This window comes from Paenibacillus sp. FSL K6-1330 (assembly GCF_037976825.1).
Classification (GTDB): Bacteria; Bacillota; Bacilli; order Paenibacillales; family Paenibacillaceae; genus Paenibacillus_AQ.
The window spans coordinates 1,010,069-1,067,739 of record NZ_CP150269.1; the positions used below are offsets into that span (position 1 = coordinate 1,010,069).

The 57,671-nt window shown below is 50.8% G+C and carries 50 protein-coding genes and 1 pseudogene (2 of these 51 running past the window's edge); 37 read left to right on the forward strand and 14 right to left on the reverse strand.

What is annotated here, in order from left to right; genetic code table 11:
• The 3 genes from NYE54_RS04455 to nadE all read left to right on the forward strand — a co-directional run.
• Positions 1–569 carry the 3' portion of an ATP-binding protein gene (locus NYE54_RS04455; protein ID WP_339270328.1) on the forward strand. Its footprint begins 1,156 nt before the window's first position, so the window shows 569 of its 1,725 coding nt (coding positions 1,157–1,725); the start codon falls outside the window, past its left edge; it ends in the stop codon at positions 567–569.
• Positions 570–892: 323 nt separating this feature from the next.
• Positions 893–1,327, forward strand: coding sequence for a BrxA/BrxB family bacilliredoxin (locus NYE54_RS04460; protein ID WP_076325917.1), 435 nt, complete (start codon positions 893–895; stop codon positions 1,325–1,327).
• A gap of 347 nt (positions 1,328–1,674) precedes the next feature.
• Positions 1,675–2,484: an ammonia-dependent NAD(+) synthetase gene (nadE, locus tag NYE54_RS04465; protein ID WP_076325916.1), complete on the forward strand. Its 810-nt coding sequence runs from the start codon at positions 1,675–1,677 to the stop codon at positions 2,482–2,484.
• A gap of 70 nt (positions 2,485–2,554) precedes the next feature.
• Here nadE and NYE54_RS04470 read toward each other — a convergent pair whose 3' ends face one another.
• Positions 2,555–3,106: a dihydrofolate reductase family protein gene (locus NYE54_RS04470; RefSeq protein ID WP_339270330.1), complete on the reverse strand. Its 552-nt coding sequence runs from the start codon at positions 3,104–3,106 to the stop codon at positions 2,555–2,557.
• A 189-nt stretch (positions 3,107–3,295) separates the two neighbouring features.
• Between NYE54_RS04470 and acpS the strand changes: the two genes are divergently transcribed.
• The 3 genes and pseudogenes from acpS to NYE54_RS04485 all read left to right on the forward strand — a co-directional run bounded on the left by acpS (position 3,296) and on the right by NYE54_RS04485 (position 6,166).
• Positions 3,296–3,691 carry a holo-ACP synthase gene (acpS, locus tag NYE54_RS04475; RefSeq protein ID WP_339270332.1) on the forward strand — a complete coding sequence of 132 codons (396 nt, stop codon included), beginning with the start codon at positions 3,296–3,298 and terminating at the stop codon, positions 3,689–3,691.
• Between the two features lie 25 nt (positions 3,692–3,716).
• Positions 3,717–4,865, forward strand: a complete 1,149-nt coding sequence (gene mutY / locus NYE54_RS04480; protein ID WP_339270334.1) for an A/G-specific adenine glycosylase — start codon at positions 3,717–3,719, stop codon at positions 4,863–4,865.
• Positions 4,866–4,929: 64 nt separating this feature from the next.
• Positions 4,930–6,166: pseudogene (locus tag NYE54_RS04485) on the forward strand (MFS transporter).
• A 103-nt stretch (positions 6,167–6,269) separates the two neighbouring features.
• Here the strand turns inward: NYE54_RS04485 and NYE54_RS04490 are convergent.
• The gene (locus NYE54_RS04490) at positions 6,270–6,878 is read right to left on the reverse strand and encodes a superoxide dismutase (protein ID WP_339270336.1); all 609 of its coding nucleotides are present in this window, start codon (positions 6,876–6,878) and stop codon (positions 6,270–6,272) included.
• Between the two features lie 320 nt (positions 6,879–7,198).
• On the opposite strand from NYE54_RS04490, the gene NYE54_RS04495 reads away from it, so the two are divergent.
• From NYE54_RS04495 to folE, 9 genes are all read left to right on the forward strand, one after another.
• Positions 7,199–9,766, forward strand: coding sequence for a hypothetical protein (locus tag NYE54_RS04495; protein ID WP_339270338.1), 2,568 nt, complete (start codon positions 7,199–7,201; stop codon positions 9,764–9,766).
• 27 nt (positions 9,767–9,793) lie between these two features.
• Positions 9,794–10,561: an ABC transporter ATP-binding protein gene (locus NYE54_RS04500; protein ID WP_053490009.1), complete on the forward strand. Its 768-nt coding sequence runs from the start codon at positions 9,794–9,796 to the stop codon at positions 10,559–10,561.
• Positions 10,562–10,629: 68 nt separating this feature from the next.
• Positions 10,630–11,907, forward strand: a complete 1,278-nt coding sequence (locus tag NYE54_RS04505; RefSeq protein ID WP_339270341.1) for an ABC transporter permease — start codon at positions 10,630–10,632, stop codon at positions 11,905–11,907.
• Positions 11,908–11,940: 33 nt separating this feature from the next.
• Positions 11,941–13,029 (forward strand): efflux RND transporter periplasmic adaptor subunit, encoded by a 1,089-nt coding sequence (locus tag NYE54_RS04510; RefSeq protein ID WP_339270343.1) that lies wholly within the window; start codon positions 11,941–11,943, stop codon positions 13,027–13,029.
• A 446-nt stretch (positions 13,030–13,475) separates the two neighbouring features.
• Positions 13,476–13,898 carry a GNAT family N-acetyltransferase gene (locus tag NYE54_RS04515; protein WP_076325907.1) on the forward strand — a complete coding sequence of 141 codons (423 nt, stop codon included), beginning with the start codon at positions 13,476–13,478 and terminating at the stop codon, positions 13,896–13,898.
• A gap of 204 nt (positions 13,899–14,102) precedes the next feature.
• Positions 14,103–14,705, forward strand: a complete 603-nt coding sequence (lepB, locus tag NYE54_RS04520; protein WP_076325906.1) for a signal peptidase I — start codon at positions 14,103–14,105, stop codon at positions 14,703–14,705.
• Between the two features lie 43 nt (positions 14,706–14,748).
• Positions 14,749–16,590, forward strand: a complete 1,842-nt coding sequence (gene queG / locus NYE54_RS04525; protein WP_339270346.1) for a tRNA epoxyqueuosine(34) reductase QueG — start codon at positions 14,749–14,751, stop codon at positions 16,588–16,590.
• Positions 16,591–16,726: 136 nt separating this feature from the next.
• Positions 16,727–16,963 (forward strand): YneF family protein, encoded by a 237-nt coding sequence (locus NYE54_RS04530; protein ID WP_076325904.1) that lies wholly within the window; start codon positions 16,727–16,729, stop codon positions 16,961–16,963.
• Positions 16,964–17,085: 122 nt separating this feature from the next.
• Positions 17,086–17,679: a GTP cyclohydrolase I FolE gene (gene folE, locus NYE54_RS04535; RefSeq protein WP_071220880.1), complete on the forward strand. Its 594-nt coding sequence runs from the start codon at positions 17,086–17,088 to the stop codon at positions 17,677–17,679.
• Between the two features lie 106 nt (positions 17,680–17,785).
• Here folE and NYE54_RS04540 read toward each other — a convergent pair whose 3' ends face one another.
• The 5 genes from NYE54_RS04540 to NYE54_RS04560 all read right to left on the reverse strand — a co-directional run bounded on the left by NYE54_RS04540 (position 17,786) and on the right by NYE54_RS04560 (position 22,608).
• Positions 17,786–18,058, reverse strand: coding sequence for a hypothetical protein (locus tag NYE54_RS04540; protein ID WP_076325903.1), 273 nt, complete (start codon positions 18,056–18,058; stop codon positions 17,786–17,788).
• Positions 18,059–18,091: 33 nt separating this feature from the next.
• Positions 18,092–19,366, reverse strand: a complete 1,275-nt coding sequence (locus NYE54_RS04545; RefSeq protein ID WP_339270349.1) for a hypothetical protein — start codon at positions 19,364–19,366, stop codon at positions 18,092–18,094.
• Between the two features lie 72 nt (positions 19,367–19,438).
• The gene (locus NYE54_RS04550) at positions 19,439–19,717 is read right to left on the reverse strand and encodes a hypothetical protein (RefSeq protein ID WP_339270351.1); all 279 of its coding nucleotides are present in this window, start codon (positions 19,715–19,717) and stop codon (positions 19,439–19,441) included.
• 585 nt (positions 19,718–20,302) lie between these two features.
• Positions 20,303–21,481, reverse strand: a complete 1,179-nt coding sequence (locus tag NYE54_RS04555; RefSeq protein ID WP_339270353.1) for a Fe-Mn family superoxide dismutase — start codon at positions 21,479–21,481, stop codon at positions 20,303–20,305.
• Between the two features lie 134 nt (positions 21,482–21,615).
• A complete protein-coding gene (locus NYE54_RS04560) occupies positions 21,616–22,608 on the reverse strand; it encodes an alpha/beta fold hydrolase (RefSeq protein WP_339270355.1) in 993 nt (330 codons plus the stop codon).
• A 221-nt stretch (positions 22,609–22,829) separates the two neighbouring features.
• Between NYE54_RS04560 and NYE54_RS04565 the strand changes: the two genes are divergently transcribed.
• A complete protein-coding gene (locus NYE54_RS04565; protein WP_076325898.1) occupies positions 22,830–23,570 on the forward strand; it encodes an IclR family transcriptional regulator in 741 nt (246 codons plus the stop codon).
• Positions 23,571–23,870: 300 nt separating this feature from the next.
• Here the strand turns inward: NYE54_RS04565 and NYE54_RS04570 are convergent, their stop codons facing one another.
• Complete coding sequence (locus NYE54_RS04570; protein ID WP_202618867.1) at positions 23,871–24,026, reverse strand: hypothetical protein; 156 nt, start codon at positions 24,024–24,026, stop codon at positions 23,871–23,873.
• A 182-nt stretch (positions 24,027–24,208) separates the two neighbouring features.
• Positions 24,209–26,926, reverse strand: coding sequence for an aconitate hydratase AcnA (acnA, locus tag NYE54_RS04575; protein ID WP_339270358.1), 2,718 nt, complete (start codon positions 26,924–26,926; stop codon positions 24,209–24,211).
• A gap of 314 nt (positions 26,927–27,240) precedes the next feature.
• On the opposite strand from acnA, the gene NYE54_RS04580 reads away from it, so the two are divergent.
• From NYE54_RS04580 to NYE54_RS04645, 14 genes are all read left to right on the forward strand, one after another.
• On the forward strand, positions 27,241–28,263 hold the full coding sequence (locus tag NYE54_RS04580) for an amidase domain-containing protein (RefSeq protein ID WP_339270360.1): 1,023 nt from the start codon (positions 27,241–27,243) through the stop codon (positions 28,261–28,263).
• A gap of 45 nt (positions 28,264–28,308) precedes the next feature.
• Entirely contained in the window at positions 28,309–29,403 is a 1,095-nt protein-coding gene (locus tag NYE54_RS04585) for a D-alanine--D-alanine ligase (RefSeq protein ID WP_213647812.1), read from the forward strand.
• Positions 29,404–29,501: 98 nt separating this feature from the next.
• Positions 29,502–29,819 carry a hypothetical protein gene (locus NYE54_RS04590; RefSeq protein ID WP_322398503.1) on the forward strand — a complete coding sequence of 106 codons (318 nt, stop codon included), beginning with the start codon at positions 29,502–29,504 and terminating at the stop codon, positions 29,817–29,819.
• Positions 29,816–30,817 carry a UV DNA damage repair endonuclease UvsE gene (uvsE, locus tag NYE54_RS04595; RefSeq protein ID WP_339270364.1) on the forward strand — a complete coding sequence of 334 codons (1,002 nt, stop codon included), beginning with the start codon at positions 29,816–29,818 and terminating at the stop codon, positions 30,815–30,817. Before NYE54_RS04590 ends, uvsE begins: the two co-directional genes overlap by 4 nt.
• 254 nt (positions 30,818–31,071) lie before the next feature.
• Positions 31,072–31,944: an inositol monophosphatase family protein gene (locus tag NYE54_RS04600; RefSeq protein ID WP_339270366.1), complete on the forward strand. Its 873-nt coding sequence runs from the start codon at positions 31,072–31,074 to the stop codon at positions 31,942–31,944.
• Between the two features lie 63 nt (positions 31,945–32,007).
• Positions 32,008–32,274, forward strand: a complete 267-nt coding sequence (locus NYE54_RS04605) for a hypothetical protein (protein WP_339270368.1) — start codon at positions 32,008–32,010, stop codon at positions 32,272–32,274.
• Positions 32,275–32,453: 179 nt separating this feature from the next.
• Entirely contained in the window at positions 32,454–32,789 is a 336-nt protein-coding gene (locus NYE54_RS04610) for a hypothetical protein (RefSeq protein WP_339270369.1), read from the forward strand.
• A gap of 74 nt (positions 32,790–32,863) precedes the next feature.
• On the forward strand, positions 32,864–34,126 hold the full coding sequence (locus NYE54_RS04615; protein WP_339270371.1) for a GDSL-type esterase/lipase family protein: 1,263 nt from the start codon (positions 32,864–32,866) through the stop codon (positions 34,124–34,126).
• Positions 34,127–34,502: 376 nt separating this feature from the next.
• Positions 34,503–36,368 carry an SLC13 family permease gene (locus NYE54_RS04620; protein ID WP_339270373.1) on the forward strand — a complete coding sequence of 622 codons (1,866 nt, stop codon included), beginning with the start codon at positions 34,503–34,505 and terminating at the stop codon, positions 36,366–36,368.
• A 302-nt stretch (positions 36,369–36,670) separates the two neighbouring features.
• A complete protein-coding gene (locus NYE54_RS04625; RefSeq protein WP_339270375.1) occupies positions 36,671–38,503 on the forward strand; it encodes a histidine kinase in 1,833 nt (610 codons plus the stop codon).
• Positions 38,503–39,822 (forward strand): response regulator, encoded by a 1,320-nt coding sequence (locus NYE54_RS04630; RefSeq protein WP_339270377.1) that lies wholly within the window; start codon positions 38,503–38,505, stop codon positions 39,820–39,822. The genes NYE54_RS04625 and NYE54_RS04630 overlap by 1 nt, the downstream gene beginning before the upstream one ends.
• Positions 39,823–39,918: 96 nt before the next feature.
• The gene (locus tag NYE54_RS04635; protein WP_076325886.1) at positions 39,919–40,854 is read left to right on the forward strand and encodes a sugar ABC transporter permease; all 936 of its coding nucleotides are present in this window, start codon (positions 39,919–39,921) and stop codon (positions 40,852–40,854) included.
• Between the two features lies 1 nt (position 40,855).
• A complete protein-coding gene (locus tag NYE54_RS04640) occupies positions 40,856–41,722 on the forward strand; it encodes a carbohydrate ABC transporter permease (protein ID WP_339270379.1) in 867 nt (288 codons plus the stop codon).
• A gap of 133 nt (positions 41,723–41,855) precedes the next feature.
• Complete coding sequence (locus NYE54_RS04645) at positions 41,856–43,304, forward strand: extracellular solute-binding protein (RefSeq protein ID WP_339270381.1); 1,449 nt, start codon at positions 41,856–41,858, stop codon at positions 43,302–43,304.
• Between the two features lie 295 nt (positions 43,305–43,599).
• On the opposite strand, the gene NYE54_RS04650 is transcribed toward NYE54_RS04645, so the two are convergent.
• From NYE54_RS04650 to NYE54_RS04670, 5 genes are all read right to left on the reverse strand, one after another.
• Positions 43,600–44,577: a DUF4367 domain-containing protein gene (locus NYE54_RS04650; RefSeq protein WP_339270382.1), complete on the reverse strand. Its 978-nt coding sequence runs from the start codon at positions 44,575–44,577 to the stop codon at positions 43,600–43,602.
• Positions 44,528–45,127: an RNA polymerase sigma factor gene (locus NYE54_RS04655; protein ID WP_339270384.1), complete on the reverse strand. Its 600-nt coding sequence runs from the start codon at positions 45,125–45,127 to the stop codon at positions 44,528–44,530. The genes NYE54_RS04650 and NYE54_RS04655 overlap by 50 nt, the downstream gene beginning before the upstream one ends.
• A gap of 301 nt (positions 45,128–45,428) precedes the next feature.
• Positions 45,429–46,301: an aminoglycoside 6-adenylyltransferase gene (locus tag NYE54_RS04660; protein WP_339270385.1), complete on the reverse strand. Its 873-nt coding sequence runs from the start codon at positions 46,299–46,301 to the stop codon at positions 45,429–45,431.
• Between the two features lie 171 nt (positions 46,302–46,472).
• Positions 46,473–47,789, reverse strand: coding sequence for a glutamate-1-semialdehyde 2,1-aminomutase (locus tag NYE54_RS04665; protein WP_339270387.1), 1,317 nt, complete (start codon positions 47,787–47,789; stop codon positions 46,473–46,475).
• An 81-nt stretch (positions 47,790–47,870) separates the two neighbouring features.
• Positions 47,871–48,959, reverse strand: a complete 1,089-nt coding sequence (locus tag NYE54_RS04670; protein ID WP_339270389.1) for an LCP family protein — start codon at positions 48,957–48,959, stop codon at positions 47,871–47,873.
• Positions 48,960–49,088: 129 nt separating this feature from the next.
• Between NYE54_RS04670 and bcp the strand changes: the two genes are divergently transcribed.
• The 7 genes from bcp to NYE54_RS04705 form a co-directional block, all read left to right on the forward strand.
• Positions 49,089–49,571: a thioredoxin-dependent thiol peroxidase gene (gene bcp / locus NYE54_RS04675; RefSeq protein WP_076325878.1), complete on the forward strand. Its 483-nt coding sequence runs from the start codon at positions 49,089–49,091 to the stop codon at positions 49,569–49,571.
• A 180-nt stretch (positions 49,572–49,751) separates the two neighbouring features.
• Positions 49,752–51,059, forward strand: a complete 1,308-nt coding sequence (locus tag NYE54_RS04680) for a polysaccharide deacetylase (protein ID WP_339270392.1) — start codon at positions 49,752–49,754, stop codon at positions 51,057–51,059.
• Positions 51,060–51,329: 270 nt separating this feature from the next.
• Complete coding sequence (locus NYE54_RS04685) at positions 51,330–51,800, forward strand: DUF1641 domain-containing protein (RefSeq protein WP_076325876.1); 471 nt, start codon at positions 51,330–51,332, stop codon at positions 51,798–51,800.
• Between the two features lie 32 nt (positions 51,801–51,832).
• Positions 51,833–53,008, forward strand: coding sequence for an NAD(P)/FAD-dependent oxidoreductase (locus NYE54_RS04690; protein WP_076325875.1), 1,176 nt, complete (start codon positions 51,833–51,835; stop codon positions 53,006–53,008).
• A gap of 320 nt (positions 53,009–53,328) precedes the next feature.
• The gene (locus tag NYE54_RS04695) at positions 53,329–55,107 is read left to right on the forward strand and encodes a sensor histidine kinase (RefSeq protein ID WP_339270395.1); all 1,779 of its coding nucleotides are present in this window, start codon (positions 53,329–53,331) and stop codon (positions 55,105–55,107) included.
• Complete coding sequence (locus tag NYE54_RS04700) at positions 55,082–56,635, forward strand: response regulator (protein WP_339270397.1); 1,554 nt, start codon at positions 55,082–55,084, stop codon at positions 56,633–56,635. Before NYE54_RS04695 ends, NYE54_RS04700 begins: the two co-directional genes overlap by 26 nt.
• 140 nt (positions 56,636–56,775) lie before the next feature.
• A protein-coding gene (locus NYE54_RS04705; RefSeq protein WP_076325873.1) for a sugar ABC transporter substrate-binding protein crosses the window boundary here: on the forward strand, positions 56,776–57,671 show its 5' portion. It continues 427 nt past the right edge of the window; only the first 896 of its 1,323 coding nucleotides appear in the window; it begins with the start codon at positions 56,776–56,778; its stop codon lies off the right edge, out of view.

A 57,671-nucleotide genomic window follows, 5' to 3' on the forward strand; every position in this document is an offset into this window, starting at 1 on the left:
GGATCGTCATGGAGGAGCTTGATCGGGCCAACGGTATCATCAGCGATTTTTTATCCCTCGCCCAAAACCGGGTGGCAGAAAAAGAAGAGTGTCACCTTCATGACATTATCCATGAGCTCAATCCGCTCTTGTGGGCCGACGCGAATTTGCGCGGACAGAGCATTGAGCTGAAACTCGGAACCGAAATTCCCCATCTGTACCTGAATACCAAGGAAATGAAACAGCTGATTCTGAATTTATGCCGAAACGGGATGGAGGCTATGGACGATAAGGGAACGTTGACAATTGAAACTCGGATGGAAGGAGATCGGGCGCAGCTGTACGTTGCGGATACCGGAATCGGCATCTCGGAGAATGAGCTGGAGCGCTTGTTTGAACCATTCTTTACGACGAAGAGCAAGGGAACGGGGCTTGGACTCGCCCTGTGCATGAGCATTGTACAGCGTCATCATGGAACCATTGATGTGAAGTCGAAGCTTGGCGAGGGAACGGTTTTCATTATTTCTTTTCCTCTTCACTCGTACCCGCAAGGTTTGCCGGAATCCCAGAGCGCTGCCGCTTTCGAATAAACAGATTGGTAATTAGGCATCATAAGGCAGAGCTTAGGGTAAAGGAGGGATTCGGATGAGTAAAAATGATTCCAAGCAACAAGAGCAGCAGGAGCGTGAAAACAAAGATCGCCGTGGTGAGCCCATCGTTGACAAGAAAAAAGATGGGGTAAACTATCCTGCTACCTAGTTCAACCAATGGAACATGAAAAACGGGCGGTATCCTATTTTGTGATGCTGCTCGTTTTGTATTTTCTTGCTTTCACTCTTTAGGATTGTATAATATAGATATCGATGAGCTGTTATAATTCGAACAATCTTGTTTATATAAGGAGTGAAGAGTTATGGGTATGTCTTTTGACCGATATATGCGCGATATGGTTCAACCGATGCGGGATGAGCTGACCAGCTTGGGAATCAAGGAACTGACAACACCTGAAGAGGTAGAGGAAGTTCTTCCTACAGCGAAAGGTACAACGCTGGTCGTTGTAAACTCCGTATGCGGCTGCGCAGCAGGGCAAGCGCGTCCTGGTGTAGCCATAGCGCTTGAGAACCAGGTGAAGCCGGATCAATTGTTTACCGTGTTCGCCGGACAGGATAAGGAAGCAACGGCTAAAGCACGTGAGTATTTTGCTCCGTATCCTCCATCCTCCCCATCGATTGCTCTGTTGAAGGACGGGGAATTGGTGCACTTTATTGAGCGTCATCAAGTGGAGAATCGTTCTGCAGAAGAAATCGCGGCGGATTTGACCGACGCATTCAATCGCTACTGCCAGTAATCCGGCAGTTACATAGGCCCCGAAGCATTCGGCATATTCCGAAGCCGCGGGGCTTTTGTTATAGATATAGAATTTATAAGTTATCTAGCTAAGCTGATGAAATTCTATATCGCAAGAAAAACTTCCCGCTAAATGCGGTCTGTCTTCTGAGGAAGTACGTCGATAGACGTTTTTATTATAGATATAGAATTTATAAGTTATCTAGCTACGCTGATGAAATTCTATATCGCAAGAAAAACTTCCCGCTAAACGCGGTCTGTCTTCTGAGGAAGTACGTCGATAGACGTTTTTCTTTTATCAATGAAGTACTTCAGAAAGAGAGAACATACTGAAAGGAGTCATATATCATGAGCCTACAAGAACAAATTATCGCAGAGCTGGGTGTCAAACCTACCATTAATGTGGAGGAAGAGGTACGCAAGCGCGTTGACTTTCTGAAAACCTATGTAAAGAACTCGGGCACTTCCGGACTGCTGATCGCCATTAGCGGCGGGATTGATTCGGCCGTGGCTGCCGGTCTGTGCAAGCGGGCCACCGATGAACTCACGGAGGAGATTGGCAAGGAATACAAGACACTCGGGGTGTTCCAGCCATACGGCGAGCAGGCTGATATTTCAGACAGCTATGCGACAGCGAAGGCCTTCGATTTGAAACATACCGTCGAGACGAATATCGAGGAAACGGTGAACGAAATAGCTTTGGAGGTTGAGCATGGCCTGAAAAATATCGGGGTCCATAAGCATATGAGTATTCCGGGTAAAGGCAATGTGAAGGCCAGAGTGCGTATGGTGGTACAATATGCGCTGGCATTCGAGCAGAATTTGATCGTGGTCGGTACGGATCATGCTTCCGAGGCGATTACCGGCTTCTATACCAAGTGGGGTGATGGAGCAGTGGACATTACGCCGCTGAGTTCCTTGAACAAGCGTCAGGTTCGTATGCTTGCATCCTATTTAGGAGTTCCGAAATCGATTCTGGATAAAGCCCCTTCTGCCGGCCTTTGGGAAGGTCAAACAGACGAGAAAGAGCTCGGAATCAGCTACGAGGATAACAGCGATTACCTGGAAGGTAAGACAATTGATCCTGATGTTCAGCAGAAACTCGAGAGTTATTACGTCAAAACCGCACACAAGCGCAATACGATTCCAGGCATCTAACATACGAATATCCAGGCAACCAGCCTTCCGGTGGAATAACCTCCGGAAGGCTAGTTTATTTAGCGCGGCACTAGGTATATATGATATTGTAGGTCGGTTTGAGAACGCCGTTGGCATATTGCTTCATATCGACCAGTTCGAGTTTTAGCCGCGGTTTGACACTGCCGAACAACGGAACCCCGTCACCAACCATTACCGGGTTTACCTTTAATACAAGCTGATCGATCAGTTGATGCTGAAGCAGGCTTCCTGCCAATTCCCCGCCGCCGCACAGCCACAGCTTGCCGTCTGTCTGTTGTTTAAGATTATGGATGTACGGGATGGCGTCCTCCTTGACTAATTCAACTTCTTCATTGGATTCGAATTCTAATGAGCGTGAGAATATATAATGCTTGAGTCCTTTGTAACCAGGCTCTCCTGGCTTAGCCCCCATCTTAAATCCAAACTCATACGTTTTACCGCCCATCAGCACAGCCTCAAACTCCTGGATTTCTGCCAAGAAGTCCGGAACATGCTCTCCATCGAATAAAAAGAGAGTTCGGTCGATCCTTCCATCCATCATGGCTTGATCGGCGATAAAATAGTCAAGCGAAACAGCCACGTGATAAATCAATGAGCCCATAATATGGTTCCCCTTTCACCATGCTATTTTGTACAGTCTATATAGATGAAATTTGAAATACAACAAATTTATTTAATTCATGTTGTTGTAACACCGTTGGTCTCGCGTTGACGTACATCGACTGATACAATAAGTAAGAGTATATTTTTTGGACAGGAAGACTGGATCCATGAAGGAGAGCGGACGATTGTGATCTACGGAATCGGACATGATGTGCTGGACATGAAGCGAATGGAGATGTTGATGACAGGCCCGCATGGAGAAAGATTCATGAAGCGCGTGCTTACGCAGGGTGAGCAGGTCATTGCCGCCGGTAAGGGGGCGAAACGGACGGAGTTTGTTGCCGGGCGCTTTGCTGCCAAAGAGGCGATATCCAAAGCCTTTGGCTCCGGAATTGGAGGTATAATCGGGTTCCGTGACATAGAAGTGCTGCCGGGTGTTCTTGGCAGGCCTGAGACTCGACTATCCCAGGAAGCCTGGGAACGCCTCGGAATGGAGGAGTCCGCACATTATGCGATTCATTTGACGATTTCGCATCAGACCACGCTGGCTTCCGCTTTCGCCGTGGTTGAGAAGATAAAGTAAGGTTGACGAAGGAGATTACTTATAGATGCATAATACGGAACACAAACAATACTTCAGCCAAGAGCTGCTGGATTGGTATGAGATCAACAAAAGGGATTTGCCATGGCGCCGGCATCGTGATCCCTACTATATATGGGTATCTGAAATTATGCTGCAGCAGACCCGGGTGGACACGGTAATCCCATATTTCCACCGGTTTATCGAGCGGTTTCCAACGATTCAGTCGCTTGCGGATGCGCCGGAGGACGATGTGTTGAAGTGCTGGGAGGGCCTTGGCTATTATTCCCGGGCACGCAACCTACAGGCTGCCGCAAGGCAGGTGACAGAGCAGTATGGGGGCGTTATGCCGAGCGGCAAAGATGAAGTGTCGGGACTTAAAGGCATTGGTCCATATACCTCGGGTGCCATTCGCAGCATTGCATTCAATATTCCTGCCGCAGCAGTGGACGGTAACGTCATGCGTGTGCTGTCCCGCTATTTTTTGATTGAAGAAGATATTATGAAAGTGAAGACCCGCACCAAGATGGAGGAGCTGGTGCTGACGCTGGTTCCGGATGGGCGAGCATCGGATTTCACCCAGGCGTTAATGGAACTGGGGGCGTTGATCTGTACGCCGAAGTCCCCCAAATGTCTGGTATGCCCTGTGATGGAGCATTGTACAGCACGGTTTGAGGGCAAAGAGGAGTCCCTTCCTATTAAGACGAAGGCCAAGCCGCCACGTCCTGAATACCGCCTCACGGCCATTGTAGAAGGCACTGGCGTGCACGAAGGGAAGATTCTGATCCGCAAGCGTCCATCCACCGGTTTATTGGCAGGGATGTGGGAGCTGCCGCATGTGATCGTGTCGACCGAGGGGAGCGGCGTGCCGGTCGTGATGTCCGAGGAGACGGCGATGAGCCGCTTGCGTCATGCCTTGCTGGAGGAAGGAGTTCCGATCCTGCCGATGGGCCATGTGATGGACGCCGAGCATACCTTTAGCCATATTCAATGGCATATGGGCGTGTACCGCTGTAAATGGCAGGATGTGCCGCCGGAAGCCCTGGAAGTAGCAGAGAGTGCAGCGGCATATGAGACAGGCGAAGAGAGCTTTCGCTGGATTCACGTTCATGACATGGAACGCTACGCATTTCCGAATGTGTTCATTCGGATTCTGAACTCGTATTTCTCATCTTAAAGCCTTATTTCCCTTGCAATGGGAGATATAATGTTGAAACGGCTTGTAAGGAGTAGTGGAGATTTTGCATAGCTGGAAGAATGCGCTTCTTTACATTTTTGGCATCGGGGTTTCCAATCTGGGAAACTGGATCTATCTGGTCGCGATTAATTTGCTTGTGCTGCATATGACAGGTTCTCCTGCGGCAGTGGCTGGATTGTTTATCATCCGGCCGCTCGCAACCCTGTTTACCAACTCCTGGGCGGGCAGTATTATTGACCGGGCGAATAAGCGCAGGCTTATGATCACCACCGATGTGATCCGGGGGGCTTTGATTGCCCTTATCCCCTTCATGTCCTCGGTTTGGGGCATCTACTGTATCATGTTTCTGATTAACGTTGCGGGGGCTTTCTTCGGGCCTACGTCCATGACATATATAACGAAGCTGATCCCGGCAGAGGAACGAAAGCGGTTCAACGCATGGTCCAGCTTTACGACATCCGGCGCGGTGCTGCTTGGACCCGCTATATCCGGTCTATTGATCGCTTATACGGACATTCGGATCAGCATCTTCATCAATGCCGTATCTTTCTTCATCTGCGCGCTTGTCATTTACTTCCTTCCCGATGTGGATGGAAAGGAAAGCGCAGGCAATGGACGGGATGCCATCACAATGAAGACACTGCTTCAGGACTGGGCTGCGGTTATTGATTTCGGAAAAGCGGCGAAGTATTTTATGCTTGTATACTCGTTATTTCAATCTGCCATGCTGCTAGGCTTCGCGCTCGATTCCCAAGAGGCAACCCTTTATTAAACAGGTATTGCTCCTCGGCGACGAGGATTACGGACTACTCGTCAGCGTAGCCGGAGCTGGGTATTTGGCCGGCTCAGCGGCTGCGTCTCTAACTGTCAAATGGCTATCATTGCGCATGTTTATCGGGGCTGGTGTGCTTCTATCGAGTGCCGGGTATATGATCTTCTATGCCGCATCCGGCCTCCTGACGGCCGTTATCGGCTTTATCGCGTTTGGTTTCTTCTCTTCGTATGCGAATGCGGGATATACTACCTTTTTTCAAAATCAGGTGCCTATTGATCTGATGGGGCGCTTTACGAGCGTGACCCGCTTATTGGAAGGGATGCTGCAGATTCTCTTAACACTTCTGCTCGGTTTTGCCGCCGATGCCTGGCCGCTGCAGGCCGTATGCCTGATCGGTGCAGGTGCAGCCGTCCTGATCTCGGTCATTCTGCTGGTGGTCATCTATGCACCATCCAAGGTCCGCCATTATGAGTCAGGCTCTGCAGCAGCGGTAAATAACACGTAACAGCATGATATCGATATAGAGAAAGGCTGCTTTCGCAGTAGACAGGGTCTACAGCTGAAAGCAGCCTTTTTTGGTATGATATCGGTTTTTAGTTAAGCGATATTTATTTCGCGTTATCGTAACGTTTGCCGACTTCTTCCCAGTTCACTACATTCCAGAATGCGGAGATGTAATCAGGGCGTTTGTTTTGATATTTCAGGTAGTAAGCATGCTCCCAAACGTCCAGGCCGAGGAGAGGTGTTTGACCTTCCATGATCGGGCTGTCTTGGTTCGGTGTGCTGGTTACTGCCAGTTTGCCGTCTTTAACAACGAGCCAAGCCCAGCCGCTGCCGAAACGGGTTGTAGCCGCTTTTGCGAAATCTTCTTTGAATTTATCAAAGCCGCCCAGTTCACTGTTGATGGCATCAGCCAAAGCGCCAGTCGGTTGTCCGCCGCCGTTTGGTCCGATAACTTCCCAGAACAGGGAGTGGTTAGCATGGCCGCCGCCGTTGTTGCGAACCGCTGTGCGGATGCTTTCCGGTACAGCGTCAAGGTTAGAGATCAGATCCTCAAGGGATTTGCCTTGAAGCTCAGGAGCGTTCTCAAGAGCAGCGTTCAAGTTGGTTACGTAGGTATTATGGTGGCGATCATGGTGGATCTCCATCGTTTGTGCGTCGATATGAGGCTCGAGCGCGTCGTTTGCGTAAGGAAGTGCTGGTAATTGAAATGCCATAGTAAAAACCTCCTGTAAATTTAGTTTTTGGTTATGATGAAAGGGTCTTCCTTCATCAGGAAGTCTTTATCATCCCGGAGACGTAATATGTAATCCGGCTACACTACATATATTAAACCGTTTTGGGTGATTAAATCAACTTTTATGTTTGAAAAGTCCGAGAGGGCTGATTTATTGCATGAACGAAAGTTGTGACATCGAAAATTAATGGAAAACTTTTCTGTGAAATTTGTCGTTATATATATAGTCTTGAACAAATCTATGATCGAAACGTCGATATAGAAGGGATATGTCGAGGTAGAAAGGAGTCGGTACATAACATGAATAGTACAAAGCTCAGAGTGACTGCCATTCTGATGGCTGCCATTCTGGCTGCGGCACCGCAAGTGGAAGCTGCAGCAACTAAGACACAGCCATCGCAAATCACGAAGTCGACTGCACAGAAGGGTGCAGCTCTGGCCTGGAGCGTGCAGCTTGGGAACAACGTCACAGCAAAGCTTGACCATGCCGACGTATGGCAGCAGACCGGCACGAATGTGGCGGTATTTACACTGACTTATAAAAATGGGGGGAAAAGCGCAGCGCGCCTGGTATCTTATTTTCCCAAGGTGGTGCTTCCCGGCGGTTCCGTGACGGCGGCCAATCCCATATCCAAGGATCTGGCCAAGAAGAAGGTAGAGCCCGGGCAAAGCCTGAGTGTAACCTACTATGCGAAGACCGAGAGCAGCTCATTGTCCGGCATGAAGCTGGTGATGGACGTATGGAATCCGCAAGTCAAAGGCTACCTGCAGCGTGTCGGAACGTACAGAATGCCCGCCAATTATACAGCAGCCGTACCATCTGGTTCGAGCTCCAAGCTGAATCTGGGCGGCACTCCGGTTACCGTACAGGCTGAATCACTGGAGATCATCAAGTATGACGGCAAAGTCATCGCCAAAGTCGGGATGTATATGACGAACCATGGTGGAAAGGTATGGAATGATCGGGGGTTCGAACCGTATTTGGCGACGGCAAGCGGCAGTTCGTTCCTTCTGCGTCATGAGGCAGGGGCTGAGGGTGTGCCTGTTCAGCCGAAAGAAAAGAAACTGGTTTATTACATAACAGAAGTTCCCTCTTATCTTAAAACGACCGGTTTGCATTTCCTGTGGACCGAAAACGATGAAACGCTGAAGCTGTCATTGCCGGTCGCATCCTTCAAGCTACCTGCGGCAACAGCTCCAAAGTGGGACGTTGCGGCGGGCGCGGCCAAGAAGTTGACCATCAAGGGGATTCCGGTCGATGCCAAAATCCGCCAAGCTTCGCTGCGTGCCTCAGGGGGGCAGGGCATATGGAATATCGAGATGGCCTTCAAGAATAAAGGAAAAAAATCGGTGGAGGTTCCGGCCTACGAATTTGCGATTAAAGCATCCGAAGGCTCCTTCCATCCTTACACTCCGGATAACAAAGCGGGTTTGACGCTGCGTCCCGGGGAAGAGAAAACGATGGTGATGGAAATAACGCTCCCGCTAGATCTCAAGCAGGACCGATTGAAGCTGCAAATGATCGGGACATCTGGACCAGCCAGCTCATCTAAACCGCCGGCGAGCTCGGGTGAACCGGCCGGTGAGCCGACCACCGAGGTCCAGGAGTCATTGACCCTGCCGATTGCATACTTTGCCATCCCTTATCAAACGGAACGCAAATCATCTATCGGTGTGGAGTACGACGCGCAGACAGCCAAAGGATTTGCGTACACGCTGGAATCCATCCAGCGCCTGCCATGGCAGGATCAGGATCTGATCGTTGCAAAGCTGCGTCTGCGGAATACGCAGGAATCCAAATCGCTGCCGCTGCCTGAGCTTAAAGTGAACGTCACAGCGGACGAAAAAACAAGTCTGGCTGGTTCGGAGGTTATTGCGGAGGAGCAGGGTTCCCTGATTTCCCCGGGGTCATCAACCGAGGTATATGTCATGGCTCGGATCCCGTATACCAAGGATATCCGTTCGCTTCGCTTCGAGCTGTTTACGCAGCAGGATACGGCCAAAACGTCGTTCCTTACCATGACCACGTCCGGCATGACGCAGTCGATCAGCACTTTGGAGAAAGGGAAGCCGTATACCGTTACCGCGATTGGTAAGCGCGCAGAGGCGCAGGAACGGCGGACGGTCATCTATGAAGGTGTGGACTCCGATATTGTCTATTCCGAGTTCTTGCTGACCAGCAATGAACAGCGCCGCGTCCAAGCAGCGGTGCTGAAGGGGTATTTCCAAAGCACGGATGGAAAGATCTATGAAGCGGAAACCATTCAGCCTGAAGCCTCGCTTCAGCCGGGGTCCAAGCAGTCGATTGTCTTTTGGGCCAGAGTGCCGAAGGGGGCTGCAAGCGAACTGGGGCTTGCTCTGGGTACGGCGATGACCGGAGGCAAGCTTGCTGAAACGGGTAAAGATGCTACCGGTGTCATGGGCATGAAAAAATTGATGCTGAATCCGATCAGACCTGCCATAAGCTCCGGACTGACAAACCTCGATTGGTATCCTTACCACGTTTCGGTTACGAAAGCGGTAGGACATCTGCAGGAAGGCAGCTCATCCATTCCGCTGAATATCACGATTGATGTGAAACGCAGCGAGAGCATCATTGCGGCGGACTCCGGCCACAAGCTGATTTTAATCATCAAGGACAACCTCGGGCAGACACAGGAGCGCACGCTCACGCCAGGAACCGATATTCAGGTCCCAGGCACCCGGTCGATGTCGATCGAGCTGTCGGATGAGCAATACAAAAAACTTCGAGGCGGTTGGTTTAACTTGACCCTGGTGGATGAATTCCAGAATGAGCGGATCACGCTGGGCAGTCAAAGCTACAATCTGATATTCACGCCTACAGCAGTTCCTGACGAGGAGAGTTAAATTAAGAACCGGAAAGGAATAGCGAACATGTTGCGTTTGGAAAATGTATCGCACAGCTTTAAGAATGGTAACGAAGTGTTAAAGGTGCTCCATAATATCCAGTTCGAAGTCCAGAAGGGAGAGATGATTGCCCTGCTGGGCAGCTCCGGGTCGGGCAAGTCTACGCTGCTCAACTTGATGGCAGGACTGATGAAGCCGACGGAAGGCCATATTTATATTGCCGATCAGGATATTGTCAAGTACGGGGAAAACAAGCTTGCTGTCTTCCGGCGCAAGCATATCGGCTTTATTTTTCAGGCCTATGAACTGATCCCGACGCTCACGATTCGTGAAAACGTGGAGCTTCCCCTGGTCTTTCAATCCGTTTCTCCGTCCAAGCGCCGGAAGAAAGCGATGGAACTTCTGGAGATGACGGGGATCGGCGATAAGGCTTCACTGTACCCGTCCCAACTGTCAGGTGGACAGCAGCAGCGCGTTAGTATTGCGCGCTCGTTGATTACCGAGCCTTCCGTCATTTTTGCGGACGAGCCGACGGGTAACCTGGACACCAAAACGGAAGAGGAAATTATCCGAATCATGATGGCGCTGAACGAGTCCATGAAAACGACATTTGTCATCGTTACTCACGAGATGGAAGTCGCTGCCCAAATGAAAAAAACGATTATGCTCCGTGACGGTTATCTGGTTCAGCCGGAGGACTATACAACGCCAGCAGCAGGTCAACGGGGGCCAAACGGCCCCTCGTCCCTGCCTGGGGTCCCGGTTCATACGGAGGGGGCAGGTGAGGTCAGCTGATAATTTTAGACAGCATACGGCTGGCATGGGGACAGATTAAACGTCGTAAAGTGGTGACGGCCCTGTGCATGACCGGTATTTCGATTGGATGCGCGGCTATTATCGTAGCGATCAGCATTGGGAACGGCGCCCAGAATTATTTGGAGACGGAAATTATAGGCGGCATGAAGCTTGACGAGATTACGGTGACTCCACAGGGCTCAAGCGGGAAAGGAGAAGTCAGTGGCCCCGCGGCCGGAGCTGACCGGGGATTGCTAACGGATGATAAAGTTCAGGTGATTCAGGGCTTTGATCATGTCAAATCCGTTATAGCCACCAAGCAGCTCGGGTATTTTAGAGCCATTTCGTCCGATAACCTGATCAACGACGGCTTCAACGTCGTGGCCGTGGACCTGTCAAAGCTCAAAGAGCAGGGCAACAGGTTCAAGGAAGGTGGCGCGCTTGAACAGATCGGTGCTATGGTGCTCAATTACGGAGCAACAACCGGATGGAAGGATGCAGAGACGAGCGAAAGATTGATGAATATGATAAGTTCCGATCCTAATAACCCGAAGATATGGGAAGAATATCAGATGTATGAGAGCACCGTTTCGGAAATGCACGGCAAAAATATTCAGCTGGAGTCGATGGACGCAGACAAGAAACAGCTTAGCCCACAGCTTTATGTTGGAGGCGTGCTGGACGTGCCTACGGGGAGAGATGCCCAGTTTGCGTTCTACGATCGTCAGGCCTATATTTCCTTTGATACGGCGGAATGGCTAACAAACAGTTTGAACCTGCAAAATGGGACTACTTCGAAACAGCGGGTATACGATAGTCTAACCATCAAAGTGGATGATCTGCAGAGTATTAAACCGCTTGAGGATTTAATCTCAAAACTTGCGCTGAATGCGAGCGACAATCTGGCCATGCGTGATCAGGTCGCTTCCCAATTGGATACATTCAAAGCGATCGCTCTCGGCATAGGCGTATTTATCCTGTTATTGGCCTCGATATCAATCATCGTAGCCATGACGATGTCTACGCATCAGCGCCGTAGGCAAATCGGCATCATGAAGGTCCTAGGGGCGAATATGCCGCAAATCCGCAACATGTTCATCGTAGAAGCCAGCCTGCTCGGTTTGCTTGGCGGATTGCTTGGCATCGTGTTCGCATTTTTGATCATCAAGGGACTAAATTCATTCATTATGGCTTCGGCGGGCATGTCAGGGCTACAAATTGCGGTTACGCTGGAGACGCTGCCCATCGGCATTGCATTCGCTGTGATGACCGGAATCTTCTCGGGGATCTATCCGGCGATCAGTGCAGCAAGAACGAATGCGCTTCTAGCCATCAAGCGGGATTAGGATAATGAGCATCGGAAAGGAAGCTAAATCGGTATGATAAAAAAAATCATAAAATGGACGGTTATCGTTGCCGTGCTGGGCTTGGTGGGATATTGGGGATACGGACAGGTGAAACCGAAAGAACCTGAGATTCCCATGATGGAAGAGCCGCAGGTCATCACGTTTCCCGTAACGGAGGAAACCATCGTCTCGACCGTGCAGGTCAAGGGAACGTCCGAATACGGGCGGGAGACCAATGTGTACGCACCTTTTGAAGCGAAAGTGGAGTCCTGGAACGTCGAGAACGGCCAACAGATTAAGAAAGGCGATGCGCTTTTTAAATTGGAGCAAACGGCAATTCGCCAGCAGCTTCAGCAGAAGGAAGCCGAGCTGCAGAAGCGGAAGCTGGAGAAGGAGCTGAAGGAGTTTACGTTAAATCAGGACCTCGATAGCGCCCCGGCTTTAGCAACGGAGGCCGAACGTCTTAAAATGCTGGCAGATCAGGAAAATGCTCGGCTGAGCAGTCAGCTGGATGAGGTTACTAACGATATTGAGCGCCAGACGATGGCCGACTTGAATGACAGGCTGAAGAAAGCTACATACTTATCACCTGCAGCAGGCCTGTTTCTGTTCGACCCGACGCAGCAGCGGCCGCAATCGGTGACGGCGAACCAGTATATCGGCAAAATCGTCGACCTGGATTCTCTTCGATTAGTGGCATTTGTCGGGGAAAACGATATATTCAGCATTAAGCCGGACATGGCGGTTGAGGTTAAGATGCCGTCCATCAAAGATCTAAAGCTGAAGGGAAAGGTGCTGGAAGTAGCTAAATTCGCCGAGACGACGGCCCAGGAGAAGCAAACTTCCCAAGCACCACAGTTTAAGGTGATCATCTCGCTGCCGAAGGAAGATCGTTTAATCGGCGGCCTGACGCTGAACGGAGACATTGTAACCAAACGGAAGGATAAGGCGGTTGTAGTTCCTAAACTTGCCGTTATGACGGACGGAGGCGCCTCCTATGTCATGGTGGACAAGGGAGGCGGCCAGATTGAACGGCAGGATATCGAGACCGGCTTGCAGACGCTAGATAAAATCGAGGTTTTGTCAGGGCTGAAAGTGGGCGACACCGTCGTTCTCCAGTAAGTAAATATCATGAACAAATAAACACAGCGTTCCTCAGAGGCACATAGCCGAGAGGACGCTGTTGTTTTTTACTACATGTCTTTATCCTCGGTGGAACTGGAGAAGTTTGGTTATTTTATCGAAGTATAAATCTCAAACAAGAAAGAAAGGTCCTGGAAATTAATGGACCTATTTTAACAGTGAGCTAATGGTTTAGCAGCAGGAAACAAACCTAGCATTCAACAAAAATATGGAATTTTATCCAGCTAAAATGATGAAAACGCTTCCTATAAAGCGCTTTCAGAAGAAAACTCGTGAATTTACGAGAAAGATGTGGTTTAATGGACAAGGAAAGAGGATTTTCGGGTTTTTTGTAGTAATATAAATGTCAGGTTTGCGTAAACGGAATACTAGATTTTTGTAAACCGGGTAAACCGCATCATGCTAACGAAAAGGGAGATTTTGAAATGCATGTTCGTTCCTTTCAGTTGAGTGACTGTAACCCCGTAACCGAGCTACTTCAGATTGCTTTATCGGAAGAATGCTACGAAAACACGATGGAGCCCTTCTCCAGGCAGCTAGCTTGGGATTCCGATCTGATTATGGTAGCTGAAGAAAACGGTGAAATCGTTGGTGCCTTAATCGGTACGATCGAACGCAATCATGGTTGTTATTACCGCATTGCCATTCATCCCGACTATCGTAGAAAAGGGATTGGCAAATCTTTGATTTCGGCAATGGAACAGCGTTTTCAATCACGGAAAGTCAGTCGGATTATGGTAGCCGGAGACGAGCACAACGCCGCAGCCATGCCATTTTATGAAGCCATGGGATACGGTGCCAGCCAAATCCTGCGGTCGTTCCAGAAGCTCAGTATCCTTGGTCAATAGTCGTAATGACAAAAGCGGTACATACGAGCGACGCAAACGGCGGCTTTAAGCTTCGACAGAGATAAGAAACGACATTTTTTCGATATGAAGCATATCTTTCAGCCGTTGCAAATGGGTGGGAGATATGCTTTTCTATTAATGTACCTTTTTTGAAGGTGCCGCCTTCGTTTTCCGGAGGTGAAATCGAAGTAAAGTAGGTGTAGCATGGGACAAGTGATTTCTCCGGATTCAACTGAGCATGGCGAGAACAACGAACCTCAGAATCAACCTGGCAAGAAGAACGGCTGGGCTGCCGAGCTTTGGGATTGGGTAAAGACGATTGCGATTGCATTTGTTATTATGGTGCTTCTAAATATGTTTGTGTTCAACCTGTCTATGGTTAAAGGTGAATCTATGCAGCCGACACTGGTAGCATCGGAGCGGCTATTTATTAATAAAGTGGTATATCGCTTTTCAGCACCGAGCCATGGCGATGTTATTGTACTTAAGGACCCGAGTGATGGCCCGGATAAGAAGGAGTTTCTGGTAAAACGTGTCGTGGGCGTACCTGGAGATACCATTGAGGTAAAGGACCAGAAGCTGTACGTAAACGGGGTTGCAAAGCAGGAAGGATATACCGATGTCCCGATCGAGGACCCTGGCTTTGAGCCTATAGTACTGGAAGAGGGTCGCTACTTCGTTATGGGAGATAACCGCCATCTCGGAAAGAGTAAGGACAGCCGCATGTTCGGCAGCGTGAAGGAAAGCGACATCGTAGGCAGAGCCGAATTTATTTTCTGGCCGTTGTCTGAGATCAAAAAGCTGTAACCTGAAAGACAGAACATCATCCCAGAAAAGGAGGCGCTGGAGAATGACCTACACACTCGGCTCGTACGCTCCTCCGCCTTCGGTATGGGAGGAGCTCAAGCAGGAGCTCAAGGCCGTTGCGCCGGAGCTCGGGATTGATGATATCGGCTTCGCTTCGGCGGAGCCGTTCCAATCCCTAAAGGGAATTTTGCAAAACCATCGGGATATGGGATATGAGTCCGGCTTTGAGGAGTCGGATCTGGATAAGCGGGTTACTCCCACACTCCTTGGCACGGAGCCGAAGTCCCTGATCGCCATCGCCATAACCTACCACTCCAAGATGGAGAACCCGCCCAAATCGGAGCCAGGTAAATACAGGGGGATTATGGCGCGATCAGCTTGGGGAAGGGATTATCATCAGGTGCTCCGGGAGGCCATGAGCCGTCTCGAGGAATACATTAAAGAACGCGTGCCGGATGCGAAGCTTGAAAGCATGGTGGACACCGGCGCGCTTGTCGACCGGGCGGTTTCGCAGCGAGCCGGGATTGGCTTTAGCGCCAAGAACTGCTCTATCATCTCCCCGAAATTCGGTTCCTGGATATTCCTTGGCGAAATGGTAACGAACATCCCGTTTCCTCCGGATACGCCGGTAACTGAGGATTGCGGGGAGTGCACCAAATGCATCGATGCTTGCCCAACCGGCGCCCTTGTCGGTCCCGGGCAGCTGAATGCTCAGCGCTGCGTTTCTTTTCTGACCCAGACCAAAGGGTTTCTGGACGAAGAGGCCATGCGCAAGATCGGCAACCGGCTGTATGGATGCGATACCTGTCAAATTGTTTGTCCGAAGAACCGGGGCAAGAACTGGACTCATCAAGAGGACTTCAAGCCCGATCCTGAAAAAGCCAAGCCTCTGCTCCTGCCCATCCTGGATATGAGTAACCGGGAATTCAAGGAGGCATTCGGAGATACGTCGGCCGCATGGCGCGGCCGAAAGCCGATTCAGCGCAATGCTGTCATCGCGCTTGGCAACTTTAAAGATATTTCAGCCGTACCGAAGCTGAGCGAAGTACTGCTGAAAGACCCGCGCCCGGAGCTGCGGGGAACCGCTGCATGGGCTCTGGGCCGTATTGGAGGCGAAGAAGCGTTGAACAACTTAGAGAAAAGCATGAAATCAGAAGGGGACTCCCAAGTACGAGATATGCTGCAGCAAGCCTTGAATAAACTGAATGAACCAAGTGAGAAAGAAGCGTCTGCCGTAGCTGCGGCTGATGCTTCCTCCGCTAGCACTCCTGTTGCAGGTTCCTCTAATGGGGACAAGCCGGGACAGGAAAGTCCTGTTATTCAGGGAGTCGAGCCGATGGCCGTCCCTGAGGGAGGACCGGAAATGCTGTATTACGATGAACTTCAATCTCCGATTGGACCGCTGACGGTCTGCGCAACGGAGAAGGGATTATGTCTTATTGAATTTGGCAGCTTCTATGTGAAAGAAGCGGTCATCCAGCAGTGGTCACGGACCTGGGCCGGTAACGGCGGCTATCAGCGTGACGAGGCAAGATTAGCTCCTGCTATCACACAGTTGAAGCAGTATTTTGCAGGGGAGCTAAAGGCGTTCGACGTACAGCTGGACATGCGCGGCACCTCATTCCAATTGCAGGTATGGGAAGCGCTGAAGTCCATTCCTTATGGAACGGTTTGTTCCTATAAGGATGTAGCCGAATCCATCGGGCGTCCTAAAGCAGTTCGTGCCGTAGGTGGGGCGAACAACAAGAACCCCGTTCCGATCATCGTGCCGTGCCACCGGGTGGTAGGAGCCGATGGAGCCTTGATCGGCTATGCCGGCGGTCCGGAAATCAAGCGCACCTTGTTAACGATAGAAGGAGCCATGCCGGACCGGAAAGGGTCGTAGTTGACCAGGGCGTATCATCAGGCCTGTCTGCTGCCATGTATCTGTTATTTTCATTTGCTGTGATGAAAAGGACATGCTATGATAGGTTCGTGTATGCGCCATTAAATGGCAGATATTAGTAGAAGGTGGTCAAGTGATGGAGATTGTCATTCCGATTATTACATTGATCGTGGGTCTGGTCGGCGGATTTTTCATCGGCGTATTCTATTTGCGAAAGCAATTGGAAAAGATGCAGAACGATCCGCAAATGCTGCAGAAGATGGCAAAACAAATGGGGTATAACATGAACAGCAAGCAGATGCAGCGTGCACAGCAAATGATGAAAAATCAGCCTGTGCCGGGTAAAGGGCAAGGCCGTAAACGCAAATCATAATGCAAGAAAGCCCACTCCCGTCTGAATGGATGACGGAGGGGCATTTCTATTTAAAAGGCCGCTAACAGCGGCTATAAGTTAACCGTTTGCTTTTTATATGGAACGAAAAAGGGGGATGTACTGTGGCAGGTGTAAAGGATTATGTAAACAATAAAGTCGGCGATAACCGAGAGCAGATCGAGTATCATGTAGAGCAAATATTGAAACTGATCGGTGAAGATCCCCAGCGTGAGGGACTCCTTGAGACACCGGCCCGTGTGACGCGGATGTATGAGGAGATCTTTGCCGGATACGAAGTGGATCCCAAGGATGTTCTCGGGGTTACCTTTGACGAGAATCATGAGGAATTGGTTATCGTGAAGGATATCGTATATTACAGCCAGTGCGAGCACCATATGGCGCCGTTCTTTGGTAAAGTCCATATCGGTTATGTCCCTAGCGGCAAAATCGCCGGCTTGAGCAAGCTGGCACGTCTGGTAGAGGCGGTTACCCGCCGTCTTCAGGTGCAGGAGCGCATTACCTCGCAAATCGCGGATATTATGGTGGAGGCGCTGCAGCCAAACGGCGTGATGGTGGTAGTGGAAGGCGAGCATCTGTGCATGTGCGCGCGCGGTGTGAAGAAGCCGGGCAGCAAGACGGTCACGTCAGCTGTACGCGGTACCTTCCAGAGTGATTCTGCACAGCGTTCGGAATTTCTGTCTTTGATTAAAGACTAATCATGATCCAGACAAATGAAAAAGGCTTCGCCCACGGAGGCGAAGCCTTTTTTTGTGCTTAATAATGAATGTGAACTCATGATAATCGATGTTGGGCAAGGGTTCCTCAAGAAGCGCCATCCACTTGTTTCATATATTGCACATACTGGATGAGTGCATGTTTTTGCTCCTCGATATCCCGGATGCGGCGGGACATCTCCATAAAGAAGGTTTCAATCTGGTCGCGCAGCACATTGGCGGATTGTCCCTTCCAATCCTGCAGACGGGCGTACATGACCCTAGCCTCCTGTTCGTCGGCTCGAATGGCTGCCAGCAGTCCTGACAGCTCGCGTTCGGCTTGAAGCAAATCATCAAGCTCCAGCAGAATCTCTCGACTCATCTCCATCCCTCCCGGTAGTTTTTGTATCGATGTTTATCCGCTGTTGTCGGTCCGTTCAAATAAATCCGCTTTGAATTTAATATATTGAACGATGTCGGTGGTATGCTGCAGATGCCATTGACTCATCGACATGATGGATGTATCCAGCTGCTGGACAATCGGCTGTAGACGCCTGCTGTGGCTGGAGAACATGTATTTGGAGAGGCGCTGCCGGATTCCCTGTAGTTCGGCATCACTTTGATGGGCGTGCGCTCTCCATTTCTCGGCTACGCTTCGCAGCTCGGCAGGGGTCACCTGAATGGTTCCAGCTGAGCCTCCTGCGGAGCCGGCTATGGCTGCCAGCGAGCCGCCTAAACCTAAGCCCAAATGGCTCATCGGACCACCCAGGCCGAACAAGAGACTGCTATGGGCAGGTATTCTAGGCGAATCAACGGCTTTGTCGGTAGCGCCGTCGTACAGAGGATTTGAGATGTAACCATCCTCGAATCGATAGCGGTCAAGCTGATGATAATTGGGGCCGCCCAGTGTATTATCAATTTTTTCCTTTATACTAAGCCCGTCATTGGCGTCTTTATAACTGGAGTCTATGTAATAGGTTGAACCGACGTGGCCATCGAAGCCGCCGAGTGCACCGCTGCCAATAATGTCGCCAGGATGGACGAAATTAGTGATTTGAGAGTCAAATTCCCCGTTCTCTGCCTTTCTTCTGGCTTCAGGGGAGAGGCTTCCGATGACCGACGGAGCACTGAAGGTGACAGCCGACATGCCCGTATAGGCGGCAGCATATTGCGCATTGGCTCCCCCCAAGGAGTGACCCGTAAGGGTGAAATCAACGTCCTTGTATTTCTCCTTCATTTCCAGCGCATAATCCTCGGCTTGATACAATTGGTTGGTTCCCCATATATCCGTTTTTTTATCGATCTGTCTCGATTGTTCACCGAACCAATCCGTGACATCGTTAATCCCCGTGACTTCTTTGACTTTGTCCACATGGTCCGCCCAAGGTGGCCGAAATTCCGGGATTTTTCTTTTGATCTCTTCAATACCAATATCCGCATCAGCCAAATAATCGGGGAGAGCATGGGATAAATCTTTGCCTGCCTCGGTGCCCCGGTATGCGATAACGGCCTGGTTCGTTTCCTTGTTGTAGAAAGTTACCGCATCAAAACCTGATATGCTGTTGCTCTTATAGTCCTCAAGGACCTCCCATCCAGGCAAGTCCTCAACGGTATCTTCTTTTTTCAGATCGAGATAAGCCGCTTCTGACATCAATCGGTATGTCTCGTCATCCACTTGCGGTGAACTCAAATATACTCCCTCCTTAACATGACTCAGCAGGATCAGAACATGTAGTTACAGCCAAAAGGCAGCCGCAACCCATCACTCGCCCTTAATCGCTTTTCTGAGCTCCGGGTTCATCACGAAGTTGGATGTCTCGCCTGTGTTGAAATCAACGGATATTTTAAAGGTTTGTTCAGGATGATCTACGACAAACCCTTCGAGGTTGACCTTGTCCGCTACGATCGAAGGCATCATCTCTTCCTTGGTAATTTCTACATCCAAGTCGTATTTCTCTTTAAAATGCTGAACGGCTGTGGTTTTAGCCTTCGTTATGACTTCGTCCGAGCTGTCGTCTGTAGTGGCTTGGTTATTGTTCACGGGCTGGCATCCTCCAACAATTAAAATGATAAGCACAAAAGCAAAAATGAAAACACGTGATTTGAACCTACTGTTCACACTGACCCATCCCTTCAGTGGTGATGTTCTGCTCTTACCGGCACGCTGAATCTTGCAGTCTTAGTATGGATCGCATAATTTCTCTTCGTATCGCCTTAGGCCATACAGAGACTGCTTATCAAGCTTACTGTCATATCATAATCCAGCATATGGGAGCGTTCAACCGAATAAATAACCAGATATATGGTAAAAAAGACCTAACAATAGGGTCGGGTTACTCCCTAGCTTGAATAATCAAGTCCAATTCTGGACTCATGACCAAGTGCCCGGTTTCAAGAGTCTTGTGGTTTACGGATATATTGAAAGTCTGATCGGGATGCCCTATGACATATCCTTCAACATCAATTTCATCGGCTCCCGATCCCTTTATCCAATGTGCTCCAGTGTACAGAGAGTCACCCCCTTGAATAATGATAAGCCCTCCTTAAACTCCATAATGAAGTAAGGAGGGCTATAGACATCATACCCAATATTAACCAATGTGAAGCAGCCCAGCTAGGTCTTGAATTAAAAAGGCTTCCATTTCAGCATGCTGGCATGCTTGAAGCGCTCCGCAACCTCCGGCCAGTAGACCACGTTCCACCAATCGTTGATGTAATCCTTGCGTTTATTTTGATGTTTAAGGTAATAGGAATGCTCCCATACATCCAGAGCGAGGAGAGGGACGACATCCCACTGGGAGAGATTCTGATGTTTCTCGGCCTGCAAAATTTCAAGTCGATGGCTGCGCGGACTCCAGACGAGGATTGCCCAGCCGCCGCCTTCCACTTTGTCTGCAGCTTCGCTAAAGTGCTTTTTAAAGCGGTCGAAACTTCCAAAATCCTTCTTGATCTGTTGGGCTAGCTCCCCGCCAGGCTCGCCACCGCCCCGCGGGTTCATAATGTTCCAGAAGATCGTGTGCAGATAGTGGCCGGCACCATGAAAAGCCAGCTCGCGTTCCCAATGCTTCACCAGCTCGAAATCACCGCTTTTTCGGGCCTCCTCCAATTTCTTCTCCGCCTTGTTCAGACCGTCGACATAACTTTGGTGATGGATGTCGTGATGAATCCGCATGGTTTTCTCGTCAATATGAGGCTCCAGCGCATTATAAGCGTAAGGCAGTGGAGGAAGGCGGTGCCCGCCAATCGGAACAGCCTTGCCGCCGCTGTCTCCCATGCCTTGAATGGATAGCTCGGCCTCGGGAGGAGACGGCGGAGGAGACGTGGCCTCGTGTAGCGTCATCGACTGCATCGGCATATCCACATCCATGAATCTTTCCAGTGCTCCGGCGGAGTTGAGCGTCTCCAGCGTGTTCAGGAAGTATTCGGACTCCCGAATCACATGGTGCAGGACCGTGCCGGCGAGCGGCACTTTCCGAACAGCCTCGCTGTTCTCCTTCAATCCGTGGAGCTGGCGGATGAACTCTCGGGATTGCTCGCAGGAAGCACGCAACAGCTGCTCGACCTGGGCCAGCACTTGGGGTGAAGGAGGTCCGTCATAACGAAGAATGTGACGCAGAAGTTCGTCTGCCGCTTTTTCCGTGTCAGCGAACACCACGGCCCATTGATCCAGCATCTTGACATAGACCGGCTCCAGATCCGGAACAATAGCTTTGATGAGCCCGGTATGCTTCCTTTCCTGATGCTTCCAATAGCGAATCTCTTCGAGTAATCGTATCGGGAGCTTCGCTCCGTAAATAAATAACATGTCCGTTCCCTCCAGTATCAGGTTCACTAAACACACTATATTCAGTTAGCGGCCTGTATTATGAGGAGGAAATTAAAAATCCCCCCGCTGCATCAAAGCAGCGGGGGGTGATGGATCGTATGATCAATAAAGCATCAGGATTCATCCGGAGTTTCGAGTTTTCCTAGAAAGGTGGATACTCTGCGCAGATATTCTTTAGGGTGCTCACGGAAGATAAGCTCATGATGCGCATCCTCTACAATCCAGGAATCCGAATCCGTATGGGTCTGATTGGAAGCAATCTTCTCGGCGATCGGGTAAGGTGCCTTATCGTCTTTCGTTCCGTGGATGAACAGGGTCGGGAACGGATAATCGTGCTTCTTCACCTCATTGTAAGGGATCTGATCCAGGCTTGTGCCGTTAAGCACCGGGAAGAGCAGCTCCAGAATCTCCAGGGACGGATGACGAGGGAGATTGATCTGGTTGTGAATATTATGGTAAAGCGTGTCCGGCTCCAATAAAAAGGCGCTGTCCAGAATCATGGCATCCACATCCTTGGTCTCAAGCCCTGCCTGCAGTGCGGTTCCGGCCCCCATGGAGAAGCCCCAGACGACAATTTGCTTCGCGCCGCGCTGCTTCACATGTTCAATGGCTCCAAGAAGCTGGCGTTTCTCTTCCTTGCCTCCGGTCGCCACTTCCTTGCTGGTCTGGGAGGCAAAACCGTAATCAAACATAAGCACATTAAAATTCATATTATGCGCATAATGGGCGAGATCGTACATCGGTACCCAGGTTTCCTCCCGATTGGCGCCATAACCATGGCTGAGCACGATGGTTTTAGAAGAATTCTCGGCCGGTATATACCAGCCATTTATATTTCGTTTCCCGTCAATGGAGTGGAATGTGACATTCTCGTAATTCATATCTTTAGCAAGCTTGGGGTTAGAATAGAGTGGAGCAACCGTTGGATTCGACAAAACCCAAGCAATATAAGCATGAAGCGCAATAAAACAGAAAACAAGGAAAAAAACGACAGATAATAACAACGCTAATATAATATGCTTTAAACGAACTAAGCCCGTCGACAGCTCGGCTGGCGTGTCATTTAATTGGGAGAGTGGGGCATTACTACCAGTCGTTGTGCTCATAAGTGGCCCCTCCTTACCATATAGTCTGGATATGTTTCGTTAACATGAAAGAGTTGAAATTATAATAATCGTATGCCCGGATGCCTATAAAGTCAATGCAAATCCATAGATTGTAAGACAACTGTAAAGTCCCTGTCTCGATGGTTTACTTTTGAGAAGAATTCTCATATAATTCTTGTAACCAGGTTTCATAGAATGAAACAGGAGAGGAGCTGGTCGGGATGGAAGATCGTAAATTAACGGTGCGTGCTGTAGAGCGGGCACTTGATATATTGATGTGTTTTACGAAAGAAAGTGAACTTGCCCTCACGGAGATTTCTTCGCTTATCGGATTACATAAAAGTACTGTACATCGGCTGTTAACAACGCTGGAAGACAAAGGATTCGTTGTTCGTAATAAAGAAACGGAGAAATATCGGCTCGGCTTGAAAATATGGGAGCTGTCTATGCATCTGTCCCAAAGCGACGACCCGGCGATTCGCCTTTTGCCCGCGATGGAAGCCTTACGGGATCGGCTTGGGGAAACGGTGAGTTTGTATTTAAGAGACGGTTCGGATCGTCTTCGGATTCAAGCGGTTCAGAGCAACCAGGGCATTCGGCGGGTCGCCCAGGTCGGAGTACGACTACCGTTGTCGGTTGGCGCCTCTAGCAAGGTTCTGGTGGCCTTTGCGCCACCGGCCGATCAGGAGGAGCTGCTGAATGCGCCGGATTGGCCGGAGTCAGTTGATAGGATCGTTTACCGGCAGCAGCTGGCCGAAATACTGGAGAAGGGATACGCGATCAGCATCGAAGAGCGCGAGCCTGGAGCCGCTGCGGTATCTGTACCGATTTTTGACCGGAATGGTCAAGTGGCGGCAGCACTGTCGATGTCAGGGCCAGTCACCCGTCTGTCAGCGGAAACGCTCCGCGAACATGCGCCAATCCTGATGGAGGCGGCACGGGAAATGGGAATGATGATTTAATTCATTCTATTGCCGGAGTGCGGACAGCATCACTATAAGTTATTGAATGACCGGGAGGCTCCATGTGATACAGCCGCCCGGTTATTTTTATGCGGGGGTCAACCATTTGAAAACGGGAATTGAAACGAAACGATACGAGACGAAATATACGAAACGATACGTTACATGGCAAGGCCAAAGGATATAAGGGAAGGGGGTTCAATCCTCATTCCAACAAAAAGACCGCTCCCTACAATCTTGGCGATTGGGGAAACGGTCCTTTTGTCGTAACGGCTCAACGATATAATAGGTAAGCGTCTCTTAGGTCAGCTTCATATTCTTTTCCTTTATTTTCTGATTGAGGATCTCTTGGAAGGTGAGGGGCTTATCTTTTGCTTCCTCTCTTTTGGGTGCAGCCACCGGCTGCGGCCGTTGGTATTGATAATGGAGCGATGTCATCGTATGTATTTTGATCATAGGTACCTTCCTCCTAGGTCTGGATTTCCGCCAATGTTTTTTACCCATTAACCTCCATGGCATCATTCGAAACGGAGTTTCCAATATTCAGGAAAGAAGTACCGGAAAATAACAAAATCCCCATCATCCATGCGCGGATGATGGGGATTTTTGACTAAGGCCAAATCACCTATAAGAATGCCTTATTGGTTCGATGCGATCATTTGACGCAGTACCGTTTGGAGGATACCTCCATTATGGTAGTAATCCACGTCCACCATGCTGTCGAGACGGGCGATAGCTTGGAACTCGAATTGGGTTCCGTCTTCGCGCGTAGCGACAACCGTCAATTCCTGGCCTGGCTTCACGTCGTTGCTGAGGCCCAGGATATCGAATGTCTCGCGGCCGTTCAGACCAAGGCTCTTCCAGCCATGACCTTCCTGGAACTGGAGCGGAAGAACGCCCATGCCCACCAGGTTGGAGCGGTGAATACGCTCGAAGCTTTCAGCCAGGACAGCTTTGACACCGAGAAGATAGGTACCTTTTGCCGCCCAGTCACGGGAGCTTCCTGTACCGTATTCTTTACCTGCGATAACGACGAGGTTCTGTCCGCCTGCTTGATAATTCATCGAAGCATCATAGATGGACATCACTTCATCCGTTGGCAGGTAAGTCGTTACGCCGCCTTCCGTACCTGGAGCTACCTGGTTACGGATCCGGATGTTAGCGAAGGTACCGCGCATCATGACTTCGTGGTTACCACGGCGGGAGCCGTAGGAGTTGAAGTCTTTGCGTTCAACGTTGCGGTCGCTCAGATATTTGCCGGCAGGGCTGTTGGTTGCAATGTTACCCGCTGGGGAGATATGGTCCGTTGTAACGGAATCGCCCAAGAGAGCAAGCACGCGCGCTTCTTTGATGTCCTGGATGTCGTTCAAGCCGTTGCCGAGGCTTTCGAAGAATGGCGGGTTCTGAATGTAAGTGGATTGATCGTCCCACTCGTACAGCTCGCCTTCAGGAACAGGAATCTTGTTCCAACGCTCATTGGCGGTGAACACATTCTCGTACTTTTCACGGAAAGCGTCAGCGCTAACGGCTTGACCGATCGCTTCGCGGATTTCCGCGCTCGTTGGCCAGATGTCTTTCAGATATACAGGCTCATTGTTCGGATCGTAACCGATCGGCTCGTTCTGCAGGTCGATGTTCACTGTGCCTGCCAGGGCGTAAGCCACAACTAGCGGCGGCGAAGCCAGGTAGTTGGCTTTGACTTGAGCATGCACGCGGCCTTCGAAGTTACGGTTACCCGACAATACGGCGGCTACCGTCATATCGTTGTCGGTAATCGCTTCGCTCACTTCATCCGGCAAAGGACCGGAGTTACCGATACAAGTTGCGCAGCCATAGCCTGCAACATAAAAGCCGAGAGCTTCAAGGTAGTGCAAGAGACCGGACTTCTCGAGGTAGTCGGTTACGACAAGGGAACCTGGAGTCAAGCTGCTCTTCACATAGCCGGGCTTTGCCAGGCCGCGTTCAACGGCTTTCTTCGCCAGGAGACCTGCGCCGAGCATAACGCTTGGGTTTGACGTATTCGTACAGCTGGTGATGGCTGCGATAACAACCGCACCCGTTCCCATTTCACTGGTAGAGCCGTCTTTATGATTGACTTTAACGGTTTCCGCGATTTTCTCATCGCTGAGGCCGTATCCGCCTTTGTCGATTGGCGTACGGATGATATCGTTAAAGTTTTGTTTCATGTTGGTCAGCTCGATACGGTCCTGCGGACGCTTTGGTCCAGCCAAGCTTGGTACAACCGATGCGAGATCCAATTCGATTACATCGGAGAACTCAGGGTCCGGCGTATCTGCCGTACGGAACATGTTTTGCGCTTTATAGTAGCTCTCCACGAGTTCAACCTGCTCGTCGGTGCGGCCCGTATTGCGGAGATAAGCCAGGGTTTCACTATCAACCGGGAAGAATCCGATGGTAGCGCCGTATTCTGGAGCCATGTTGGCTACCGTTGCACGGTCAGCCAGGCTGATGTTAGCAAGACCCGGTCCGTAGAATTCTACGAATTTGCCTACAACGCCTTTCTTACGGAGAAGCTCGGTTACCGTGAGGGCAAGGTCGGTCGCTGTTGCGCCTTCCGCCAGGCTGCCTGTCAGCTTGAAGCCGATAACTTCAGGTGTTACAAAATACAGCGGTTGGCCGAGCATACCGGCTTCCGCCTCGATACCGCCTACGCCCCAGCCCACAACGCCAAGGCCGTTGATCATGGTTGTATGGGAGTCCGTACCTACGAGGGAGTCAGGGAAGACAAGCGTCTCGCCGTCAACCGTCTTCGTAGCTGCTACGGAAGCAAGGTATTCCAGGTTAACCTGGTGAACGATACCCGTTCCCGGAGGAACTGCGCGGAAGTTGTTGAATGCCGTTTGAGCCCAGCGAAGGAAGCGGTAACGCTCTTCGTTACGCTCAAATTCAAGCTTCATATTCGTTTCAAGAGCTTGGTCGGTACCAAAAGCGTCAACCATGACGGAGTGGTCGATAACGAGGTCAACCGGAACGAGAGGGTTGATCTGTTTAGGGTCGCCGCCGGATTTCTTAACGGTGTCACGCATAGCTGCAAGGTCAACGACAACCGGAACGCCGGTGAAGTCCTGCAACACGATACGGGCAGGAATGAACGGGATTTCCTTGTTGTTGTCGCGTCCTTCATTCCACTTGGACAAGAGTTTTACGTGATCTTCGGTAATTGCGCGTCCGTCGAACTGACGTACGGCAGCTTCCAGCAGTACCCGAATGGAGAAAGGAAGCTTGGATACATTGCCGTATCCTTGCTCTTCGAGCGCCTGCAGGCTGAAATAACGGTAACTTTTACCACCCACCTCGAGGTTGCGTGAGATGGAGAATTGATCCTTTGCTGGCATTGATGAACCTCCTTAAGTCATTTCATAAATCGAATAAAAGTGTGAGTTAAATCCTCTGTGGTTTCACTAGGTGAAACCTAATTTCATAAATTAACTACTTTAAGTATACCGTTTTCAACTCGCTGCGTAAAGCATTTTTTATAGAAGAAAAGTATTTCAAAAAGGTGAAAACAAGCCCGTTTTTAACCCGGATACAGTCGCGTGTGATCCCGGTCTTTCTGTATTCTCTTGACCGAAGTTCATAGCCCGGAGATTTTCTTCATATAGTTGTGATAGGGAACAGCGTGAAAGGCAAGGTTAGAGGAGGAGAGTAGATGAACAGTCTGAAGCAAGCAGAGAAGCCTTGGAAGCAAGCTCTATATATTTACGTCAATCAATATAACCAAAATCGCGTGGACTATTCTTCAGGCCTGAAAGAGCAGATTGTAGCGGATCTGAATTTCCTGGTAGAGAGAGGAGAAAGGCAGTTTCGGCTGCAGACGTGGTATGCCCAGCGGGAGGCAACGCCGCTTAAGAGCGAGACTCGTGCCCGCCTCCTGCGCATCCTGAGGGAGACGGAGGATGATGTGGTCGCGGACGTGCGGCTTCACAGCGTATTTTATTATGAAAAAAGAGGCATGACGCACCGGGAAGATACGGTTTTTAGGGAGCGGCTGACGCTGATCCGGGACGGGGATGTCTGGTTGATCGTTGGCATTGAACGTCTGCAGGATGAACGCCATCCCCTGCAAAGAACCGGTGTTCCGGCAGCAGGCGCGGATGGGGCTGGAAGAGAGCCGTCCATCCCCTATATGAATGGCCGCGTATACGCCGCCGGCAGCAGCACGCGGTCCGGCCGGTATGAGCGTGAAGCCGCAGCTGCTTATGCCGATCGTTGGTGGGATTCCGGGAATCCGGAGTTTGAGGAATTTGACGTGGACTGCACGAATTATATCTCCCAGTGCCTCTTTGCAGGCAAAGCCCCAATCCTCTATACTGGTAAAAGAGAAACGGGATGGTGGTACAAGGGATACGTAAACAAGCGGGAATGGTGGAGTTACAGCTGGGCGGTATCGAACAGCTTTGCGCATTATTTGAACGCCAGTACCTCGGGGCTGCGGGCCGAGCGGGTGGAGCGTCCCGAACAGCTGATGCTGGGGGATGTCATCGTGTACGACTGGGACGGTGACGGTGCGTTTCAGCACAGCACCATCGTGACGGCATTTGACGCAGGCGGCATGCCGCTGGTTAATGCACATACGGTGTCCAGCCGCCATCGCTATTGGGACTACCGGGATTCCTACGCTTGGAACGATAACACGGAATACCGGTTTTACCATATTCCCGATTATTTTTAAGATGACAGCATGTCATGCTGCAATACGGACAAGAGAGAGGTTAACATGGGACAGGATAAATTGACGGTTGGTTTAATATACGGGGGGAAATCCGGCGAGCATGAGGTGTCGCTATCCACGGCATTCGCAGTCATGAACGCTTTTGATTATGATAAATATGAGATTGTTCCGTTTTATATTTCCAAGCAGGGTACCTGGAGAATCGGCAGCAAGCTGTCGGCTCCTTTTGCCCAGTTGGAGGAATTGAAGCTAGCTGAAGGGGAGGGCACGCAAACAGCGCTGAACGCCGTGTTCAGCAGATTGTATGGCCAAGAGACTCAGGCGGTGGATATTATGTTCCCGCTTCTTCACGGGACGTTCGGGGAGGACGGAACGATTCAGGGACTGTTCGAAATGGCGGACATCCCTTATGTGGGAACCGGTGTGCTTGCGTCGGCTGCGGGGATGGATAAAGTCGTGATGAAGAAACTCTTCGCCCAAGCAGGATTACCGCAATGCGAGTATTGTTATTTCAATCGTACCCAGTGGGAGCGGAGCCAGCATGAAGTGCTGAAGGATATCGAGGACAAACTCGGATTCCCAAGCTTCGTCAAGCCGGCTAACCTAGGCTCAAGCGTCGGGATATCCAAGGCAAAGAACCGGGAGCAGCTTAAGGCGGCGATTGAATCCGCGCTCCGGTTCGATGACAAGATCATTGTTGAAGAGTTCGTCGATGCCCGCGAAGTGGAGGTCAGCGTGCTTGGCAATGATGAGCCGATGGCATCCGTTCCGGGTGAAATAGTCTCTTCCAGTGAATACTACGACTATGCGGCCAAATATACAGATGGACAGTCACAGATGCAAATCCCGGCCGAGATCGAGCCGGATACGGCTGATCGTCTGCGTGATCTTGCCATTACTGCGTTCAAAGCGATTGAAGGCGGCGGCATTACTCGGGCCGACTTCTTTGTCCGCCGTTCGGACGGCGCGATTCTGATCAATGAAGTGAACACAATGCCGGGCTTTACACCGTACAGCATGTACCCGCTTCTGTGGCGGGAAACGGGCGTGTCCTACCGCGAGCTGCTTGACCGGATGATCGAGCTGGGTCTTGAGCGGTACAACCGCAAGCAATCCCTAATTTATGAGAACCAGGCGTAAGCCGTCACAATAGGATATGAAACACCAGGGGGAGTCCGCGCTATTCATTACGGCTCCCCTTGACTCTAATATTTTGGGATGAAAGGAAGATACGTAATATGGGATTTCAAACCGAGTTCAATTCCGTTTGTAAGTTTAAGAGTGAGCAGGAGCTCTATGAGCTGTTGGAATACGGCCGCGGTAAAATGCTGAAGGATGGGCTTCGGGTATTTCCGACAGGACAGAAGGTTATTGCTTATACGCCGGATAACCAGGCGGTGGCAATCGTTCTGATCACCGCATGCGTATCAGAGATTAACTTCCAGGGCCGCGAGGTCACTTCGGTCGAGCTGCAGCTGATCCGCAAATTGACCGAAGAGGAAGCACGTATACAGACAGCACTCGCTCACGAAATGTTTTTTGGAGATCATGCATGATTGTTCGTTTCGGTTATGTAGCCATGTCCACGGTTGTGCAGAATGCTTCTCCTTCCAAGACGATGACCATGAAGAGTTTTATGAAGCTGAATGACCGTGAGGCCGGCTTGCACAAACTGGAGCGGATCGCGAATGAGAATCTACATAATACCCTTCGGCTTCTGAAGCATAACGCGGCTCACGATATCAAGGTGTACCGCTTCTCGTCCAAGCTGATTCCGCTGGCCACGCATCAAGATATGCAGGATTGGGATCCATTCCCGGCTTTGCGGGAAGGCTTTCAGGCCATTGGGGATTTTGTGAAAAAGCACGAGATGCGGGTATCTTTTCATCCGGATCATTTCACGGTGCTGAGCACGCCGCGTCCTGAGGTGCTGGTCAACTCGATCCGTGATCTGGAGTCGCACGTCCATATGCTGCAGGCCATGGAGCTGCCTGCTTCCATGAAAAATAACATTCATATCGGCGGCGCTTATGGAGACAAGCCTTCGGCCTCGGCCCGATTCGTGGATCATTTTCATAGGCTTGACCCACATATCAAGGAACGGCTGACCCTTGAAAATGACGACAAAACCTTTACTGCGCAGGAAACGCTGGCCGTATGCCGACAAACGGGGCTGCCGATGGTGCTGGATATCCATCATCAGTGGGTCAATAACGATGGCGAGGCACCTTGGGAACTGTGGCCGGATATTCTTCGCACCTGGGAGACGCAGCTAGCGCAGGCGGATTCGGACCGGGCGCACCCGCTGCCGCCCAAGATTCACGTATCCAGTCCCAAGAGCCCTACCGATATCCGCAGCCATGCGGATGGGGTGGATGTTGTGCCATTGCTGGCGTTTTTACGGAATATTGCGAGGTCTACGCCGAAGGTGGACGTTATGATTGAAGCGAAGATGAAGGACGGCGCCTTGTTTGATCTGATGAAGGATTTGGGAGATTATACGGCAGAGGGCGTAACCATTCTCGACGGTGCCTCCGTACAAGTGAACCCTTAACCCGATAAGATGAGCTTGTTAACACTTGCAAGTTGATGGATTTTGGGTTACGTTGGAAGTATCCAAACAGAGATTCCCCTTAATACATGACATTGGATAAAAAGTTCGTTCTCGCCAAGCATTCAGGTGCACAGCATAGGACGGACTTTTATTGAAATAGGCGGAATTTTCGCGTGGCTGCCCTTTCGATTACAGCAATGACTGAATAGGATGTAGGGATTGTCAAAAATCACTAGATTGATATAGAAAGTAGAGTGAATGCTTTGAACGAGAATGAAAAGATTCCTTATGTTGTCAGCAGTAAGAGCTACACCGCCGTTGCGATTAATTGCGCCGCCAAAGCGGGAGAGTGGATTAAGAGCAAACTCGGTACAGTCAAGCAGTTGAGCACCAAGTCTTCAGCACAGGATATCGTAACCGAGGTGGACAAAGGCGCCGAGCAGATGATCCGCAAGCTGATCTTGACGCACTTTCCGGATCATGCGATCCTCGGAGAAGAAGGGGTTGCCCCGGGCACCGATGCCTATGTGAAGGCGCTCGAGGACGCCAAGGACGAAGAGTATCTCTGGATTATCGACCCTGTGGACGGAACGACGAACTATGTTCATGGATTTCCGTTTTACTCCGTGTCGATTGCACTGGCTCATCATGGTGAAGTCATTGTCGGCGTTATTTACGATCCTTCCCGGGACGAGTTGTTTGTTGCGGAAAAAGGAAAAGGAGCCTACGTTCACGGCAACCCTACCTATGTTTCCAAGGAAGATCAATTGTCGGACAGCTTGCTGGCCACGGGCTTCCCGCTGGACAGCACGGTCAACCTGCCGCTGAATATGGCTGAGCTGCAGGCGCTGCTGCCGATGGTTCGCAATGTAAGAGCCGGCGGCTCCGCTGCGCTTCATCTTGCTTATGTGGCTGCCGGTCGGCTTAGCGGATACTGGGAGCACGGTTTGAGCGCTTGGGACGTTGCCGCAGGCGCACTATTGGTTCAGGAGTCCGGCGGTAAAGTAACCGATACGGAAGGAAAGTCATACGATCTGTCGGTGCGTCATTTGGCGGCAACCAACGGGCTGATTCATCAGCGTTTTCTGGATACACTAAAAGACGCGGGCGAAGCTTTGATTCGCTAAAGGCCCGGGACGGCATGCAAATGCAGGTCACTTACAACCGCTTGATAAAGGAGAGTGCTTACGATGAATGAGAAGTCGGATCAGGATTTGGAGCGCCAGCTCAGCGAGATGTTAACGGACGGTGAAATGCAGAAGAAGGACCGGGAGAAGGAGGAGCGCAGGCTTCTCTCTCCGAAATACGAGATCCGGATTCAGACGCAGCTTGATCCCATCGTGGAAGAGACGCAGAAGTACCGCAGCATGGCGAAAGAAGTGGATGATCGCTATGACAAGTACATGGATAAGGTAGTTAGGAAGGATAAGCCTGAGGATTCGGGTGAAGAAGCTTGATAGCGCTTTAAGGGATGTTTACGAAGCGGGACATCTCTATTCATGAAAGGCCCGAATCAGGAATGGACAGCATAGAGCGAGCTGTCCATTTTTTTATGATCACTAGTCAAGGTAACACTTCTCAAGATGGCTCAAATTGGAGTCACGAGGTTTAGCCTTGTCCTTAGGGAGAGCGCGCGGTGCGAGTTCGGCTTCAATTTGATCATGTTCTGGGAGGCGCAACAGGGGCAGTTTCCATGGTGCTGTGGTGCATCCTAATCTTCTTCAACCCATATTCCGATGAGATCAGCTGGAAACCTGCCTTAACCACGTTCGTTATGTTATTTCTTCCAGCTGGTTTGGCGATGCTCGCGGTGATGTATTCATACCGATTGCTGCTGCTGGTTGCCTTTGGTTGGTCGATACTGCCAAGCTTGTATTTTGCCGCCACCCCTGGGATATTTGCATGGTTTGGAGTTACATCCCTCGGCTATTTATTCGCTTTTCTTTTCATGAAACCTTATCGTTCTGGTTGATTCGGTACCATTCACAGGCTGCTGGTGGTAAAATAAGGATGTATTAAGTTCATTGACATTAGGGGAGTGAAGGCATGTTCAAACAATGGAAGAAGGGGCTGGCGGCAGTAACCGGCACCTTGACGCTCGCGGTGGCACTGGTTGGACCGGGCGTTGCGCCGGCTTATGCCGATGAGATTACAGCCAAGGATACATATCATATTGTAGCGCTGGGGGACTCGCTGACCGTTGGGTATGAGCCGGGAATGGATCTGAACAGCAAGCCCTACGGTTTTGTTGACCGACTGTATGAGCAAGGTTTGTTCCACGGCCGGACCGAAGTAACGAATCTGGGGATCGGCGGCCTGAAAACCGATGGTCTGAATAACTACGTCAAGGCCGTCTTGGATGAACGCGCGATTACGGCGGAGGAACTGCAGCCAGGGCTCAGCGGCATCGATCCGCGCACCAAGCAGATGGGCGCTGACGCAGCGAAAGCCAAGCCGGTTATCGCCAATGCGGATCTGATTACCATTACCATCGGCGGCAATGACATGATGAGTCTAGTCAGTACCGTGGAAACATTAAGCGACGAACAGCTGAAAGCAAAGATGCAGGAACTGTTCAAGACCTATACGGATAATGTCTCATCCATCATTACCAACTTGCATGCCATCAATCCGGATGCCTCTATCGTGGTGGCGGATCAGTACAATCCGGTGCCCAAAGTCGCTGACGAGGTCGCATACGCCAAATTGCTTGCAGCATCTGGAGAGTTCACGAAGCTGGTGGAAGGCGTAGCTGACAGTTTTGCAACTCAGGGCGTAAACATCAAGGTAGCCCATGTTGCGAAGAAATTCGTGGGCTCCGAGCTGACGATGACCCATATCCTGAAAGACGATATTCATCCGAACCAATATGGATACGAGACCATGGCCGGCGTGTTCGCAGAGACGATCTGGGGCAGCTACAAGAATCCCCCTGTTCAGGAACAGGGGCAGCCGATGCGCATCATCGTGAAGGGGCAGGAGCTGAACACGCCATATAAGCCGATCCTACGCGATAACCTGAATTACGTCGCGATACAGGATATCGTAAATGCAGTGGGAGCGACGACCACATGGGAAAATAAAACGTCCAGTGCAACGATTACGTTCGGAGATCAGACGGTGGTGGTGAAGATCGGTGCCAAAACCGTTCAAGTTAACGGAACGGCTGTACCGATCGATACACCGGCTTTCCTGCAAAAGGTTGGGAAAGAAGATAAAACTTACGTTCCGCTCGCGGTGATTGCATCTGGTCTTGGTTTTGATGTTCAATACAGCACCAAATTGCGTACCGCATTCATTAACTTGTAATCCCATAAACAAGCTGCACCGGCTGGAAGGAGTCGATGCAGCTTTTTTTTGTTGTGATTACCGATTGTGGTGATGGCCAATGAGAGAAATCCATTTGATCTCCCCCGTTTGTTAACGGCGCGATTGAGAACATGCTTGGGATATAGATTTAGAGATGTACTTGCACACCGGTGTGATGTTTCTAACATGAGTAACTCCAAGCAGATGGTACAATACGACATCATTTCCTTTCATGCATGGTTTGACATCAGATCAGAAATTGCACCCCTTACCTGACATGATGGAAAGTGGGGATGTGTGTGAGCGGCAGGGAAAGGCTTATCGAATGTCGAATCTTGGAAGAAACATAGATATGGCATTATAGGGGGAACAAGGAATGAATGGACCGATGATCGTTACGTTGTCTGTCTTGGCCGTGGCATCCGCATTGTTCATGTCGGGAAAAGTGCGGTCGGATTTAGTCGCGATCGGCGTGTTGATGGTACTTATGTTAACGGACATTTTAAGTCCGTCTGAAGCCCTTTCAGGCTTTTCCAATTCGGTTGTCATTATGATGATCGGTTTGTTTGTTGTGGGCGGCGGCATTTTTCAGACCGGATTAGCCAAGATGGCCAGCGGTAAGCTGCTGAAGCTTGGCGGCGGAAGCGAGACCCGGCTCTTGATTATGATCATGTTGGTGACGTCGCTCATTGGCGGATTCGTCAGCAATACCGGCACGGTAGCGGTGATGCTGCCCATTGTTGTCAGCCTGGCGTTTAGCGCCGAGATCAATCCGGGGCGGCTGCTGATGCCGCTTGCTTTTGCGAGCAGCCTGGGCGGCATGCTCACATTAATCGGTACGCCGCCGAATCTCGTGATTCAGGAGACGTTGATCAACGCAGGTTACGAACGGCTGTCGTTCTTTGCTTTTTTGCCGATCGGACTTGTGTGTTTGGCAACGGGGATCATCGCGATATTGTTCCTTCGCCGTTTTCTTCCCAGCAATGAAGAAGGGGGAGCAGGTAAACAGGGCGGGCGCTCGCTTCGAGAACTTGCCAAACAGTATCGGCTGACCCAGAACCTGTATCGGATTCAGATTGGTGCCGATTCCTCCATTCGATCCAAAACATTGCGGGAGCTGGACATTCCGGCGAAGTTCGAAGTGAACGTCATTGAAATCCGCCGTAAAATGTCGGCCAAGAATCAATTCTTCAAGACGATCAACCAGGAGATCGCAGGTCCTGAGACTGTGATTGAGGAAGACGATATTCTGTATGTAAACGGCCCGTTCGAGCGGGCCGCGGAGTTTGCGGAGACGTATGGGCTTATCATGCTGGACCAGCGTGCACCAGAGCTTCGGAAACGTGCCGAAGAGTCGCAGTACGCCACGAGTGACGTTGGCATTGCCGAGGTGATGCTGACTCCATCTTCGCGCCTGATTGGCCATCTCGTTAAACATTCGGGCTTCCGGGAGAAGTATCGGGTGAACATTTTGGGCATCCAGCGAAAAGAACAGTATCTTCTGCACCATCTGAAAGAAGAGAAAATGCGCTTTGGCGATGCCCTGCTCGTTCAGGGCACTTGGAAGGATATAGCCCTCCTGGCTGCCGAGCAAACAGATGTCGTGGTGGTAGGGCAGCCAGTGGAAGAGTCGCGCAAATTGACGATGGACCATAAAGCGCCGATTGCGGCCGGGATCATGCTCTTGATGGTGATCCTGCTGGTGACGGAATGGATTCCGGCGGTCGCCTCCGTGATGGTTGCTGCGGTATTGATGGTTGTGTTTGGATGCGTGCGTAACATGGAGGAGGCCTATAAGACGGTCAATTGGGAGAGCATTGTGCTTATTGGCGGCATGATTCCGATGTCCATTGCCATTGAGAAAACGGGAGCTGCCACGCTGGTTTCGGATATGCTGGTCCATTCACTGGGCAGCTATGGCCCGCTTGCCCTGCTGGCAGGGGTATACTTCACTACCTCGCTGTTGACAATGTTCATCAGCAATACGGCCTGCGCCGTATTATTTGCGCCGATTGCACTATCGGCTGCCATTCAGATGGGGGCGAGCCCGTATCCGTTTCTGTTCGCCGTCTCCATTGGAGCAAGCATGTGCTTTGCTTCTCCGTTCTCTACGCCGCCGAATGCACTCGTCATGTCCGCAGGCCGTTATAAATTCAGTCACTATGTGAAGGTTGGATTGCCGCTTCAACTGGTAATCGGCCTGGTCATGATGGCGGTACTGCCGATGTTCTTTCCGTTCTAGAGGGATTTTGCATATGAACACCTCTATGTTGGGTCCGTTAGGATTTAGCATGGGGGTGTTATTCTATTTGGCTATAATGCATATTGGAGTGTACTTACCTATCAGGCAAATTTGCTCATGGTAAGTCCGTTAACAATTGGCAGGCCAGCCTTAGTAAGAAGGAAATCGCCTGTCCCGAGGCTAATAGTTGAATTTGTAACTTCCTGCCTCATCGTAAAATTACGCATCATTTCCGTAGAAATGACTACGCTGGTGCTGCTGGATTGTTGCTATGCTTGAGAAAGCCGGAGGTGCAAGTACCGATGAAGAACCGCTTCAAAAATCCGCTGGGCCGCATGAATATCAAACAGCAGATGATTCTGCTGTTTCTGGTGCTGGTCATCCCGTTGTTTGCGCTAAATGCCTATGGGAATTCCATGGCCGGTCAAATCCTGAAGCGTCATGTGACTAATGCTTATATCGAACTGAACAAGCAGAACTTCAAGCTGATTAACCGTGATATTGAAACCGTTAACAAAGTGACCTCTACGGTCATCCAAAACTCGCAGATCCAGCAGCTGGATCCCTTTGCGGAGGGCACTGTTCTTGCGCGCGTCAAAAACTACGAGCAGCTGGAAAAAATGCTGTTGTCGTTCTCTCAAGAGACGGATGAACGCGAACCAGTCTATTACTCGCTCTATGTGTATGACCCGGACAATAGCTACTTCTTTGCTCCCTATTACCCTGACCGCAGAAAAGCGGGGGTGTATTTTTTCTCCGACGAGAAGGAGAAGCCGGCATGGTTCGATGAGGCCGTGGCAATGAAAGGGAACGGATATCTCAAGCGGATAGCGAATCTGTCCCCGCCGGTACAAGGGCGGCAGGATCCAGAGACCTTAAGCTATGTGAGGGCCGTTAACAATATTTATAGGGGCGGGACCATCGGCGTTCTGGTGGTCACGAATTTGGACGCGCGGATCGGCGAGTCGTTATCGACGGTTTCGATACCGGACGGGGAGTTGTATTTTACGGATTGGAACGATAATATTCTGACCTCGTCGGTACAGGGCATGGCGGGCAAACTGGAATTGCCGCCCGAAGCGGATCCGGGCCATTCCACGATCGGCGTCATGGACGTGATCACGTCTGATTTTATCTATGTCATCGATTATAACTACGTGTTCCAGCAAAAGCTGGTCTACAAGGTGCCTGTCAAAACGCTGCTCGCCCAGCAAAGCGAAATGAAGCGCGTCATTCAGGTTATCTCCATCGCTTACTTTGCCGTGGGCCTCATTATCGTTTTCTACTTCTGGCAGTCACTGATGACGCCGCTTCAAAAGCTGGCGCATTTCGTGAGAAGGTACGAACCGGGGAACGTCGTGCCGGAAACCCCCTACCGACGCAGAAAAGATGAAGTCAGTGTCCTCATCTCCACGATTTATGATATGGCCCGCCGATTGAATGATCTGATCCACTACAAATACCGTATGGATCTGAAGCAGAAGGAAGCACAGCTGCAGCTGCTTTATCAGCAGATTAACCCCCATTTGCTGTACAACACCTTGGAAAGTATTTATTGGAAGAGCACGATGGAGGGCAATACCGAGTCCGCGGAGATGATCAAGGATTTGTCCAAATTAATGAAGATCAGTCTCAGCAGGGGGCGGGATCTCATCACGCTTGGGGAAGAGCTCGAGCATGCGGGGGCTTATATTAATCTCCAGCTGAACCGTTACGACTATCAGTTTACCGTCCGCTGGGAAGTTCCCGAGTCCTTGCTGGTGAACCATGTGCCGAAGATTACGCTGCAGCCGCTGCTGGAAAACGCAATTATTCATGGCATTAAAAATATGGGCGAGGACGGAATCATTCGGATTTCAGGACATCTGGAGGATAAATGCTTCCGGATCGTCATCGAAGATAACGGCTTCCGTCCCGTAAACTACGAGTCTATTCATAGACTGCTCCATAATGAAGTGCAGGACCCTTCATCGGGCTACGGCATTCGCAATATCCAGGAGCGGATTCGGCTGCATTTTGGAAACTGCTATGGGCTGGAATATGAACCAAGAGAAGAAGGGGGAACCCGTGTGACGATTACGATTCCCCGAACAGAAGTTGCAACCATTACCACAACCGGACAGGAGGTCTCCTGATGTATAACATTTTGGTGGTAGATGACGAACCTTTGATCTGCAAGGGCTTAGCCGGGCTGTTAACGTCCTCGGGCCTTGCCATCGATGGGATTACCACGGCTTACAGCGGGCAAGAAGCGCTGGATTACATACGGATGGGGGATATCGATCTGTTGGTCACCGATATCCAGATGGGCGAGATGAACGGCATCGAGCTGATGCAGCAGGCGAAGATCGTGAAGCCGTGGGTTCAGACAATCATTATTTCAGCCCATGAAACATTTCAATATGCGCAGCGGGCGCTTCAGCTCGGAGCCAAGGATTATTTGATCAAACCACTGAACAGTGAGCAGTTTCTGGATTCGGTCCGCAGCGTGCTGCTCAAGATGGACCGACCGGCGCCTCAGGTGGAGTCGTTTCTCATGGTCGATAACGAGCATTTTCGGATGGAGGAGCCTCCGTCCGAACGAATAGAGCGGCTGAACCAGCGGCTCTCCACAGAGTCGGATCAGCTGCAACTGGCCGGTCTAGACGAATCGGAACTGGGCTTGATTGGTCCTTATTTTGCGGTCATCAAGATGAAGCTGGGCCTAACGGAAGACAGCAGCGCTTCTTTTTCCAGGCAAGATATAAATCTGATTCAATATGCTGCGCTGAATATCGCCAAGGAGCTGCTGGAGCAGGAGCCGCACACCTTCGTGTTCTACTCGCCGGAGCGAGACATCAACATCATCCTTCAATGGAGCGAGCAGGAGATGGAGGAGAATGCGAGCAGCAAGATCCACCATCTGGAGATGATTGGCCGGAGCCTGCACCACCATGTGGAGCTGTACCTGAAACGTAGCTGTACCGTGGGGATCAGTCAAATACTGAGAGGGCCTGAATTTTTGAGTGTGCTCAGCCGTCAGGCGGACAAAGCGATGCTGTGGAGCGAGCAGCTGCATGATTTCCACGTGTTTTATTACGGGGATTTCAATTGGCACAACTATGCCCAGGAGACGTCGCAAGAGGTGCTCTCGAGCCAGAGCAACCGGATCGTCGAGAATACGAGGCAGTATATCGTGGAGCATTATCGCCAAAAGGGATTGACGATTCATGAGGTAGCCAAGAACAATCATGTGAGTCCGAACTATTTGAGTTATCTGTTCAAAAAATATACCGGCAGCAGCCTGTGGGAGTATGTCGTGAAGCTGCGGATGGAGGAGAGCAGGTCTCTGATCCTGAGCACGGATCTTCGCCGTTACGAAATCGCCGAGCGAGTCGGCTATGAATCCCCGGAGCATTTTAGCAAAATCTTCAAAAAATACTATGGTGTCAGTCCCAGCGAGTTAAAGAAGTAAGAACGGTTATACTTCACATAGTTTTAGACATGTTGTAAGACTCCCTTCCTTTTTACAATTAAAGCTGGACATTTAATAAAGGAATGAGGGAGTCAGATGGAAGAAACGGCCATGCCGCAAGGCCAGGCTCGGATAGAGCCCGGTCATCGCACCCGACAGGAGCACAAGCGCAAGCCGCTGTGGAAGAAGTACATATGGGGGTATTTGTTCCTCGTTCCGGCGATTGCGATCTTTATCGTCTTTTTGTGGGTACCGATCTTTAAAGGGATTTTTTACAGCTTTTTTCATATCGATTTCGTAAAAGGAAACACCTTCGTCGGGTTCGATAACTATGCCAAGGTGCTGAGCAATCCGGATCTGCTGCTTTCCGTTCGAAATACTTTATATTTCATGCTGTTAACGCTGGTCATCGGCTTCTGGGTACCCATCGCGGCCTCCATTGCCATCTCGGAGCTGAAGCTGTTCCAGGGCTTCGCCCGGATTGCAGCGTATCTCCCGTTTGTCGTACCCGGCGTCGTGCTCTACGGCATGTGGAGGTGGATGTATGATCCGGTAGGCCCGATCAACGCCCTGTTCGGCTTCTTCGGGGCAGAACCGGTATCGTTTATATCGGATAGCCGGTTCTCCATGGTGTCGCTTGTCGTTATGGAGACGTGGCAGCAATTCGGCTCGGCGATGCTGATCTATCTGGCCGGCGTGCTCAGCATACCGAAGGATTGGTATGAAGCTGCCGAAATCGACGGTGCGGGCGTATGGGCCCGGATTAAATACATTACGCTCCCCTCGATGCGCAATTTGATTATGCTCATGCTGATTCTGCAGCTGATCGGCACTTCGCAGGCGTATCAGTCGCAGCTTGCGATGCTGGATGGCGGACCGAACAAGGCCACGCTCACCTATGCGCTTCTAACCGTAAAGTACGCGTTTAACCAGCTGGATTACGGGGCAGGAACCGCCATGGGCATTTTGATGTTTCTGGTGCTGAGTTTGCTGGGCATCCTGCAATTCAAGATGAACAGGGAGGAGTACTAGGATGAAAGAGAGAGGCATACTGTCCGTATCGGATTTGAGAAAACCGTGGAACAAGGCGGTATACGGGTTTATGGTGCTGTGCATCGCGGTGATGGTCTTTACGATGCTGTACCCGATCGGCATGACGATGTTCAACGGGCTGAAGAGCAATCAGGAGATCAACACGTTTCCGCCACGCTTTTTCCCTTCGGAATGGCATTGGGATAACGTCCCAAAGGGGTGGGAATACATCGATCTGCCGATGTTTCTGAAGAATACGCTGCTTATTTTTGGCGGCAATCTGCTGGTGACGATTCTGGTACTGGGCTTGGCGGCCTTCAGCATTTCTCGTATCCGAGTTCCCTATCACCGCGTCATCTATTTCTTCATTCTCATGACCTTGTTTATTCCGGCGTCGAGTTACATGATTCCGAACTTCGTTAATTTGAAGGAGCTTGGGCTGTTGAATTCCTACTGGGCCTTCTGGCTGCCGGCCGGAGCCAATGCTTACTTCTTCCTGCTGATCAAAAACTTCTTCGATGGCATACATCCGGAGATCTTCGAGGCGGCGCGCATCGACGGCGCTTCGGAATTGAGCAGCTTTCTGCGGATTGCCGTTCCGCTGTCCGTCCCGATCTTCGCAACGCTGGCGATCTTTATCTTCTCCACGGCATGGAATGACTGGTTCTGGCCGTCGCTTGTCATGCAGACGCAGGACAAGTACACGCTGGCTACGGCCATCTACAAGTATGTCATTAACGCTAGGAGCCTGGACAGCAGCATAAAATTCGCGATTCTGTTCATGGTCATGGTGCCGCCGATCTTTGTATTTCTGGTGTTCCAGAAATTCATTATGCGCAGCGTCAGTCTCTCGGCCGTTAAAGGGTAGGGCAGCGTATACCACACCATCGTAGCCCTGCACATGATCGTCATATGAATGCACATCGTCCTTTCCAGGTTTCAATTTTATGATGGAGATAGAAACGGACATTATCATTTCAATAAGGAAAAGGGGAGTATCCATGCGCAAGTTCTCAGCACTACTGATCTGCCTTATGCTGTTCAGCTCCTTGCTCGCAGCATGCGGCGGCGGCAAAGCAGCACCGGAGGCCGGTAATAAAGACGGAGGGACCGCCAATTCGGGCGGAACGACTACAACGCAGACAGAGGAACCGAAAGAGGATATCGCGGATCAAAAGATAACGATCAAGATCCACTATCCGCTGCCGGATGACACAACGCTGCGTCAGCAGGAGGATGATAAAATCGCCCGTTTCCAGGCGAAATATCCGAACGTGACCATCGTGAAGGACGACTGGCAGTACAGCGTCAACGAAATTGGGGTCAAGATGGCTTCGAACGAAGCACCGACGTTTTATAACACTTGGGCTACGGAAGCACAGCTGCTCGTGGAGCGGGGCTGGGTGGCCGACATTACGGAGTTTTGGAACGACTGGGAGTACAAGGATGACATGAATCCCGTGCTGCAGGATCAATTCATCGTGGACGGCAAGGTGTACGGCGTTACGCAGAACGGTTATATCACGTCAACGATCGTGAACAAGAAGCTGCTGGACGCGAAGGGCGTGCCCGTCCCGCCGATGGATTGGACATGGGACGACATGTACAACACGGCTAAAGGCGCTGCGGACCCGAAGGCCGGTATATCCGGAATCGCGCCGATGGGTAAAGGCAATGAAGCGGGCTGGAACTGGACCAACTTCCTGTTCGAAGCCGGCGGGGATATCGAAGTGAACGAGGACGGCAAAGTGAAAGCGGTGTTTAACTCGGAAGCCGGCGTGAAGGCACTGGACTTCTATAAGAAGCTGAGATGGGAAGCGAATGCTATTCCGCAGGATTGGGCCCTCGGTTGGGGCGATGCCGTCAGCTCGTTCCAGCAGGGACGTACGGCAATGGTTATTGCTGGCGCATTTGACGTGATCCAGCCGGCATTGAATGAGGGCGGCATGAAGCCTGAGGATGTGCTTGCATATCCGATGCCTGCGATGGAGAAAGGCGGAGCGCATCATGGCATTTTGGGCGGAAATTATTTGGTCATCAACCCGAATGCCACGAAGGAAGAACAGGAAATGGCATTCCGCTATATCACGTTTGATTATTTTACGGATGATGCGCTGAAATCGGTGGAAGATACGATTAATGCCCGCAAAGCCGAAGGCAAATACTTTGTACCGACGCCGCTTGAATATTTCAGCGATGATTCCGAGTATGCCGCGAAGGTGAAGGCCATCTACGATAAGTACGACAATGTCTACAAATATGATCCGCAGCTCTTCAGCCTGTTGGAAGGCAAACCGGAAGCGCAATTCGGAACGCAGGATTATTATGCGGCGATGTCCAATGTCGTGCAGGAATCGTTCTCGAAGGAAGGCACGGATTCCAAGAAACAGCTAGACGAAACAGCCAAGTTGGTTCAGGAGAATTTTTTCGATAAGATCGAACAGAAGTAAGGGTGCGGCTGTCCCGGATGGGATTGGGGAGAACTCTGCAGCACAAAAAAGAGAGACGCCGGAAACAGCGTCTCTCTTTGCTTTTTCATATCCTTGGCAATAGCTGCTAAAAGCCGGGCGAAAGGTCAGCCCTTCCCAAGCATGGCCGCCAGATTTGTGTCCGGGTCCCGAGACCGCCACAGGCGACTTTTTCTGTATTATCTATCATTTTTACTGCGTTTCTACGAGAAAAGAGCCATAATTGGTATAATGATTGGCGATTATGATGTTTTTAATCCAAGAGACATAACGCTGCTTACTTGGAATCCGGCTTCGGAATGATCGTATTGGCGATGCGGATCAGCTCTTCGGCAGCGATCTCTCCCTGGGCAGAGCTAAGCCTAAGCATGTAGTGGTGCCCGGTCGTTGGTTCTTCATAGGCCCAGTCCAACTGCGCCGAGCTTCCGCCGTTCCACGTTTTTTGCAGAACGTCCTGCCCATTGATCTTGATCTTGCGGTTGATCATGTCACTATTGTCGTCCCAGTAGGAGGTCACGCTTCCGTGGTCCCCGTTATTCAGGATGGTAAGGGAGACTTCCTTGTTGTCGCTGGTATAATATACCGTTGAAATCCAGAAATTATCGGTGAACTTCACCGGCATCAGGGCGTAGTCCTTCCCGGAAGCTTTGGCTTTCTCAAGCAGCTTTTTGGCGATGTTGGCTTTTTCCTGCTCGGTCAGCGGGTTCACGTCAGTCTCGCGCTCCATGTGCACGCTGGCGTTATTGAACGTGTATGTGCCCGAACCGGACAGCTCCTTGGCCAGCGGCAAACCGGGCACGTTCACCATGCTTTGCAGCTTGGCGAAATCCTTGACGGCATGTGGAGTGGATTTGATATCGATGGCATGCTTCGGATTATCCGGTACGACATAAATGATGGCGGCTTCGCCCGGCTTGATCTGTTCGTCCCAGATGGTGTTCATCAGATGTATGCGGTTCAGTTCCTCTTTTGAATAGTCTTTAGGCGAAGGCGACTCTGCCTTCGATTTCTCCTCATAGACAACCTCTCCCTGGCCGTTGGTTAAAGAGTGGTACTTTACTGCTGCGAAACCGGTCGATGCGGTAAGCAGCATGCCGGTAATTAAGAGAATGCTTACTTTGTTTTTCACGAAAAATCGCTCCCTTTTAAGATGTTTTTCCCGAATTTGGTTCATGACGCGTTCCGGGAGGGCCGTCCCGAGCGGCTCAACCCTTTGAAAGAGTGGTTTCAGGTCCTGGTCGTTGTCCATGCTCATTCGTTTCTTCCCCCTCGGCCATGGCATAATGTTTGCGGAACTTGGCTGCAGCCCGCTGAAATTTTTTCCTAAGATAGGTCGTGTTTTGTTGCAAAATAAGGCTGATCTCATGATAGCTCTTGTCCTCAACGCAGCGCAGGATGAGCAGGCTCCGTTCCTCGGCGGTCAGCCTGGCCAGCGCCCGGAGCACGGACGGATTGTAGTATTTGTGCTCGATGACCTGATCGACATGCCTGTTATCCTGATCCTTCTGATACAGAAAGGGGAGGTATCGGGATAGCTTTCGCTTGCGGAGGTAGTCGATGCACTGGTTGGAGGCGATGCGGTACAGCCAGGCTTCGAAGGGCTTGTCCGATTCGAATTTAGATAGATTGCGATAAGCTTTCAAAAAAGCTTCCTGGGTGCAATCTTCGGCTTCGGCATAGTCGCCAAGCATGTGATAGCAATAGTTGAAGATGGCTTTGTGGCAACGGTTCATGATCAGCTCATATTTGTCGATCTCTCCCTTCAAAACATCAGCAACGATCTGATGGAATGCTGGTTCATCCAAGTGGTTTCACCCCTTTACAATTTGTATTACGCTTGGGCAGAGCACAAATGTGACAAATAGATTCAATTAATCTTGTTTGCAGGAGAGCGCATTTCGAAAATCGGGTTGGAGTAAGGGAGCGCTCCCGGATGGGACTGGAGAAAATTCTGCATCGCAAAAAAGAGAGACGCCGGAGCGGCGTCTCTCTTTGCTGATTCATTTCTTTGCAATTGGGAGTTGATTTGGACCCGTGGTCAGTCCTCCTCGAGCACGGCTGCCTGATTCCATATTTGGAATCAAGGGAACTGCAGCTTCCGCAATCTTAATAAATCGCCTTCGCATCCGCTGGCAGCTGCCGGACATGCTGCAGGAAGCCCGTTACACGCCGATCCTGCCCCATATCGTATTCAAAGCCCAGCTGTTCAGCGACATCCAGTGCGGTTCTGCGAAACAGCGCTCCCATCGTAAACAGCGCCTCCCACACCTCTTCGTAGGTTCCGCGGGGGTAGGTGGACATCAGCTCGTTCCAGCTGTCCGCAGACAGGTAGTTTTTCAAGTAATTGCCGTTCTTGCCCACGCTGAGCGAGAAATCGGTCTGGGTGCCCACCTGCCACTCCAACATTTTCATCAGCATCGGCCGCATGATGTTGTGGAAGTGGTCTTGGGCATACAGTATTTCTTCCCGCCACAAGCCCTTGGCTACATACGTGGATACCCACCAGAACTCATTGCAGCAATCCTCGAAGAAGGCTGCGGGCGGATGCTGTACCCAGAAATCCTCGTCGGACGGAGCAGGAATCTTGGGAAAAGTCTGATCTTTATCCATTAAGATCTGGATCAATTTGTCTTCCTTGCAGTATTTCTCCTTCTCCTCGATGGGAATCAGAGTCATGTCAATCCGGTTGCCGTCGGTAAATAACATCAGGTACGAGAACCAGCCTCCAAGATCCGGAGGGAACATGGCCATATCTTCCGGCGTCTGCAGAATCAACCGTTCCCCGAAGACATCAATCCAGTTCGGATTCTGAATAAAGCTGTCCATGTCCGTAACATGAAAGCTGATATCGTAATCCTGAAAAATATCCTTCGGCACGTTGGGATTCGTTCGCGAGCCCTCCAGGGTCACCGCCCGAACCCGTTCGTCGCGGGCTGCGTAGCCCAATACCAAATCCATCATTTCTTGTTCGCTTCTCATGTTATCCAGCCTCCGCATTCATATTTAGATGACTCATGATTCGAATCGGACAGGTCAGGAGGTCCACGAATCCGGACCGTAGAAGCATGGCATGGATATGGAGCATGTTATAACTTGTTCAAGCGCTTTTTCATAAGGAAATCTCCTTTTCCGATGTTGAATGTATTTAAATTAATTCTTCATGGCCTTAAAAGATTCCTCCGCAGCCTCAAGCGTAGCCTCGATGTCAGCATCCGTATGGGCGGTGGTCATGAACCAGGCCTCGTATTTGGAAGGAGCCAAGTTCACGCCGCGGTCCAGCATATGGCGGAAGAATGCAGCGAAGGCTTCACCGTCGGTGTCCTGCGCTTCGTCATAGTTCGTGACCGGATGATCGCAGAAATGAGTGGAGAAGGAGCCACGGATGCGGTTGATTGTGAGCGGAATGCCGTGGCGGTCGGCGGACGCCTGCAAGCCTTCCGTCAGCTTGATGGTCAAGCGCTCCATTTCTTCATATACGCCTTCGCCCTGCAGAACCTCCAAGCAAGCGATTCCGGCTGCGATGGAGGCGGGATTACCCGCCATAGTTCCGGCCTGATAAGCAGGGCCGAGCGGTGCGACCTGTTCCATCACGTGTTTACGGCCGCCATAGGCGCCGATAGGCAGGCCGCCGCCGATGATTTTGCCAAGAGCCGTAAGATCCGGCTGAATCGCCTCGTGATTGGCCAGACCCGCATAGGTTTGGGTAGATCCGTAGTGGAAGCGGAAAGCGCTGATAACTTCGTCATAGATGACCAGTGAGCCGTTGTCGTGCGTCATCTGACATAGGCCTTCGAGGAAACCCGGCTTCGGCATCACCATCCCAAAGTTGCCGACGATCGGCTCTACCATAACGGCAGCCACATCATCGCCCCATGCGTCGAGGGCAGCGCGCAGGCCTTCCAGATCGTTGAACGGAACGGTAATGACTTCCGTCGCAATGCTGGCCGGGATCCCGGCACTGTCCGGAATACCAAGTGTGGAAGGGCCGGAGCCTGCTGCCACGAGGACAAGATCGGAATGGCCGTGGTAACAGCCGGCGAACTTGATGATCTTGTTGCGCTTGGTGTAGGCGCGGGCGACCCGGATCGTCGTCATGACCGCCTCGGTACCGGAATTGACGAAACGCACCTTATCCATGGACGGAATGGCGGCCTTCAGCATTTTGGCTAAGGTGATCTCAAGCTCTGTTGGCGTCCCGTAAAGAGTACCGTTTTGAGCTGCTGTTGTGATTGCAGCCGTAATATGCGGATGGGCATGTCCGGTTATGATCGGACCATAAGCCGCCAAGTAATCGATATAACGGTTGCCATCCTCGTCCCAGAAGTGGGCTCCGCTTGCGCGTTTCATAAAGACGGGGGCACCACCGCCTACGGCTTTAAAGGAACGGGAGGGACTGTTTACGCCGCCTACGATATGCTGCAGCGCTTCTTGATACAGAGTTTCGGAACGGTTTCTTGATGTTGCCATGATAGTAAAACTTCCTTTCTTCATGAAGCAGGACAGGAAGCTAAAATGACGTAGCGTCCTGTCCTGCTTGCTGTAAGTGTATTAGTTACGATCCGTTGTTGCAGATGGGGCAGTGGAGCTTTCGGGATTACCATTCTCAGAATCGTTGTTCACAGAACCACGGGTCTCAGAATTGTTTTCCGTACCTTCGCTGCCTCCGGTTTCAGGGTCAGGCGTTGGCGGATTTAAGATGTCCTGGATATACTGTTTCAGCGTATCCGGATTGCCTACCGTTAGAACGGCAGCACCGCCGATATGTTCTTCCTTCAGGAGTTTCATCGGAGGAACCTGTTCGCTGCCACTCATTTTACTCTTATAGGCAACGTTCGCAAGCTTCCACATATCCTCGACATCGAGATTGGTATCAATATATGGGCTGACGGACTTCAGAATGTCCGGAAGCTTCATGATGGACGTGGTGGTCTGCATTTTCTTGGCTACGGCCTTCAAAAGCTCGCGCTGCCGCTCGGTGCGGGTAAAGTCGCCCATCGCATCATAGCGGAACCGGACATATTGCAGCGCCGTGTTGCCATCTAGATGCTGCATGCCTTGCTTCAATTCAATGTCGTATTCGTTTTTGTCTGCTTTACTGGAATAATTCATGTCCTTCTCAACATAGAAATCAACCCCGCCGACGGAATCAACCAGCTTCATGAAACCCTGGAAATCCGTATAGACGTAGTATTGAACCGGAATGCCCAGCAGATCGCCTACAGCCTTCATGGCCGTATTCGGGCCGTGCGTGATGGCCGTATTGATTCGGTTTCGGTCATATCCGGGTATTTCTACGTAAGTATCGCGCAAAATAGAGAATAAGTGCATTTTTTTCTTCACCGGATCAATCGAGGCAACAAGCATACTGTCGGAACGAGGAATTTCGCCTTCCTCAAAACCGCGTGCATCAACGCCCATCAGCAGAATGTTAACCGTCTCCGTTCCTTCCCACTCGGGTGGCGCAGGAACCTTGGCATCTACCTTTTCAATTTCGCGAAAAGGGGAGGAATCACCTGATTTCTGAAGACTTTGCAAGCCGTCGTAGAACGACGCCGCATAATAAATGCCGTAACCAATAACAGCGGCGAGGATGAGGCTGACACTCCATATAATCGTCTTCTTTGTTTTTTTGGTCATTGTGTTCTTCCTTTCGGATTACGCTGATGAATAAATTCGATAGAACATTTGAACATTCGACATTCATTCTATTATAATTTTTTTCGAAAAGACAATCAATTTTCGGGACTAAAGTCCGTACAGTAGGAGTTGAGCCTTATCGTAGATCAAACGCAGTTGACAGTCGGAAGCCAGGTGCCGGATTTTTCACTTCCGGCTTCGAACGGGGAGAAGGTAGCATTAAGCGATTTTCGCGGACGTAAAGTCGTGCTGTTCTTCTATCCGAAAAATATGACCCCAACCTGTACCGAGGAGGCTTGCAGCTTCCGGGACAACTATGGTGCGTTGGAGCAAGCTGGCGCAGTGGTGATCGGGATTAGCCCGGATCCACTGAAATCCCATGCCAAATTCATTGATAAGCATAGCCTTCCCTATTTGCTCATGTCTGATGAAGAGCACAAGGTAAGCGAAATATTTGGCGTATGGCAGATGAAGAAGATGTTCGGCCGCGAGTATATGGGTATTGTACGCTCTACCTTCTTGATTGATGAGCAGGGAAAGCTTGCAGGCCAGTGGCGGAAAGTAAAAGTGAAAGGTCATGTCGAAGCGGTTCTCACAGCCGTGCTGTCATAGCTATATGAAGAACGGTCCCTCAGCATGCCTGGACAGGCATGATAAGGGACCTTTTTTTAACAAATAAGACCAGAGGAATAATGAATTCAGTTTACTCAAATTCTAGTCTTTTTTTGAAACACCCTCCATATAATCTATCAGGAAGCCGAACTCATAGAAACGATGGAGGTAGAGTTGATAATGAAAAATATGGTGCGGGTAACATCAATTGCGGTATTTTTCGGCGTATTGGCAGTGCTCATCATGATCGGTATGGGGCTTGAGGTCCAGCAGCCGACTGACATATATATGGAACACGCTCCTCTGGCAGCAGCGCCAATGACAGTGACTGGGCAGGATATACAGGTGAAGCCGGAAGCGTCAAGCAAGCCTATCGTTACGACTGCATACAAGAATACATCGGCTGTGAACGCCGCACCTGTTCAATATAAGAAACAAAGTGACAAAACGGTATACCTGACATTTGATGACGGGCCATCGGATTTGACGCTTGATGTGCTGAATATTTTGAAGCGAGAAGGAATTAAAGGCACGTTTTTTGTACTGGGTAAGGAAGCGGAGACCCGTCCCGAGATTATTAACCGCATCTATGAGGAGGGCCATGTGATCGGGAATCATACATATGATCATCGTTATGACAAGCTCTACGGGCATTTTCAGGATTTCTGGGGACAGATTAAGAAAACGGAGGAAATCATTCGTTTAATTACGGGGGAACGGCCGCAGCTGGTCAGAGCTCCCGGGGGAACGGCCGGCCATTTTGACGAAGCCTATTTTCAATTCATGAAGCAGGGGGGCTATCATGTATTCGATTGGAACGTCGACAGCGGCGACTCCAGGTATCGAGGCGTCCCGGTTAAAGACATCGTAAAAGGAGCAACCACGAAAGTGAACGGCAATGAGGCAATTGTGCTTCTTCATGATGGTAGAGGTCATGCCGAAAGCGTAAAGGCTCTGCCGGACATCATTTCTTATTATAAAAAGCAAGGCTATGCCTTTGATGTACTGTCTCCGGAAATCCAGCCCGTTCAATTTCGTGCCCAGCAGAGTGCACGTAAGGTTTCGCAGCCTTCAAAGCAATGGATCGAGGAGCATGTCGCAGCCAATGCCGCGCTATTTGAGACTGGGCGAACGCTGGCCGTGGAATTCGGAGGAATGGAGACTGCGTTCGCGGCAGGGGAATACAAAATGGTGGACGGCCGGTTGATGGTACCGCTGCGGGCCCTGGTGGAGCGGCTCGGCGGAAGCGTGTCCTGGAAGTCTCACAACAAGACCGTGCAGGTGACGCTGGCAGGGAATCGCTGGGAAGCAGACCCGGTTGGCGGCTTGCTATTCCCCATGCAAACAGGGGGCAAACCGGTGTCTTCGGATGTTCATTTAATCGGCGGTACTGCTTGGATTCCGCTTCGGGAAGCGCTTGACTTTTCCGGCCGCCCTGTTACAAGAGTGACATATGAAGAAAGCGAGTATCGCGTTCTAACTTTGTAGTCGAAAATTGCATTTTATGTTTGTAATTATGCTTCACAAGTTATAGACTAGTACTTAGAGATATTTATCACAATCCCTAAGATTGTTTCAGAATAAAGGAGGGGGAAGTTTCCCCCTGCTTTATTTTTGGCGATAGTGAGTCACCCTTAAGTTCGCACTTTTGTAAGTGATGCATAATAGATACCGGTTATCCGAAAATTAAAGCTAACCGGTTCGATCGTCGCCAAGTCCATCTTGGGAATTCACTTAAAGAAAAGGAGGCAATTCTTTATGACAGAAACATCTTCTCCACAGCCGTCCGAAACTCCGGAAAATGTTGTAGGAAACCAAGAAGCTGCGGCGTCCAGCCGTCCTGATGTGCTGCTCGAACAACTGCTCAAGCCCGAGGTTCAGGAATCCCTCACAACTCTCGTGGACAATCTTCCAAAACTTGCAGAAATGCTGACCGTCATGACTAAAGCTTATGACTTCGGTAAATCCGTAGCTACGGATCCCGTGCTTGCGGAAGACACTATGGCTTCCCTTAGCGGATTCGCGAAGCCGGTCACGACAGCAGCGAAAAGCGTTGCATCTGCAGCTATCGAAGCCGGTGACCGTGTACACGCTCAAGGCGACCAAGCTCAGATTGGCGTATTTGGTCTGATGAAAATGCTGAAAGATCCTCAGGTTCAAAAGGGTCTTCGCTATGCTCAGGCTTTTTTGGACGTTCTTAACGAGCGCGACCAACAAAACAAGCGTTAATCCATAAATCATACGAAGAACGGAGGATGGTCATGTCTAAACATATTTTAATTTTGGGCGGAGGCTATGGCGGCTTGCTTAGTGCGCTTTCTGCACGCGAGCATTTTGGTGCTGGTGCAAAAATCACGCTGATCAACCGTTTCCCAACCCATCAGATCATTACAGAATTGCACCGTCTGGCAGCAGGCAACATCGCAGAGAAAGCAGTAGCTTTGCCACTCGATAAGCTTCTGCGCGGCGCGAACGTTGACCTGCGCATCGGCAACGTTAAGGAAATCAAGCCGGATGAGCGTTCGGTTTCCCTCGATGACGGCGGAAACTTCACATATGATGCCCTGGTTATCGCACTGGGCAGCGAAACGGCCTTCTTCGGCATTCCAGGACTGCAAGAGAACAGCTTTATCCTGAAGTCCGTGAACGATGCTAACCGTCTGCGTGCTCATGTGGAGTCCCGCATTGCGGAATATAGCAAAACGAAAAACAAAGCGGACGCTACCATCGTTGTTGGCGGCGGCGGCTTGACAGGCGTTGAGCTTGTTGGTGAATATGCCGATATGAAAAGCGAACTGGCTCGCAAATACGGTATCGATCCACAAGAAATCACGCTTTATTGTGTTGAAGCAGCTCCTTCCATTCTGCCAGGCTTCCCTGCAGAACTGGTTGACCGCGCAACAACAAGCCTGCAAAAACGCGGCGTGAACTTCCTGACCGGATTGCCGATTACCAAAATGGATGGCACTACCGTTGAACTGAAAGACGGCAGCACGATCGAAACCAGCACATTGATATGGACTGGCGGCGTACAGGGTAATTCCGTTGTGGCTAACTGCGGCATCGAAGTCAACCGTGGTCGTGCGGTTGTTAACGAATTCCTGCAATCCGCATCCCACCCTGACGTATACGTTGCTGGTGACAGCGCGGTTGTTATGGGACCGGAAGGTCGTCCATACCCGCCAACAGCACAGCTGGCATGGCAAATGGGCGAGCTGATCGGCTACAACATCTTCGCTCAATTGAATGGCGGCGTACCAGCTTCGTTCACACCGGTATTCTCCGGTACGCTCGGCAGCTTGGGACGTAAAGATGCCATCGGTACCATTGGTGCTAACAAGACCCAATTGAAGGGTCTGCCTGCAACCTTGATGAAAGAAGCAAGTAACATGCGTTACCTATCCCACATCAACGGTTTGTTTACACTGGCTTACTAAGCCTAGAAGGCGGCATTATATTCACATATAAAGAGATGGACCCTGAGTTTTCGGGTCCATCTTTTTTTATTTCGCAGCCCAAACATAAGCAGATGGACTTAGGGACATCGACATGAAAACATAATACGATGGTTACACCCGGGAGCGAGGAATACCAAGGGATTTCACACGCGTGCTTCAGAGCGGGATGTTAGAGAAGGAGGTAAGGGAGAGACTGAAAGGTGAAAGTCCAAAAGGAAGAAGAAAGAAGTTTAAACAGTTATGTAAGCGCTATTGCAAAAGGTTCGCAGTTTTCATTTTATGAAACGGAGGGAGCATGTATGCGGGGATATCATCGTCTTCATTCCATTGTCATTCAACTTTTTTTGTTTTTTTTCATCGGCACCACACTCCCGGTTCTCATCATGGGTTTCCTGTCGTATCACAAGTCAGCCTCAATCGTGGAGGAGCAGGTCAGTAAAGTGGCTTCCCTCACGATCACCCAAGTCAGTGACAAGCTGAATATGTTCTTCAAGAAACTGGATGACTCCTCAATGATGGTGCTGAACAGCAAAGTGGTTCACGGCATCCTCGAGGATCAGGATATCAGTAAATACGACCTGACGTTGAAGGTGAAGGAGGGAAAGGATCTGTTGACCTCCATCATGATTAATTCGCCGGAGATATTGGACGTGTACGTGTTTGACGTGCAGCGGAACAATTCGGTCCTGAGCGCCGATTCCTTGATGTCCATCCCGGACCAGTGGGATTCTCCTTGGTATCGAGCGATACTGGAGGCGAACGGGCAGGCGGTATGGTTCGGCTTGTCGGATACCTCCTACCTGAAGCAAACGGGAATGGGATTTCCCGTGTTTGGGCTGGGCCGGGCAATCCGGAGCTGGGATACCGGGGAGATTGTCGGGGTGATGTTCATCGAGATTATGGGGGATGTCCTGATCGATGAATTAAACCATGTCCAATTCGGCAACACGGGGTATATGTACGTGGCCAATGACGAGAATCGTTACTTTTACCATCCCGATCCTTCCATGTACGGGAAGCCGTCCAAGATCAAGCTGCCCTCGGGATTGACGGAATACAACCTGAACAACAACAAAACGCTGATGATCCCTTCGCGCCTGAACAACGGCTGGCATGTGGTCGGCATGGTGCCGCTTAAGGAATTGACGGCCGATTCCGCCAGCATCCGGAGTTTCACGGTCTGGATTGTATTCGGATCGATTCTGGCAGCGATCGGAATCGGTTATTTCATGACGCGGAGGATCGGCAATCCGCTCGTTCATTTAAGCCGCTTGATGCGCAGAAGCGAAGCAGGCGATTTATCGGTCCGCAGCAAGAATGTGGGTCCCAGTGAAATCGGTCAGCTGGGCAGAAGCTTCAACAAAATGATTGAGCAGATCGATCTGCTGATCCGACGAATCGCCGCGGAGGAATCCGAGAAAAAAAAGGCGGAAATCCGCGCGCTGCGGTATCAGATCAACCCTCATTTTCTCTACAATACACTGAACTCGATTCGCTGGATGGCCAAGCTGAACCGGACGAATGACGTGGATCGATCGGTTACGGCCCTTGTTCAGCTACTGGAGGGGAGCCTGGAGCGCAATGGGGTATTCATACGCCTTGGAGATGAACTGGAGCTACTTCGGAAATATATGATCATCCAGAATTACCGATACGACCATCAAATTGAGCTGAGGATCGAATGTCCCGAGCCAATGGAGGATCTCTATGTTCCCCGGATGCTGCTCCAGCCGATTGTGGAGAATGCGATCTTTCACGGGATCGCCCCGCTTGATGATCCTGGCGTTATCACGATTCGAATAACACCGCACCAGCAGGATGTCATGGTTCGGATCGAGGACAATGGAATCGGCATCAAGCCCGAACGAATAGCGGGACTGCTGTCGTATGAGCAGGATCACTCCAAGCAAGGCATGACCCACATCGGGCTGCGTCATGTTCACCAAACGGTCCAGTTGTATTACGGCAGTCGCTACGGGGTATGGGTAGAAAGCCCGGAAGGCGGAGGAACGCGGGTCACGATAACATTTGCGAGGCAAAGGGGGGACGATTATGTACAGAGTGCTGCTCGTGGATGACGAAGCGATCGCACGTACAGGACTTCGATCGACCTTCGATTGGGAGAAGTATGGTTACCGGCTTGTGGGCGAGGCCTCCAACGGACAGCGGGCCATGAAATGGATTCTGAACGGGGATCTGGACATTCTGATCACGGATATCGCGATGCCGGTCATGGATGGTTTGGAGCTGACCCGCCGGACAAGGGAGCTTTGTCCTTGGGTGAAAGTGCTGCTGCTCAGCTGTCATAGCGATTTTGAGTTCGTGCGCGAAGGCATCAGGCTTGGCGCATCGGATTATATTCTCAAGCCGACGCTGGATGCGGACTCTTTGGGTGCTGTGCTTGATCACATGCGTTTGAAGCTGGAAGAGGAGAAGCAGATGCAGCGGATTTTGACCGAGCATGAGCAGCAGCAGCGTTTGAATCAGAAGAAGGCCGCGGAAAAAGTCCTCTTTCAGGCGCTGTCCGGGGAGCCCGGTGCGCTCGCAAAGCTGGAAGCATGGAACCATAACGGTCCTTATCTGCTGGCCGTGCTCCAGCTTAATTCTGATCCAGGGGCTGGCGCGGCCGGGGTTCAGCACAAGGATTGGCATGACGAGATCGAGCGATTAATGGGACAGTTATATGACCAGGTGCCGGAGGCGCTGGCAGCTCGGCTGGAGACGGATCGGATCGCTGTCTACGTGCCCCTACGGCATGCAGGAAGGCTGCCAGCTTCAGAGCACGAAGCGGCCATCCGTCTGCCGATCCGATGCGCGATGGGGCTCAGCAGGAGATATAACGGCATGGATAAGCTGCAAGAAGCGTTTCGAGAAGCTAGCGAGTGCCTGGAAGGCCTCTTCTTTCATAAAGATCAACAGATTCTTCGGGCAGAGGAGCTCCCTCTGACCGAGGCCGATTCGGCTCAGGAGAGGCCGGCCGCTGAGCTGCATGCCCTAAGAGCCGCGCTGACCGTCGGGAACATGGATATCAGCGAAGAGCGCCTGCAGTCCATTATGCTGCGCTGGCAGCCCGGAAGGATGAAGAAACGGGCGGTCCTCCGGGAAGCAGCGGAGCTTCTGAGCTTGCTCGCTATGTTTCATCTTCCCGGCAGCCCGCCGTTTCCGCAAATCGGAGAAGTGGGCAAGCTTCGCTCGGTAGAGGAAGTGAAAGAGCTTGTGCTCCAAGGCTTCCATACGTTGCGGGAAGAAGCCATGCGTCACCCCGTACCGGAATCCACGCTGCATGAGCGAATCGTGCTGCAGGCCGTCCAATATATTAAGGCGCACTTCACCGAGCCGATCTCCCTGCAGGAGGTGGCCAACGAGGTGGCCGTAAGCCGCAACTATTTTAGCGAATTGTTTAAGCGCGTCACGGGGCACAACTTCATTGACTATGTGATTGATCTGCGGCTAAAACGGGCCAAGGAGCTGCTTTCCACCACATCGCTACGAGTGTATGAAGTGGCGGATCGTTCCGGATTTAATGACGTGAAATACTTTAGCAAGCTGTTCAAGAAGATGGTAGGCATGACGCCTGCTGAGTACCAGGGACAGCATCGAAAATAATGCGAATTTCATAGGATCGGAAAAGAATCCACTTTTTCGGAACATAATCCGTTCAAAAGGTTTTTGCCAAAATTTTATAATTAAAGCGTTTACAAAAGCTGTGCAGCGAGTCCAAATTTGGTTTGAATGGAGGAAATGAAATGACAAGGAAACAGGTGAGAGGGTCATTGCTTGCAATCATTCTTCTACTATCATCCATACTCCAAGCGTGTGGAGGCGGCGGAACATCAGAAGGCGGGGAGCCCGGAAGCGGCGAGAAGGTCAAGATTAAATGGGCGACCTGGGGAAATCCCGGGGAGCTTAGCCGCTTTCAGGAGCTCACGAAGGACTTTAATAAGAATCACTCGGACATTGAGGTCGAATTTATTCCGATTCCGGGCGAGTATGATCAGAAAATATTAACCCAATTAACAGGTGGGACGGCCCCGGATATCTTCTATGCAGGGGACGCCCTGGTCGTGAAACTGATCGAGAATCAGAGCATTGAGAATTTGACGCCGTATATGGAAGCACCGGAAAGCGTGATCAAGAAAGAGGATTATTTCGAAGGCTTGTGGGGCGCAGCCGTGCGGGATGATCAGACCTTCGGGGTACCGGTGGACTGTAACCCGATGGTGCTGTGGTACAACAAGAAGGTGCTGAAGGAAGCAGGGATCACCGAGATGCCGGCCGATCTTCAGGCGAGCGGACAGTGGACCTGGGACAAATTCAAGGAGATGTCGGACAAGATCCGGGACAGCAAAAAGTACGGCTACGTGCTGGATAACTCCTGGAACAGCTACCACAGCTGGGTTACTTCCAACGGCGGCCGGGTGTATGACGACGAAGGGAACTTCGTGGCGGCTTCGGATCCGAAGGCGATGGAGGCGTTCCGCTTCCTGTACGACAACGTGAAATCCAAAAACATCACCTTCTCCGGCACGCTTCCTAAAGGGCAGGGTGGGGATGCCATGTTTATGTCCAACCAAGTTGGATTCGTTGCTGCAGGCCGCTGGTACTTGCCGCTGTTCAAGAAGAATCAAGGACTTGAATATGA

Bases quoted from the DNA above. Each gene is read 5' to 3' on its own strand.
- NYE54_RS04670 (WP_339270389.1), bottom strand. From the start codon at position 48,959: ATGACCAAAAAAACAAAGAAGACGATTATATGGAGTGTCAGCCTCATC.
- NYE54_RS04690 (WP_076325875.1), top strand. From the start codon at position 51,833: ATGTCTAAACATATTTTAATTTTGGGCGGAGGCTATGGCGGCTTGCTT.
- NYE54_RS04590 (WP_322398503.1), top strand. From the start codon at position 29,502: ATGGGATTTCAAACCGAGTTCAATTCCGTTTGTAAGTTTAAGAGTGAG.
- NYE54_RS04615 (WP_339270371.1), top strand. From the start codon at position 32,864: ATGTTCAAACAATGGAAGAAGGGGCTGGCGGCAGTAACCGGCACCTTG.
- NYE54_RS04570 (WP_202618867.1), bottom strand. From the start codon at position 24,026: ATGATCAAAATACATACGATGACATCGCTCCATTATCAATACCAACGG.
- NYE54_RS04460 (WP_076325917.1), top strand. From the start codon at position 893: ATGGGTATGTCTTTTGACCGATATATGCGCGATATGGTTCAACCGATG.
- NYE54_RS04630 (WP_339270377.1), top strand. From the start codon at position 38,503: ATGTATAACATTTTGGTGGTAGATGACGAACCTTTGATCTGCAAGGGC.
- NYE54_RS04470 (WP_339270330.1), bottom strand. From the start codon at position 3,106: ATGGGCTCATTGATTTATCACGTGGCTGTTTCGCTTGACTATTTTATC.
- acnA (WP_339270358.1), bottom strand. From the start codon at position 26,926: ATGCCAGCAAAGGATCAATTCTCCATCTCACGCAACCTCGAGGTGGGT.
- NYE54_RS04640 (WP_339270379.1), top strand. From the start codon at position 40,856: ATGAAAGAGAGAGGCATACTGTCCGTATCGGATTTGAGAAAACCGTGG.
- NYE54_RS04645 (WP_339270381.1), top strand. From the start codon at position 41,856: ATGCGCAAGTTCTCAGCACTACTGATCTGCCTTATGCTGTTCAGCTCC.
- NYE54_RS04585 (WP_213647812.1), top strand. From the start codon at position 28,309: ATGGGACAGGATAAATTGACGGTTGGTTTAATATACGGGGGGAAATCC.
- NYE54_RS04490 (WP_339270336.1), bottom strand. From the start codon at position 6,878: ATGGCATTTCAATTACCAGCACTTCCTTACGCAAACGACGCGCTCGAG.
- nadE (WP_076325916.1), top strand. From the start codon at position 1,675: ATGAGCCTACAAGAACAAATTATCGCAGAGCTGGGTGTCAAACCTACC.
- NYE54_RS04500 (WP_053490009.1), top strand. From the start codon at position 9,794: ATGTTGCGTTTGGAAAATGTATCGCACAGCTTTAAGAATGGTAACGAA.
- NYE54_RS04680 (WP_339270392.1), top strand. From the start codon at position 49,752: ATGAAAAATATGGTGCGGGTAACATCAATTGCGGTATTTTTCGGCGTA.
- queG (WP_339270346.1), top strand. From the start codon at position 14,749: ATGACCTACACACTCGGCTCGTACGCTCCTCCGCCTTCGGTATGGGAG.
- NYE54_RS04515 (WP_076325907.1), top strand. From the start codon at position 13,476: ATGCATGTTCGTTCCTTTCAGTTGAGTGACTGTAACCCCGTAACCGAG.
- NYE54_RS04555 (WP_339270353.1), bottom strand. From the start codon at position 21,481: ATGTTATTTATTTACGGAGCGAAGCTCCCGATACGATTACTCGAAGAG.
- NYE54_RS04510 (WP_339270343.1), top strand. From the start codon at position 11,941: ATGATAAAAAAAATCATAAAATGGACGGTTATCGTTGCCGTGCTGGGC.
- NYE54_RS04580 (WP_339270360.1), top strand. From the start codon at position 27,241: ATGAACAGTCTGAAGCAAGCAGAGAAGCCTTGGAAGCAAGCTCTATAT.
- NYE54_RS04695 (WP_339270395.1), top strand. From the start codon at position 53,329: ATGCGGGGATATCATCGTCTTCATTCCATTGTCATTCAACTTTTTTTG.
- NYE54_RS04505 (WP_339270341.1), top strand. From the start codon at position 10,630: ATGACCGGTATTTCGATTGGATGCGCGGCTATTATCGTAGCGATCAGC.
- NYE54_RS04495 (WP_339270338.1), top strand. From the start codon at position 7,199: ATGAATAGTACAAAGCTCAGAGTGACTGCCATTCTGATGGCTGCCATT.
- NYE54_RS04625 (WP_339270375.1), top strand. From the start codon at position 36,671: ATGAAGAACCGCTTCAAAAATCCGCTGGGCCGCATGAATATCAAACAG.
- lepB (WP_076325906.1), top strand. From the start codon at position 14,103: ATGGGACAAGTGATTTCTCCGGATTCAACTGAGCATGGCGAGAACAAC.
- NYE54_RS04530 (WP_076325904.1), top strand. From the start codon at position 16,727: ATGGAGATTGTCATTCCGATTATTACATTGATCGTGGGTCTGGTCGGC.
- NYE54_RS04565 (WP_076325898.1), top strand. From the start codon at position 22,830: ATGGAAGATCGTAAATTAACGGTGCGTGCTGTAGAGCGGGCACTTGAT.
- NYE54_RS04635 (WP_076325886.1), top strand. From the start codon at position 39,919: ATGGAAGAAACGGCCATGCCGCAAGGCCAGGCTCGGATAGAGCCCGGT.
- mutY (WP_339270334.1), top strand. From the start codon at position 3,717: ATGCATAATACGGAACACAAACAATACTTCAGCCAAGAGCTGCTGGAT.
- uvsE (WP_339270364.1), top strand. From the start codon at position 29,816: ATGATTGTTCGTTTCGGTTATGTAGCCATGTCCACGGTTGTGCAGAAT.
- NYE54_RS04660 (WP_339270385.1), bottom strand. From the start codon at position 46,301: ATGAGAAGCGAACAAGAAATGATGGATTTGGTATTGGGCTACGCAGCC.
- NYE54_RS04650 (WP_339270382.1), bottom strand. From the start codon at position 44,577: ATGAGCATGGACAACGACCAGGACCTGAAACCACTCTTTCAAAGGGTT.
- NYE54_RS04700 (WP_339270397.1), top strand. From the start codon at position 55,082: ATGTACAGAGTGCTGCTCGTGGATGACGAAGCGATCGCACGTACAGGA.
- NYE54_RS04620 (WP_339270373.1), top strand. From the start codon at position 34,503: ATGAATGGACCGATGATCGTTACGTTGTCTGTCTTGGCCGTGGCATCC.
- NYE54_RS04605 (WP_339270368.1), top strand. From the start codon at position 32,008: ATGAATGAGAAGTCGGATCAGGATTTGGAGCGCCAGCTCAGCGAGATG.
- NYE54_RS04540 (WP_076325903.1), bottom strand. From the start codon at position 18,058: ATGAGTCGAGAGATTCTGCTGGAGCTTGATGATTTGCTTCAAGCCGAA.
- NYE54_RS04560 (WP_339270355.1), bottom strand. From the start codon at position 22,608: ATGAGCACAACGACTGGTAGTAATGCCCCACTCTCCCAATTAAATGAC.
- NYE54_RS04665 (WP_339270387.1), bottom strand. From the start codon at position 47,789: ATGGCAACATCAAGAAACCGTTCCGAAACTCTGTATCAAGAAGCGCTG.
- NYE54_RS04685 (WP_076325876.1), top strand. From the start codon at position 51,330: ATGACAGAAACATCTTCTCCACAGCCGTCCGAAACTCCGGAAAATGTT.